This is a genomic window from Haladaptatus rarus (assembly GCF_054177585.1).
This window is the reverse complement of sequence record NZ_JBPEHG010000007.1, coordinates 1-56,781: the sequence shown is the minus strand read 5'-3', so window position 1 is coordinate 56,781 and position 56,781 is coordinate 1. Positions and strand designations below refer to the sequence as shown.

Here is a 56,781-nt window from a genome sequence, read left to right as displayed (position 1 = left end):
GGAAGCTGGACCGCCGCGCGAATCGCGCATGACGACGCTCGTCTCGGGGTCAAGTGCCGATTCGACTTCTTCGCGAGGGACGAACTCGATGAGCGAGTCGCCGAGCACCTCCTTCGCTGCCGAATCGAGCGCGTCGTAGTTCGCTTCGCCCGCTTTTGCGACCGTCTCGTGTGCCGTGCGGAACGGGACGCCACACATCGCCAGCAGGTCGGCGACACCGGTCGCGGTCGAGAAGCCCTCTGCGGACGCCTCGGCGAGGAGACCCTTGTCCCAGGTCGCGGTCGCCACTGCACCTGCAGCGACCTCGACCCCGTCGGTTACGGCGTCGATCGCCTCCCACGCGTGCGGGGTCGCGCGCTGAAGGTCGCGGTTGTACGCGCGCGGAAGTCCCTTTAGGGTCGAGAGGAGGCCCGACAATCCGGCGTGGGCGTCACCCGCGACCGCGCGAACCAGCTCCAGGGTGTCTGGGTTCTTCTTCTGGGGCATGATAGACGATGTCGAAGAGTAGTCGTCCGAGAGTTCCACGAAGCCGCGATTCGAGTAGACGACGAGGTCTTCCGCCAATCCCGAGACGGTCGTGGCGAGGTTCGACAGCGCGGCGACCGTCTCCACGAGGAAATCGCGGGTTGAGACGGCGTCCATCGAATTGGTCAGTACATCGTCGAAACCGAGCAGTTCCGCGACGCGCTCGCGGTTCACGTCGAAGGGCGTCCCCGCGAACGCCGCCGCGCCGAGGGGACACTGGTTCACGCGCTCGTAGGCGTCCAGCAGACGGGCCGTGTCGCGTTCGATCGCCTGCTCGTAGGACAGAAGGAAGTGTCCGACCGTCGTGGGCTGGGCTGGCTGGAGGTGGGTGTACCCCGGCATCACCGTCTCCGCGTGTGCCTCTGCTGTATCGAGAAGCGCCGTCCGGAGTGCGAGCGTCGCGTCGAGCGTAGCGAGTACGTCCTCGCGGAGACGGTAGCGGATGCAGGTCGCCACCTCGTCGTTTCTGCTGCGGGCGGTGTGCATCTTTCCGCCGTCCGGGCCGACCTGTTCGACCACCGCGGTCTCGATGGCGGCGTGAACGTCTTCGCCATCGGGGAGCGAATCGTGACCATCGACTTCGACGACGTTTAGCGCGGTGAGGATCTCGCCTGCCGTCTCGTCGCCGATGATACCCTGTTCCACGAGCATCACGACGTGAGCGCGGTCGACCGCGAGGTCGGCGGTGAAGATGCGCTCGTCAGCCGCGAGCGACGAGAGGAACTCACGGGCGGGGCCGCCGCTGAAGCGGTCGCCGCGAACGACGTCGCCGTTCGTCCGTTCCCCGTCAGTCATCGCTTGCGAGACGTGCCTGGAATCCGTGGTACTTCGCCACCCCGGTCGCGTCAGCCTGCTCGATGTCGCCGACCGTTTCGGTGTTGAACGAGGCAGCGTCCTCGGAGTAGACGGCGTGGTCGCTCTCGCGGCCGACCGGGCGTGCCTGTCCGCCTTCGAACTTGATCGTCACCGTTCCCGTCACCTTCTCCTGGGTGGTGTCGATGAAGCCATCGAGCGCGTCAACGAGGGGTGCGGAGAGCAGTCCCTCGTAGGCTTTCTCCGCCCACTGCTGGTCGATCTGCGTCTTGAACGAACGCTCCTCTTTCGTCAGCACCAGCCCTTCGAGGGCCTGGTGGGCGTTGAGGAGCGTCGTCGCTGCCGGGTGCTCGTAGTTCTCGCGCACCTTCAGCCCGAGCATGCGGTCTTCCATGAGGTCGCTGCGCCCGACGCCGTGCTTTCCTGCGAGGTCGTTCAGCTTCTCGATGAGTTCGACCGCTCCGACCGATTCGCCGTCGATGGCGACCGGTTTGCCGGCCTCGAATTCTATCTCGACGAACTCGGTTTCCGCGCCCGGCGCGCTCGTCCACTCGTAGATATCCTCCGGCGGGACGTAGCCGGGGTCTTCCAGATCGCCGCCCTCGACGGAGCGACTCCAGAGGTTCGTGTCGATGCTCCAGACGCCTTCGTTACCGCCCTCGACGGGCAGGTCGTGTTCGTCGGCGTACTCCATCTCCCACTCGCGGGTCAGGCCGAGTTCGCGCACGGGGGCGACCACGTCGAGGTTGGACGCGCGCCAGACCGCTTCGAAGCGTAGTTGGTCGTTGCCCTTTCCGGTACAGCCGTGCGCGAGGGCGTCGCAGTCGTTCTGCTTCGCCACGTCCAGGATCGCTTCGGCGATGACCGGGCGGGCGAGCGCGGTTCCGAGGGGGTAGCCCTGGTACGACGCGTTGGCCTTCACCGCGTTGAGACACTGTTCAGCGAACGCGTCCTTGGCGTCCACCACGTAGTGCTCGAGATTCAGTGCTTCCGCCGTTTCCTCCGCTTCCGCGAACTCCTCTTCCGGTTGGCCGACGTCGACCGTGACGCCGATGACTTCGTCGTAGTCGTACTCCTCTTCGAGGAGCGGGACGCATACTGTCGTGTCGAGACCGCCCGAGAAGGCGAGTGCAACGGTTTTCATGTACACATCCCCAGTAGCTCCATATACTTAAATTCTTCTCAGAAATTTTAGAAATAAAAACGGAGAATAGACTACAGGCCAGTTGGTATCATGTGAGGCCGCATTGAACGAACAGGATGTCGCTGTGGAATTGGAATTAGTGGGGCTAGAAAGGCCCCGGTCGTCGTCGCGGGGAGAAAGAGACGGACTCGGCGCTCATGGTAGGGGCGACCCTGGGAGCGCGAGTCCGCGACATTAGCGAATCATTCCGGCGTGGGAGATATAAAGCCTTTCGGCGCGGCAAGGGTTGCCAGCGATTCGTTCGTGATAGGGTAGAATTTATCGTCTCTCGACAGGATTCTATCGTATGCGACGACTCCCCGCTCTTCTATTCGCCTTCCTCGTCGTCTCCGCAGGCTGTGCCGACTACCTTCCATGGTTGGAACAGTCACCGGAACCGGAAACGACCTCCCAACCGACACCGAATCCGCCTCCCGGCGCGAACACGGAGTGGATATTCGATTCGGAACGACTGCTCTCCGCCCACGAATCCATACTCGCAGAAATGAACTATCGGAAGGAAGTTCGTATCCGACCGAACCATAGCGCTAGCCCGCTGGAGTGGTCGAACTCGACCCTCGTCGCACACGTCGGAGACGGACGTATTCGAGCCACGCAGCGGGGACATATCGGCAGGGTCGGTTCGTACGAGGGCTACACTACAAACAACACTACGATATGGTACGTCCCACCAGAAAAGGACGGGCGATATCATTCCGCGTACGATTACATGGATGAGATCCGAGAGAAAGTCGAGAACGAAACCCGGATAAAACGGATTCTTTCGAGTTCTGACTTTACGTGGAACGGGACGACGGTTCGCAACGGGACGAGGTTGTATCGCTACAGAGCAAGTACCCACACAGACCTCTCTGGTGTGAAATCCCTTTCTGCGACACTATTCGTGGACGAACGGGGATTCATCCACGAACTCTCTGGAGTGCTTCAGACGACTGGTAGCAGGTCTGTTACAGTCGATTTTTCCCATCGGTTTTTCGAGACTGCGTTCCCACCGATGAAACCGGATTGGGCCAATAACGCGCCACAGATCACCGTACATTTTGAATCCGGTGTCATCGCCATCGAACACGAAGGCGGTGCGGTTGTTCCCGCCGGAACGAACGTTACCTACACCTTGGCGAACGATTCAGACGCCGCACCGGGGAGGATCCCACTCCCGAAATCGCTCAAGTCAGGGGATGTCGCGTATATCTCCGTTCAGCGTGTCGGCGAAGCTAATGGACGGCTTACAGCAGATGGAAGCATCACGGTCAATCAGCCACCGTTGGACGGATCTTCGATATCTAACTCGGATTGGAGCGTGATAGTTAGTATGAAGGCCGAAGAGTGGCGATTCATCGGATTTGCCCGTTCAAAAACGACCGACGACGAAAACCAAGCGTCACTCTCATAGTTGCCCGGTTTCTCGAAACGAACAGTGTACAGTCTCAACGTCCCGGTTCCTGGCGAAGTTGCTCGTCGCGCCAGCGACTTACAGCCCTCGCTCCACCAGTTCGAGAGCGTGCGCGACCATCATACCCTCGTCGTCAAGCGACTCGGCGACCACCCGAACTACGACCGACTGGAGATGCAGGTTCGAACCGCGCTCGTCGGGACGCCAGCCTTCGAAGCCCGAATCGCGGGCATCGACTACTTCGAACGCCCCGCTCGGGGCGATGGCCCGGTCGTCTACCTCGCCGTCGAGAGTCCCGGCCTACGCGACCTCCACCGCGAACTGGTCGCCGAGTTCGACTGCATCGAGGGTATCGAAGGCGACGACTACGTTCCCCACGTGACGCTGGCGCGCGGAGGGAGCCTCGACGTTGCCCGGCAACTCGCCGAGCGCGATATCGACCCCATCACGTGGAACGTCACGCGACTCCAGCTCTGGGACGCGACCTACGAAGAGCCTGCTGCGACCATCTCGCTTCCTGCGTGATCGAATCGAGTCACTTCGTCTTGCTCACGGGCTTGGCGGGTTGCCGTCCCACGCTTCCTTGTCGGTGAAGAAGTTCAGCATGGCGAACTTGAGTTTCTCCGGCTCGATGTCTATCATCTCCTCGCGTTCTTCCGGTGGGAACGTCTCGCGGACGCTGTACTTGCCCATCTCCCTGACGCTGGCCGCGGTGTAACGTTTGTCGAGGAGGACGCGGACGCCGAAATCCTCCGGGGAGCGGATCACCCGCCCGAGCGCCTGTCGCGTCTTTCGAATCGTCGGAATCTCGACGGCGTACTCCCATCCCGAATCTCGGGCGGAGCGATTCGCAAACACCCTGTCGTAGGCGTCCTGTACCGCGTCCATCCGGTCGTCCAGATGGGGGTACGGTACGCCGACCACGACGACGCTTCTGGCGTCGTCGCCGTCGAAGCTGACTCCCTCCGCCAGCGTTCCCCAGAGCGAGGTGAAGAGGACGCCGTCGTCGTCCGCCGTGAACTGCTGCCGGAGTTCCTCAGCGGGCGTCCCCGCCTCGTCGAAGTAGAGCGTGCCGTCGATCCGGGATTGCACGAGGTCGCGGTAGCGTTCGGCCTCGGCGTAGCTCGGGAAGAAGACGAGCGTGTTCCCGGCGGTGAATTTGGCGGTGTCGCTCAGAACGCTCGCGATGGTCTCTTGCGTCTCGGGATTACCGCGCTCGCTGGCGAAGAGCGCGGGCGTCTCGACGGCGAAGGTGCGACGATTTTCCTCGGGGAACTGGAGGCCGTACGCCAAGGTGACCGGGTCGGAGAGACCGAGCACGTCCGCCAGTACGTCGAACGGGCGCAACGTTGCGCTCATCAACACCGTCGCGTACACCTCGTCGAAGAGGTCTTCGGTCACTTCGCGCGGGATACAGGTGTAGAGTTCCGCGCGTCCGTACACCTCGTCCGTGCCCTCGTCGCGTCGGACCGCGACGACGGGATACTGCCCCAGTTCGGCACCCTCGGCCATGTAAGTTTTGACGAACTGTCCGGCCTGTAGCGTCTGGCACTCCTTTCGCGTCGTCGCATTGCCCTCTTTGTACGCTTCCTCGTACTGCTGGTCGAGTTCCTTGCCGAGCGCCAGCGCCTCGTCGAGTTCGGCGTCGATACCCTTGCCGGTGTACTCCTGCAGGAAGTTGAGCGTGAGGTCGTCGCGCTTGTCTTCGTTCGCTATCGACACGTCGCGCCAGTTCTCGTTGACCGTCTCGCGCTCGCCGAAGCCGAACGAATCCTCGTACGTCGTCTTGAGCGCGCGCTGGAACGCGGCGAGCACGTTGTAGCCCGACTCGCTCCGGAAGTCGTCGCTCTCCTGTAGTTCGTCCAGTGCGCTGTCGATGGTGTTCTCGGTCAGGGTTCGGGAGGCGTGGTCGCGGGCCGTCCCTTCGATGTTGTGCGCCTCGTCGAAGATGGTGATGACGTCTTCCGGGTCGCGGCCCAGCCAACGGAAGAACTGCTCGCGGATCATCGGGTCAAGCAGGTGGTGGTAGTTGCAGACGACCAGATCGACGCCCTCCATCCCATCTTTCAGCAGTTCGTAGCCACACAGCGTGCGCTGGTCGGCGTACTCGTAGATGTCGTCGGGCGTACGCACGTCGTTGTAGAGCCACTGGTAGAACTCGTCCGTTTCCTCGGTGAGGTTGTTGTAGTAGTACTCACAGACGTTCTGCTCCTGGAGGTTCTCGACCTCCTCCTGTATCTGCTGGAGTTCGTCCATGACGGCGCTCCGGGCGTCCGCGGCGTCCGAATCGCCCTCTTGCATCTCCTCCAGAAGTTCGCTCTGGCGCTGTTCGAGTTCCTTCTTGTCGCGCTCTTTCTCGACAACCTCGTATGTGTTGTCCCGGAGCACCTGACACTCCTGGTAGTCCACGTCGATGTGACACATCGACCCCTTCCCCCGGAAGACGACGGCGCGCAGGGGTTCCTTGCGAGTGATCTCGCGGGCTTCCCGGACGAACTGGCGCATCTGCTGGTGGACGTTGGTCGTGATGACCACCGTCTTGTCCTCCTCGCGGGCGTATTCGAGCGCGGGCACGAGCGAGGAGAGCGTCTTTCCCGTTCCGCAGGCGCCCTCGAAGACCACGTCTTGCCCGCGTGCCAGTCCGTTGTAGATGCGGTCCATCGCCTCCTGCTGGTTCTCGTACGGCGAATCGTACGGGAAGAACCGCATGTACTCGTTCGTCGTCGCCACGATACGGGATATTCGCGGCTTAGTTCAAAAAGTCTTGCCTCCGTGAGAGATACTGTTACACGGCCGAATCGGCGGAAGTGCGCTCTCGAACGGTCCCAGCGGTTCGAATCACTGGATTCGGCCTCGATGATTTCGGCAGTCGAGTGTTTTCGTTTGGGCAGTACAATGTAGTAGAAATCAGTACGTCTCAGTACAACTCGTTGTGGATCGACTTTTCAAACCGGACTTACACGTGGTATTTTTCCGTCTTTCTGGTTGGAGAGTTCCCGCAGTCGTGGTGTCCTCGAAAGCCCTCAGTCGTTCGCCCCGCCGGTCGCCGCTCACGTCCGGTCGCGGCGATCTCGCGAGATGGCAGGCCGACTTACCGCTGAGCGTCCACATCTTTCGGTTATGAAAAGCGCGCCAGTCCGTCCAAGCAATTCCCTGGTGTCCTCGTGAGCAACGCGAGCGAGGGCTCATCAGAGCGTGCTCTGACGGTGGACTGAAAGGGCGAGAGGTGCGCGGCGCGCGAGGCGCGACGCGCCCCGAGTACGAACGGTGAAACCGTGAGTGGGGTACGCGAAGCACGACCCCGTAAGCACCGCAGGGAGCGAGCGAAACGAGCGACCGAGGAGCGCAACGCGGGGCGCGCAAGCGTAGCGTCCGAGGGCTTTCGAGGACAACACAACCGCGGTACCAGAATTAGTTCCAAGAAATCTTTCGAGAACACAGGCGCTATGGTAACTCATCCGCCTCAGAGAAAGACCGAAAATCCAAAATTCCACTCACCCACGAGCCATCGTAGCCAGAAACGTTACCTACGCGCGTATCGTCACCGATGCTACCCCGACGCGGGGGGGAGGAGAACACAATGGCACATCAGTTCGAATGCACACAACAGGATTGTGAGTTCATGATCCGGGCGAACGACGAGAACGAAGTCATCGACATGGTCCAAGAGCACGCCCAGGAGAAACACGGTATGTCGATGGACAGAAACGACATCCAGGGCGCGATACAGCAACGATAGTCCGCAACGCGGCGGTTTCGTCGACTCTTTTGTCGCTGGCGAAGGATTAAGTACCTCGGGAAGCGTGGTGAAAGTGATGGCAGACGACCCCGACGAGGGGATGTTGTCGTGGGACGAATCGGTGTTCCGCGAGGAACATGTCTTCGAGATCGACTACATGCCGGAGACGTTCGAACACCGCGCGTCCCAGATGCAGAGCCTGCAGTACGCGCTCCGCCCGGCAGTTCGCGGGTCGCGCCCCCTCAACGTCATGGCACGCGGTCCACCCGGGACTGGCAAGACGACCGCGGTACAGAAGCTGTTCGACGAACTTTCGGCGCAGACCGACGTGCGAACCGTGCGCGTCAACTGCCAGGTCGATTCGACGCGCTACGCTATCTTCTCCCGCATCTTCGAGGGCATCTTCGAGTACGAGCCACCGTCGAGTGGCATCTCGTTCAAGAAGCTGTTTCGCCAGATTACGGACAAACTGGTCGAAGACGACGAAGTGCTCGTGGTCGCGCTGGACGACGTGAACTACCTGTTCTACGAAGGCGAAGCGTCCGACACCCTCTACTCGCTCCTGCGCGCCCACGAAGCCCACAGCGGGGCGAAGATCGGTGTCATCGTCGTCTCGTCCGACCTCAATCTCGACGTCATCGAAGAACTCGACACCCGCGTTCAGAGCGTTTTCCGCCCCGAAGACGTCTACTTCCCGGTGTACGACCGCCAGGAGATCGTGGACATCCTCGGCGAGCGCGTCAAACGCGGTTTCCACGAGGGCGTCATCGGCATGGAGGTGCTCGACCGCGTGGCCGAACTCACCGTCGAGAGCGGCGACCTCCGCGTCGGCATCGACCTGCTCCGCCGGGCGGGTCTCAACGCCGAGATGCGCGCCAGTCGAACCGTGAACCTCCAGGACGTAGAGGACGCCTACGAGAAGTCGAAGTTCGTTCACCTCTCACACAGCCTCCACGCGCTTTCCGACAACGAAGTTGCGCTCGTCCGCGTCATCGCCGAACACGACGGCGAGCAGGCGGGCGACGTGTACGAGGCGTTCCACGACCAGACCGACCTCGGCTACACGCGCTACTCGGAGATCATCAACAAGCTCGACCAGCTCGGCATTATCGACGCGACCTACACCAACGTCGAAGGACGCGGGCGGTCGCGGTCCCTGTCCCTGCGGTACGACCCGGATGCAGTGCTGGCGCGACTGGACGACTGAGCTGAACTACCGGGTGTTATCGTAGCGTTCTGGTTTACTTGGTTGGATAGCGAGTCTGGTTCCGTTATCCTATATAAACGTTCACCGCGACACACCAGTGTTTCATCGGATGATAGCAAATCGGTGAAACCACGCCAAGCGACCGCGAGCAGGTGGGGGCTTTCGAAAACATCACGATACGATCGAAATCGACCACTGCTTCACGATTTCTCCAGATTATCGGTCGTCTACTCCGTCATCGACTCAGAACTCCTCGACGTGCGGGCGCAGGTCGAGTTCGAGCGTCCACGCGCTCTGATCTTGTTCCACGAGATGCCAGTACGACTCGGCGATGGCGTCCGGATCGAGGTACTCTTCGGGTGAATCGACCTCCGAGTCAGGCGGGCGGATTCCACCGTCGATGACGACGTGAGCCACGTGGATTCCCTCCGGGCCGAGTTCTCGGGCCATCGACTCGGCCAGGCCTCGAACCGCGAACTTCGCGCCGCTGAATCCGACCGCGCCGCCGCGACCGCGAACCGCCGAGGTCGCCCCGGTGAACAGTATCGTCCCGCCATCGTCCAGCATATCGGGGAGGGCCTCCTTCGAGCAAAGGAACCCGCCGTAGGCTGCGACGCGCCACGCCTGTTCGAATTCGTCCGGGGAGCAATCCTGAAGCCCGTGCCACGGCGCGCCGCTCGCGTGGTTGACCAGTATTTCGACGGGACCGAGTTCGTCTCGAACGCGCTCGAATCCTCGCGCGACCCACTCGGGGTCGGTGATATCGACTTCGGCGGCGACGGCGGGCGTCGGAAGTTCGTCTGCGAGCGATTCGACGTACCCACGAGACCGGGCGAACAGGCCGACCGAACAGCCTTCCGCAGCGAACTTCCGGGCCAACGACGTCCCGAGTCCCGGCCCGACCCCGGCGATGATGGCAGTACGTGACATGCCCGGTGTACGTCGCTGGTCGATAGAAGCGTACTGGCCGGGCAAACGACCGTCTCAAGTAGCTCGAATCCCTACGGCAGATACCATGAGTGATACCCAGTCAGGCCCGCTCAGGCCGGACGACCCGGACGCCGAAACCGAGTTCCGGGTGGACGCCCCGTTCGATCCGGCAGGCGACCAACCCGAGGCCATCGAGCAGTTGGCGACGGGGTACAACGAGGGGATGGACAAACAGACCCTCCTCGGCGTCACGGGGTCGGGGAAGACCAACACCGTCTCGTGGGTGGTCGAGGAGATCCAGAAACCCACACTGGTCATCGCGCACAACAAGACGTTGGCGGCGCAGTTGTACGAGGAGTTCCGCAACCTCTTTCCGGACAACGCGGTCGAGTATTTCGTCTCCTACTACGACTACTACCAGCCCGAGGCTTACGTCGAGCAGACCGACACCTACATCGACAAGGACGCCTCCATCAACGACGAGATAGACCGCCTGCGCCATTCCGCCACGCGCTCGCTGTTGACCCGCGACGACGTGATCGTCGTGGCCTCCGTGTCGGCGATCTACGGCCTGGGTGACCCACGAAACTACGAGGAGATGAGCCTTCGCCTCGAAGTCGGCCAGGATATCGGGCGCGACGAACTGCTCGCCCGTCTCGTCGATCTGAACTACGAGCGAAACGACGTGGATTTCACGCAGGGCACGTTCCGCGTCCGGGGCGACACCGTCGAGATATTCCCGATGTACGGGCGCTACGCGGTTCGCGTCGAGCTGTGGGGCGACGAGATAGACCGGATGGTGAAGATCGACCCCCTCGAAGGCGAAGTGAAATCCCAGGAACCCGCCGTCCTCGTCCACCCGGCGGAGCACTACTCGATCCCCGAGCAGACGATGGAGCAAGCCATCGCCGAGATCGAGGAGGATCTGGAGAACCGCATCCGCTACTTCGAGCGCAACGGCGACCTCGTAGCCGCCCAGCGGATCGAAGAGCGCACCACCTTCGACCTGGAGATGATGAAAGAGGCGGGCTACTGTTCGGGTATCGAGAACTACTCGGTCTACCTCTCGAACCGCGACGTGGGAGACGCACCGTACACCCTGCTCGACTACTTCCCCGACGATTTCCTCTGTGTCATCGACGAATCCCACCAGACGGTGCCGCAGATCCGCGGCCAGTTCGCGGGCGACAAGTCGCGAAAGGACTCGCTCGTGGAGAACGGTTTCCGCCTCCCGACAGCCTACGACAACCGCCCGCTCACCTTCGAGGAGTTCGAGGAGAAGACCGCAAAAACCCTCTACGTCTCCGCGACGCCTGCGGATTACGAACACGAAGAGAGCGAGCAGGTGGTCGAGCAGATCGTTCGCCCGACGCACCTCGTCGACCCCAGGGTCGAAGTCAGCGACGCATCGGGGCAGATAGACGACCTGATGGCGCGCATCGATAATCGCGTCGAGAACGACGAGCGCGTGCTGGTGACGACGCTGACCAAGCGGATGGCCGAAGACCTCACCGAGTACCTCGAAGAGGCAGGGGTCGCCGTCGAGTACATGCACGACGAGACGGACACGCTCGAACGCCACGAACTCGTCAGAGGGCTTCGATTGGGCGAGTTCGACGTGCTGGTCGGCATCAACCTGCTCCGTGAAGGGTTGGACATCCCCGAGGTGTCGCTGGTCGCCATCCTCGATGCCGACCAGCAGGGCTTCTTGCGCTCGGAGACCGCCCTCGTCCAGACGATGGGGCGTGCGGCTCGGAACGTCAACGGCGAAGTCGTTCTCTACGCAGACGAGGTGACCGACGCGATGGATTCCGCCATCGACGAGACCCAGCGCAGGCGACGTATCCAGCAGGAGTTCAACGAGGAACACGGCTTCGAACCCCAGACCATCGACAAAGAGGTCTCAGAGGCCAACCTGCCGGGAAGTAAGACAGACACCAGCAGTGTGACCGGAACCGCACCCGAGACGGACGAAGAGGCCGCCCAGTACATCGCCGAACTCGAAGACCGGATGCAGGAAGCCGCGAGCAATCTCGAATTCGAACTCGCCGCCGACATCCGCGACCGAATCCGTGACCTGCGACACGAGTTCGACGTGAACATGGGTGTCGAACCGGAGGACGGCGTCGAACCCGAACTGGACGAGTTCTGAGCGACGTTCCCGAATCCAGTCTTTCATCATCGTTCTCTGCATTTCTGTCGAACATCAAACCTTTTCAGTGAGCTTCCGGTTAGCCCGGACACCGATGCACTCAGAGCGACTGCGAGCGGACGCGCCGGATCGCCCGTCGAAACAGTCCCGACACGCATCCCTGCCGAACGAGGAGGTCATCTGAGATGGCCCTTCCACTGGGATTCTCGCCCGTCGGTCTCGCTACCTTCGTCCTGCTAACCTTCCTCATCGCCACGACCGTAAACACCTTCGCGATGGAGGCAGCAGTGTTGTTCACACCTGCATTCCTGTTCGTCTATCCAGAGATCGTCCCTGCATTCCCGGATCTCGCACTCCAGGGTGCGATCGGGCTGGCGCTGTTCGTCGAGCTGTTCGGTTACACGAGCAGCGTCTCGGCCTACTGGTTCCGCGGACAGGTCGATTGGGACATCGCCAAGGCCATCCTCGTGGTCAGCGTCCCGGTCGCGGTCGTCGCCCGGACAGTCTCCTACTTCGTCCCTTCGGCCGCACTGAAGGTGCTGTTCGGCGGAATGCTGCTCGTGCTCTCGGTCATCCTCTTTCAGGCGCATCGTCACGGTTCGTCGGTCGCCGACTGGGTCGCTGGCACCCCCTTCGAGAAGCTGCTTCCGAGCGATTCGCCGCCGACGCGAACAGATGGCGGTACACCTGCCGTGACGCCGTTCGACCGATTCGACAAGACCATCGCGGGAATCGGTGGTGCGATGGCTGGTCTCGTCGGTATCGCTATCGGCGAACTCTCACAGACGCTCCTCACGGTTCGCAAACGCGTGCCGATTCGACTCTCGACCGGGACGAGCGCGCTCGTCCTCCACGGCACCATCGTCTCCGCGCTCGTGACGAACCTCTTCCTCCTGCGGTACGCTCCGGCCTCGCTCAGCGGCCACCATTTCACTATCCCGTTCGGGTTCGGTCTCGTCGCCGGACTGGCCTGCACGCTCGGCGGTCAGATGGGTGCCTTCCTCAACAGCCGCGTGCCAGAGAAACGAACCATCCAGACGATGATCGTGGCCTACTCGCTCGTCGGTATCCTCACCCTCGTTCGCGTCTTCGTCCTCGGCTGAGGCCGGCATCGACTCCCGCTTCGATTCGTTTCACGATCCGTCCTGCTGCGAGTTCGCTCACCGTGACTTCTCGACTGATTCGCGCTCTCGTTCCTGCTCGCGGTCGTCACGGAGATCTCGTGCGTCCTCTGCCACCTCGCTGTCGAACTCGGCCAGCGTTTCCTCGATGTCGTCCAATCCGAGCAGTGCTCTCGTCTCCGGGTCGAACTCGTTGGGTTCGAGCATCGCTCCGTCGCCGCGAACGTCGCTTCCGGTGAGGTGTTTTCCGAAGCGACCGAGGAGCGAGGTGAGTTCCTGCGGCAGGACGAACGTCGCCGATTCGCTCGTTCCGATGCGCTGCAGCGACTCCATCCCTCTGTCCACGATGGCGCGTTCGCCCATCGATTCGGCGGATCTCGCCCGGAGCACGGTCGAAACCGAATCTCCTTGCGCTTCGAGGATCTGGCTCTGTTTCTCACCCTGTGCGCGGATGACGTTGGACGCTTTCTCACCCTCTGCTTTCTCGACGGCACTTCGGCGTTCTCCCTGCGCTTCGAGGATCATAGCGCGGCGTCGGCGCTCGGCACTGGTCTGGCGCTCCATCGCCCGCACGACGGGTTGACTGGGGAGCACTTCCTGTACCTCGACGCTTTCGACGCGAATCCCCCACTCGTCGGTCGGTGCGTCGATCTCCCGACGGATCCGGGTGTTGATCTCACCCCGGCGGCTGAGCGTGTCGTCCAGCTTCATGTCGCCGAGCACGGCACGGAGCGTCGTCTGGCCGAGATTTCTGACGGCCTCCTCGTAGTTATCGACGCCGAGGAACGCTCGCTCTGGGTCCATCACTCGGACGTAGAGTACGGCGTCGGCGGTCACGGGCGAGTTGTCCTCGGTGATGGCCTCCTGTCGCGGCACGTCGAGGACGCGCGTCCGAACGTCGAAGCGATGGGTGGCGCTCACGAAGGGTGGGATGAAGTGGATACCGGGATCCAGCAGGCCACGGTACTCGCCGAACACCGTCAGTGCGCGCTTCTCGTACGGGCCGACGATCTCGACGGCGCTGTTCACCGTGGCCGCCGCGAGGATGAGCAAGAGCAGTCCCGCGACCATCACCGGATTCAGCATCGGGAAGGCGAAGAGGAAAAGGAGCACGAAGCCGACCGCTAGGAGGGCCTTCCCCACGCTCACTCCTCGGGTGAGCTTGCCGAGGACGTAGAAGGGGTGTTGCATACGTAGAGTATACTCACCAGTCGCTTAACAGTATTGTGCTAGTGAACCCAGTGGTGGCGTGATTCGACCCATGATGGGATTCGAATAACGTCCAGACATTCCTGCCCGTTCGCTCGCGCTCACTGCGTGGGCTGTGACTGGTCTCGTTCGAATCCCCTTTCGAACCGGTCCACTCGTCACACCGTTCCTCGTTGCACGGGCACGATGGGATTCGAACCCACGGCCGTCGGATTAGAAGTCCGACGCTCTATCCAGACTGAGCTACGTGCCCTCGATTCCTCATTATCGATGCGTCGTCATAAGAGATAGGGATTCTCCCCGAGAGCACAGCCCTTAAGCACGGTTCACGAGAAAATCAGAACGATGCGAGTAATCGGAACCGTCGGGCTACCGGGGAGCGGCAAGGGCGAAGCCGCCACTGTCGCGGCAGAGCTGGGCGTCCCAGTCGTCACGATGGGCGACGTCATCCGGGATGCGTGTCGAGCGCGGGGTCTCGACCCGGCGGAACACCACGGCGAGATCGCGAAGGCACTCCGGGAGGAAAACGGTCCGGACGCCATCGCACAGGAATCGCTCCCGCAGATCGAAGACGCATTGGAAGAAGAAGACACCGTTCTCGTGGATGGGATCCGCTCCGGTGTGGAGGTCGAGCGATTCGAGGACGCCTTCGGCGACGATTTCGTCCTGGTGAGTATCGAAGCCCCGTTCGAGGTTCGAGCCGAGCGACTCGGCAAGCGTGGACGCGACCTCTCCGACGAAGACGAAGAGAGCCTTCGGGAGCGCGACGAGCGCGAACTCGGCTTCGGACTCGACCGCGCGATGGCGCGGGCCGACGCCGTCATCGACAATACCGACTCCCTCGACGCGTTCCGAGAACAGATCCGTTCCCTCCTCGAAGATGGACTTTCGGGGCTGGAGAACGGACGTACGGCTGAGCAAGCATGATCTACAGCATCGACATCCAGATCACGGCTCCCGTGAACGACACCGAGATCGAAGCCCGAATCGCGGACGCCATCGACAACATCTTTCCGGGGGCGGAGATCGAATCGAGTCACGGCGAACTGCTCGCCGAAGCCCACAGCGTCGAACACTTCTCTGAATTGCTCCACCGACAGGCCATCCTCGATACGGCACGCGGCGAGTTCTTCTCCGGGCGGGAAGGAGACACCCTCACGTTCGCGTTGAAAAAACAAGCCGCCTTCCAGGGCGTCGTCAATTTCGCCGTCGGGAATCCCGACGAACTCGGCGATCTCCACGTCAGGATTCGGGTGAAAGATCCCGACGTCGAGGAGTTCATCGACTACCTCGCGCCACCGACCGAGGACGGAAAGCCGATCACGGACGACCGCGAATAATCGCTCCGGGAGCCGAACCGGGTCACACCACTATTCTGACCACGATGAACAGCACGATGACGCCGAACACGTCACAGGCGTTCGTCACGACTGGAATGACGACGTCGTCCGGGTCGAGTTCGAATCGGTAGGCGGCATACGTCGCGACGAGCGTCACGAATACGGCGATGAACGCCAGCGCGATGCCACTCGAAAGTGAGACGATGACGACGGTCAGCAAGCCGAGTTCGGTCACGCCGACCAGCCACGTCAGTACCCACGCACCGGCACCGACCACCGGGAAGACCGTGATGGCGAGTGCGACAGTCGCGATGGCGTTGCCCGTGAGTATGTCGTCTCCTCTACCGAACGAGAGCGTCCCGAGGTGGAACGCGGTGGAGAGTCTGGCGGCGAGGATACTCCCGAGATTACCCGCCGTCCCGATGGTGACCGGCACCAGTGCGAGAAGTGTCGGATAGCGAAGCAGGGTGCTCTCGAACGACCCGAGGACGAGCCCGCTACCGATCTCGACGACGGTGAGCAGGAGCAAGACCGGGAGCATCGCCCGCATGATCGCGCGGACGGTCCAGCGTGTCGGCATCTAGCCGCCTCCGAGTGCGAGCACGGTTCGAACGGCGAGCAGGAGAAACGAGATGCCGAACACGTCGCCGGTCGTCGTCACTAACGGCCCGACGAGCGTGTCCGGGTTCTGACCGCGTCGGTAGCCTGCGAACACCACGACGACGACGGCGACGGTCAGTGCGATGCCGGAAAGTAGGCCTGCGATGAGGGCGATAGCGACCAGCGTCGGGAGTGGTGCGACCGGGTCGGCGAGCAGGCGGAGCACGGCGAAGGCCACGACCGATGCGAAGAGGCTGGCGAGGATGCCGTTCGCAAGCGAGGCCACTATCGCGGCCCACACGCGCTCGTCGCTCGGGACGAACGCCGGTTCGACCAACCCTTGATGAAGACCGGAGGCGAGTCGTGCGCCAAGCGACCCGTAGACGTTCCCGCGGGTAGCGAGCAAGGCGGGGACGAGGACGAGCAACCCTTGCACTTCGCGGAGTTCGGCGCGCATCCCGCCGAGGACGATGCCCGCGAACAGCCCACCGACCATACTGGCAGCCAGCGCGGGGAGGGCCTCGCGGTACGCCTCGGCGGCGACTTCCCGGACGGTCATCTATCGGTGTGGTCACGCGCACGGGACAAAAAACCGGTGTGTTGCAGGAGGCTCGTTCGCGCGGACTCTCACCAATCGGGCTTGACCGTCATTCACCGATCGAGCAGGTTGACCGTCGTCGTCGGACGGGCGAGCGGTGGTGGAATCGAACGGTGTGGTTCCGATGGATCGGTCTCCGGCTCTCGGGTGTTTCGCTTCGTGTGATCGTCCATCGAGACTGATTGGTTCCGTTCTGGTATTCAAATCTCGGCACTACCGAGTACGTGACCGCAGAAATCGAGATCGATCCTGCTTTCTATCCGAACGGCCCGAGACCGCCGCCACCGCCACCGCCGCCACCCTGCATCTTCTTCATCATGCGTTCCATGTCGCCGCCCTGTCCCATCCCCTGGAACTGCTTGAGCGTCTGGGACATCATCTTGTGTTGCTGGAGCAGTTCGCGGACGCGCTCTTCGTCCTGTCCGCTGCCACGGGAGATACGTCGGATCTGGCTCGCACCGATGGAGCGTGGATTTTCGAGTTCATTCTCGGTCATCGAGTCCATGATGACCTCGAACGACCGCATCCGATCTTTCGTCACGTCCATCGCGTTGTCCGGTAGTTCGTCCATGATACCCCCACCGAAGCCGGGAATCATGTCCATCACCTGGTCGAGCGGCCCCATCTTGTTCATCGCGTTCATCTGGTGACGCATGTCCTTGAGGGTGAACTGGCCCTTCAGCATATCTTCGGGATCCCAGTCTTCCTCTTCTTCTTGCGTCTCCGTCATCGCTCGCTGGACGCGCTCGGTGAGCTGTTTCAGGTCGCCCATCCCGAGCAGGCGAGAGATGAAGCCGTTCGGCTCGAACCGCTCTACGTCCTGTACCGTCTCACCGGAACCGAGGAACGCGATGGACGAGTCGGTCTCGTTGACCGCGGTGAGTGCCCCACCACCCTTCGCAGTCCCGTCGAGTTTGGTGATGACGACGCCGTCGATGCCGATGGACTCGTCGAACTGCTGGGCCTGATCTTTCGCGCCTTGCCCGATCGCCGCGTCGAGGACGAGCAAGTTTCGCTCGGGGTCGACGACCGACTCGATCTCCTCGATTTCGTCGATGAGGTCGTCTTCGAGTGCGTGCCGACCGGCGGTGTCCACGATGTGGATGTCCGCGTCTTCGGTTTCTTCCAGCCCTGTCCGGGCGATATCGACGGGGTCGTCGTTGTCCGGATTTCCGTAGAACTCCACCTCGGCGCGGGCACACATCTCTTTCGCCTGATCGTAGGCACCTGGACGGAAGGTGTCGGTCTGGATGACCGCGGGGCGAAGGCCCTTCTTCGAGAACCACCACGCCATCTTGGCAGCGGTGGTCGTCTTCCCCGACCCCTGCAGTCCGGCGAGGAGGATCGTCTGATTTTCGAGTGGAATCTCCGTACTCTCGCCGACGAGGCCGACGAGTTCTTCGTAGACGATACTGAGAACGTGGTCGCGGGCCGTCGTCCCGCCCGGCGGTTCTTCCTCCAGCGCCCGTGTTTTGATGGAGTCGGAAAGCTCCATCACGAGGCTCACGTCCACGTCTGCCTGTAGAAGCGAGCGCTGAATCTCTTTCACGATTTCCTCGACGTCCTCCTCGCTGACCCTCGATTTTCCGCTCAACGTGTCGAGGGAACCGCGAAGAGAACTGCCGAGATTGTCGAGCACCATCGTTAGGAAGTGTTTGGCTTTCTGGCGGTTTAAAGCCTTTTTCTAGTCCGTTTGCTCGAACTGTCGTTCTCAGTGGTCGATTTCGCTTCGTTACGTGCCAGCTCTCTCGTGCCTTTGGAAACCTCTCGCGTCTGCCGAAACTGGTCGTTTCAGCGGAGGATGGTCACGTTTGGAGTTCAAACGAACCGGATCCAGACTTCCGAACTTCTACTCTCGAATCCGTACTGCCGAACTCGGCGCTACTCTGCGCCGAGTTCGGCGAGCAAGTGCGAGATGTGAAGCCTGTCGTTCGTCCCCTGTGCCAGATCACGGTCTACCTCTGCCGCGAGTAAGATCGCCTCCGCCAGCGAATCCCCCGTGTAGCGGTTCGAGCGCCCGAAGGCGTCGATTACCTCTTCGAGCACCTCCTCGCCGCTGTACCCCTCGTCGATGAGGAGGTCGTCGAGCGCCTTGCGAGCGTCCGTGAACTCGCCATCTTCGGCCTGCTCTATCATCTCCTCGACGCGCCCGCGGATGCCGAACTCCCGAAGTACCTGATAGGCGTCGGTGGTGACCGCGCCCTCCTGCTCGTAGAGGAGTTGCGCGCCGAGGATCGCCTTTCTGAGGTCGCCTTTCGCGTACCCCGCGACGAATCGCAGGCCCATCTCGTCGTACTCCGCGTCTTCGGCCTCGAGGATCGGTTCGAGAACGCCGACGATCTCGTCCTCGGTCGGCGCGCGCAGCGAGACGGGGAAACACCGCGATTTGATCGGCGGGATGAGCTTCGTCGGCTGGCGAGTCGTGATGACGAACTGCGTCGTCTCGTGGTACTGCTCCATCACCCGGCGGAGCGCCTGTTGGAAGTCCTCGCGGATGGCCTCGGCGTTGTCGAGCACGATGGTCTTGTACTCGCCCGTGGAGGGCGCATAGCCCGCGTACTCTTTGAGAACGTGGTTTATCATCTCGCGCTTCGACCAGTTTCGCTTGTACTTCTTCGATTTCCCCGACCCACGGCGGTACTGCTTCGAGAACTCCGTCTGCCCCTGCAGGAAGTTCGAGAATCGCGGGTCGTTTCGAATCTCCTTTTTGCTCCGGTCGAAGAAGTCGGCGACGTTGATCTCGACGAGGTCGTTGTCCGGGTCGTCGTGCGCCTCGCGTGCCAGCGCCCGCACGGCAGCGGTCTTCCCGCTACCCTCCGGGCCGTAGAGCACAAGGTTGATCGGCTCGTCTACCGCCCGCTCCAGATAGTCGCGTACCTCCGGCTGGGGCAGGTCGGCGAGGTCGGGCGCGTACGTCTCGGTCCACAGCGGCGACTCCATCGAGCCACCCTAGGCAGTCGCCGGACAAGAATCGGTCGGTTGCGCCGCGCGAAAAATGAAGTCGATCGAGGTCGCCGAGGTGATTACGCCGTCGTAGTCGTCTCTTCTTCGGTCGTCGTTTCTTCTTCAGCTGGCGTCGTGGTCTCCTCTTCAGCCGGAGTCGTCTCTTCCTCGGCAGGCGTCGTCTCCTCTGCTGGCGTCGTCGTCTCCTCTGCTGGCGTCGTCGTCTCCTCTTCGGCTGGCGTGGTCGTCTCTTCCTCAGCCGGCGTCGTCTCCTCCTCTGCTGGCGTCGTCGTCTCCTCTTCGGCTGGCGTGGTCGTCTCCTCCTCAGCAGGCGTCGTGGTCTCTTCGGCCGGTGTCGTCGTTTCGGCGGGCGTCGTGGTCTCTTCTTCCAACGTTATCGCCGCTATCTCGCCGAAGTTGCGCGTGTACACGCCGTGGGTGAACGTCCCTGGTTCGAGGTCACTGGTGTCGATCATGTACGTCACGTCCACGCTTTCACCGGGACCGAGTGTGACGTTCTTGCGCTGAACCACGTCCCCCTCCAGCCGGAAGTCCACAGGTTGCGTGAGCTCCTGGTCGGTGGGGTTGGTGACCGTCACGTTCACCATGAGCATCTCACCGATGGTCGCGTTCAACGGCGCTTCGAGGTTCTCCACGTCGAGCGACGGCCCGAGGTCGGAGACGTTCTCTACCTGTCCGACCTCTTCGGCAGGCGTCGTTGTCTCCTCAGCGGGTGTCGTGGTCTCTTCCTCAGCCGGCGTCGTGGTCTCTTCTTCGGGAGTCGTCGTTTCCTCTTCGGCAGGCGTCGTGGTCTCTTCTTCAACGGGAGTCGTCGTTTCCTCCTCAACTGGCGTCGTGGTCTCTTCCTCAGCCGGGGTCGTCGTCTCCTCTTCAGCTGGGGTCGTCGTCTCCTCTTCAGCCGGGGTCGTCGTCTCCTCTTCAGCCGGGGTCGTCGTCTCCTCTTCAGCCGGCGTCGTCGTGTCTTCGGCAGCTTCGACGCTCACTTCCGCCGGGTCGATGACGACCTGCTCGTTCACGACGTACGGCAGGTCTTCGGCTCCGTCGGACGTGACGAAGTCGTACACCTGATTATCGTTCGTGTCGAGGTGCGGCATGGCGATGAGCGTCTGGCTCTCGGTAAGCGGTTCGTCCAGCATGACGCTCACGTTCTCGTGTGTCCCCGGTTCGAGATACTGCGACGAACCGATGACACTTCCCACGACGTTGCCATCGAGGAGGCTCCTGTCGTGGATGGCGACGAAGCCACCCTCCGACATTGTCACCGAATCGATGGTGACTGTCTCACCGCTGGTGGTCTGGTCTTCGAACGTGACGTTGGCGTCGAGCTGTGCCGGTTCTCCCACCGCGGGTTGACCCGGCATCGCCGAGATGTTCAGATTCGGCGGCAGCTCCACGACGAACGTGACGTTCGAGATGGTGATGTCACGGAGGACGACGCGGACGGTGTCGATGTCGCTCGATACCATCACGCCTTCGTCTTCCGCTATCTTCTGCGCATCCTCGGCTGCCTGCTCGGCATCTTCCTGCGTGGCGTCCTGTCCGCGCTGGATGACCTCCTGCGTCGATTCGTTTTCGAGCAGGGCCGTCAGGTTGACGCGAACCGTCTCGTCGCTCAGATCCACGTCGCTGATCGTCTCGGTGCGGTCGGGTTCAGTGCTGTCACCGATGATGAACGACCACTCATCGATGTTCACCGACTCGACCTGGAAGACGAACTGTTCGGGAAGTTGACGCTCTTCGGCCGGCTCTTCGGGTTCTTCGACCGTGATCTCGGCGTCGTCCGTGATGGCTTCGCCACCATCGACGTACGGGCCGTCGACCATGCCGTCACCGATGACGAAGTCGTAGACCTCGTTCTCGTTGGTGTCCTCGTGTGGCATGGCGATGAGCGTCTGGCTCTCGTTGATGGGACGCGCGAGCGTCACGGTGACGTTCTCGTGCGTCCCCGGTTCGAGGTACACCGAGTTACCGAGCACGCTTTCGACTGCCTCCCCTTCGAGCAGGGTTTCGTCGTGAATAGCGACGAACCCACCTTCAGGGACGGTTACCGACGAGATGACGATGGTTTCACCGTCGCTCTGCTGGTCGTCGATCGTTACGTTAGCTTGGGATTCGTTCGATTGAGATTCCTCCTGCAGGTTCGTAATCTGCGTTTCGTCTGCTGTATTCGGCTGACCTGTGGCTCCCAGTGATACTGCAACTCCGCTAGCGAGTATCACGAGAACAGCCACAAGTACGGCACTAACTGTTCTCGAGATTCGTGTCATATCTCCCTCCTCATCCGCGAACGAGGAGACGACGAGACGACCGATAAACAGCTTCGACCGTTCACGGGCTAGGCTGGCGATTCGAGTCGTTAGGGCATCCCTGTTGTCTTCAGGTCGAAATGCAGTGGGGTACGACGGGACGGAGAAATGCTGGCTTATCAGTCGAGCGAGAGATGCTTTCGAAGGCTGTTTAGTTGTCGGGTTCCGAACTGCGAAGGGATGTCGATGCGCGTGACCTTCCTCGGAACCAGCGGGGCAGTGCCGACGACAGAGCGAAATCCGAGTGCTATCCTCGTCAACCGAGAGGGCGACCGGCTGCTGTTCGATGCCGCCGAGGGCACCCAGCGCCAGATGATGCGCTTCGGAACCGGGTTCACCGTCTCGGATCTCTTCATCACCCACCTTCACGGTGACCACGTCCTCGGGATTCCGGGACTCGTCCAGACGTGGGATTTCAACGACCGCGACGACCCCCTCATGATTTACACGCCCCGCGGAACCGGCGACGACATCGACGCGCTCGTCCACGCCGTGGGAAACCAGCCTTCGTTCCCGATCCACATCACCGAGGTTGCGCCCGGCGAGGTGGCCGTCCGACGCGACGACTACGAAGTCCGCGCGTTCCGACCCGACCACGACACGAACGCCCTCGGCTATGCGCTGGTCGAAGACGACCGGAAAGGTCGATTCGACCGCGAAAAGGCCGAAGAACTCGGCGTTCCGGTCGGTCCGAAGTTTCAGGAACTTCACGCGGGCACCCCGGTCGAACTCGACGACGGAACCGTCGTCCGCCCCGAACAGGTCGTCGGTGACCCCCGTCCCGGACGGAAGTTCGTCTACACCGGGGACACTCGCCCTTCCGAACAGGTCGTTTCCGTCGCCGAGGAGGCCGACCTGCTCGTTCACGACGCGACCTTCGCGAACGACAGGGCCGACCGCGCGAGAAAGACCGCCCACTCGACCGCGAAACAGGCCGGTGAGATCGCGCAGAAGGCTAGCGCAGTCCGACTCGCGCTCACCCACATCTCCTCGCGCTACGCGGGCAACGTCTCGTCGCACCTCAGAGAAGCCCGCGAGGTCTACGACGGCGAACTGTTCGTCCCCGACGACGGCGAGTTGATCGAGGTTCCCTATCCCGACGAATAGGATCGAGACCGACGAGCACGCTGTTTCTCGTCGGATTCGCTGAAGACTTATGCCCATCTGGTGACATGGTGGGTCATGCGTCGAGTCTCCGGATCGGTCGGTTTCGGCAGCGCACTCGCGGCAGCGATCGGCTACCTCCTCGGCGGGTTCGACGCTGCCGTCGTTTCCTTCGTTGGCTTCCTCCTTGGTGTCTGCGTCGTCTGGGCGTTGCTGGTCGTCGTCACTGTCGTCGGCGGAACACCGTCGAGTACGTCTCCGTGGCCAATACTTCCGCTTTCGTTCGGTCTGTTCGTGCTAGTCGTGTTCTCGGAGCTCACACTGCCGTTCGGGGCGGTACTGTCGTTCGAGCACCTCGCTGCATCGTTCCTCGTCACTGGGCTCGCACTCGGGCGAGTTCGCGACGTTCAGTGTGGCCTCTGGGACGGCATCGTCGTCGGAGGAACCGCTGGCATCTGTTTCGTCTACGTCGCGATCTACAGTTCGTACACGGCCCAGCCCGAACTCTGGCTCGTCGTTCTTATCTCGGGTGTCGTCGCACCACTCGCTGGAAGTACACTCGTCGGAACGGGTGGGTTCCTCGGCGGTCTCGCACGGTGATTCCCGCGCCGGATTTATATTTCGAGGGTTCCTATCACGAACCGTGAGCGAGCGAACGAGTGCTCTCGACGCCCTCGTCTTCGGAGTCGATATCCAAAGCGGGGACGTTCGGGGTGATTCTCCCTCCTACGCGCTCGTCGTCTACGACGGCGAGCAGTTAGACCGCGACGTGGTCTCCTATCGGAAACTTCGGCGACTCATCGAGCGCGACGAACCCGCGCTCGTGGCCACCGACAACATGTACGAACTTGCCGCCGACAAGGATGCCCTCGTCCACTTCCTCCAGGGACTTCCCGATGGAACGCGGCTGGTACAGGTGACCGGCGCGGAGCGACCGGAACCACTCTCGCGGGTCGCGTCCCGACACGGCGTCCCCTACGGAAAAGAACCGATGCACGAAGCAGAGGCGGCCGCCCGCCTCGCCGCGATGAACGTCGGCTACGAGGTGTCGGCGTTCACCGACACCACCCGCGTCAAGGTGTCTCGCGGGCGTTCGACCGGGAAAGGTGGCTGGAGTGAAGACCGCTACACGCGGCGAATCCACGGCTCCGTGAAGGAGTGTACCCGCGATGTGGAGTCGGAGATTCGAAGCGCCGGACTCGACTACGAGCGCGAGGTGACCGAGAAGTACGGTGGCTACGCGAACGCTGTCTTCGAAGTGGAAGCCCGCCCCGAAGATATCCCCGTCTCGTCTCTGCGCTCGGGTGACGTGCGCGTCGAAATCGAGCGGCTTCGCCGAGACGGCATCGAGTTCGAACCCCTCGTCAAGCGCAGGGACCACGTCATCGTCGGCATCGACCCAGGAACGACGACGGCGGTCGCGCTGACCGACCTCGACGGCACCCTGCTCGACGTATGGAGTACGCGAACCGCCGACACTGCCGACGTGATCAAGTGGATAATCGAGCGCGGGCGGCCAATCGTCGTCGCGGCTGACGTGACGCCGATGCCCGAGACGGTGGAGAAGATTCGCCGGAGCTTCGACGCCGCCCCGTGGACGCCAGTGAACGACCTCCCGATAGACGAGAAACAGCATCGAACGCGGAACGACGACTACGACAACGACCACGAGCGCGACGCGATGGCGGCCGCACTGTTCGCGTTCGACGGTCACGAAGACCAGTTCCAGCGCATCGCTCGGAAGGTTCCCGCACAGATGAGCCGGGGGGACGTGACCGCCCGCGTGGTCGCGGGCGAAGAGAGTGTCGAAGCGGTGCTCGCGGACCTCTCCGACGATCCAGAACCCGAAGACGACGAACCGGAACACACGGTTCGTGAACTCTCCGCCGAGGAGAAGCGGATCAAGCAACTCGAATCGCAGGTCGAACGCTTGCAGTCACACGTCGACGACTTGCGCGAGACCGTCGAGACGAAAGACGAGCGGATCGAGGAACTGGACGACAAGCTCACCGAAGCCCGACAAGAAGAGCGCCGGAAGGCCCGTGAGCGGCGGGAGATATCGCGGCTCGAACGAGAGAACGACCGACTGGAGCGGGAACTCGAAGAGCGGGATGAGGCAGTGGCGGAACTCGAAGGCAAACTCGCCCGTCTCAAGGAACTGTGGAAACTCGACCACTCGAACTTCAGCGACGTGGCCGAGAAGAAAGCCGGACTCGTCGCCGTCAAACCCATCGACAAGTTCACCAACGACGCCATCGACGCGGCCCACGAGAGTTACGGACTCGCGGAGGACGACGTGATCTACCTCCGCGATGCGAGTGGTGCTGGGCGTTCGACCGCCGAGCGACTGGCTGACATCGACCCTCGCGTCGTGCTCAAGGCGGGTGGCATCTCGGACGTGGCAGACAAGGTGCTGTTCGAACACGAGATTCCGGTCGGCCCGGCGAGCGAGGTGACGATCCAGGAGGTGGACGAACTCGCCGTGGCACGCAAGTCGGAAGTCGAGGCAGTCATCGACGATTGGCACGAAAGAGCGGACGAGCGACGGAAAGAAGAGAAGACCGAACAACTCGACCAACTTATCAGCGAACACCGTGCCGAGCGCCGGGCGAACGAGCGTCAGTCGTCTTCGTACGGAAACTAGTTCTACGGCCCGTTCTCCAATGTCCGTTCGTTCGTCAGTTCGGTGGTACTCCAGAGGAGAGCACCGCATATAACGAGGAAAAACCCGACGAATCCGAGCAGGTACGTAGTTTCGACGTAGCACGTTCTCCCTCCGAGTGTGTGCTGGATTTCCGACGCACGGAACACACCGATATGGGGGCTTTGGTTCCGTCCAACCGCCGGTATACAACCACTAGTTGGTCCGGTTGCTATTGCCCCACCGACCAGGAGCGTTCCAACGACGACCAACCAGAACCCGACACGCGTCGACCGTTTCACGGTGTCCATTTTCTATCGAAGATCGTAGGGTTTCCGTTCCGTGTGCCGCATCAACTCATCCATTCCCCCGTGAGCGTCCGCAAGACGCTCAGCCCCCAGATAACGACGCCGAAGCCGACCATCAGTATCGCTGCGTACAACAGGGCGTACTCGTTCGTCGTGGTACCGAGGTCCTGCCCGAAGCGAATTGCAGGATACAATGCGAGGCCACCGACGACGACCAGCCAGAGTCCGATCCGTGTCGCGTTCATACTCCGCGTTTCGTCCCCGCCGACTTGTTCCTTGTCCAATGACGTAACCCTAAAGCCAGTGAACCATCTTTTTCCGCTCATGGATACCTACGAGCTAATCTCCCGGAATGCCGAGGAGTTAGTGACCGAGGACGAGGTACGCGAACTCGCAGATGACCCCGACGGAAAACGCGCCTACGTCGGCTACGAGCCCTCAGGGGTGCTCCACATCGGGCACATGCTCGGTGCGAACAAGCTCATCGACTTGCAGGAAGCCGGGTTCGAGATCGTCATCCTGCTCGCGGACGTTCACGCCTACCTGAACGACAAAGGGACGTTCGAGGAGATCCGCGAGACGGCAGACCGAATGAAAGAGCAGTTCATCGCCTACGGACTGAACGAAGAGAACACGGAGTTTCGGCTCGGCTCCGAGTTCCAGATGGACGACGATTACGTGCTCGACCTGCATTCGCTGGAACTGGAGACGACGCTCAATCGCGCCAAGCGTGCGATGGCTGAGATCCAGAGCGGCGAATCGACGAAGGTCTCGCAGGCCGTCTACCCGCTGATGCAGGCGCTGGACATCGTCTACCTCGATCTGGATCTCGCTATCGGTGGGATGGAACAGCGGAAAGTCCACATGCTTGCCCGCGATACCCTCCCGAGCATCGGCTACGACGCGCCGACATGCCTCCACACACCACTCATCGCAGAACTCTCGTCGGGTGAAGGCAAGATGTCTTCGAGCGAGGGCGTCACCATCTCGATGGAGGATTCGACCGAGGACATCGAGGAGAAGGTCAACTCGGCGTTCTGCCCGCCGACCCGCGACCCCGAGGGTGACCTCGAAAACCCCGTCCTCCAGATCTTCGAGTACCACGTCTTCCCGCGCTTCGAGCGCGTCGTGGTCGAGCGCCCCGAGAAGTACGGTGGCAATCTGGAGTACGACGATTACGATTCACTCGCCGTCGATCTGGAGAGCGGCGAACTGCACCCGGCAGACGCCAAGGGCGCGCTGGCGACGTACCTGGACGAACTCATCGCGCCGGGGCGTGAGAAGATTCGACAGATGAAGTGAACGGTAGTGAGCGGAGCGTAACTCGTTTTCTACTCGTATCCGCCACCCATCATTCCAGCCATTCCGAAGCTCTCCAGGAGGCCAGACAGGAGTCCCCACGCTGTCAGGACGAACCCGACGACGACGAGACCGATTCCTGCGGCGATGATGAGACTTTCCATGGCGATGACACCGATACCACCGATGAGAACGAGCAGACCGACGATGCCTTTCGCACCGAGTTTTCCGAACATAGCGCGGAGTGTGTCCGGAACTGCCTTAAAAGTGGCAGTTGCGATGGGACAGGGGACGGCGGATTTAAACGTGTCCCGTGCAAATACTGAGACATGAGTGACAACAGCGGACGGAAAAACCTCCGTATGCCAGACGACGACGAGGTTTTCGCTACCGTCACGAACATGCTCGGTGCGAACCGCGTGAAAGTACGCTGTGCAGATGGCAAAGAACGAACCGCCCGAATCCCGGGGAAGATGCAAAAACGCATCTGGATTCGAGAGGACGATATCGTGCTCGTCGAGCCGTGGGACTGGCAAGACGAGAAGGCCGACATCAAGTGGCGCTACGACAAACAACAGGCCGATCAGCTTCGAGAAGAAGGGCATATACAATAGCACCTTTTTCTGCGGTCGGGAGGCGAGACGAACGCCGCGCGGCGTTCGTCTCGGCCCGCCTCCCTGGAAAAACCTGCATCAAAAACCGTCGTCACCCCGCTTCCGGGGGTTCCTCGGCCCGGAAAATCGAAGATTTTCCGGTGAACCGCTAGCTCTCTGGCGGCTGTGTCACTTGTCGACCTCTGGTGGTTGTGTCACCTGCCGATCTCCGGTGGTTGTCTCATCGGCCCTCCTTCCAGTTTCTCCGTTTTGGGTCATCTCTCGCCGTCGTTTTCGACCAGTTCGAATCGAGTCAACAGTTTCGAGTCGTTACCACACCTCAATCGGAAAGTGCCGCCGTTTTCCGGCTTCGGTTAACTGCGGAGTCCCTGTTTTTGGTGTATGTCTGGTGAACTCACCTTCGAAGAGCGTGACGTGGAACACGACGCAGCGTTTCCCGACGCCATCGAGGCACTCCAAACTCGTCGGTCGAGCCACAACTTCGATCCCGAGTCGGTTATCTCCGACGAGACGCTCGAAGAGTTGATCCGGGATGCGGCGCTCGCCCCCTCGTCGTACAACCTCCAACCGTGGGAGTTCGTGGTCGTGCAGGACGACGAGCGACTGGACGAAGTGGTCGATATCGCCTACGGGCAGGAACATCTCCGAGAGGCGGGCACCGCCATCCTCGTCGTCGGGCACACCGACGCGAAGACGGCAGACCGTGTCTTCGAGGAGTGGGTCGATGCCGGTCGGATGGACAGGGAGGCCGCAGAGCAGACGAAAGCGCAGTCGGTCGAGATGTACGACGACGACCGATTCGGGCGGGATTTCGCGATCCGAAACGCCTCCCTCGCGGCGGAGAATCTATTGCTCTCCGCGCACGCACGCGGGCTGGCCGCGACGCCGATGATCGGGTTCGATCAAGATCGCATCGCCGAGTTCCTGGACCTGCCGGACGACGAGATACCGGTGATGCTCATCGCGGTCGGGCCGAGTGGCGGTGAGGAGTCGGTGCGGCTCCCTCGGCGGTCGGTCGACGAGATTCTGCACCGAGAGACGTACTGACGGGCCACGCTTTTACCCCTCCTCCACATAGACGGGACTAGATGAACGAGGAGTACGGATTGCTCGACCAGGAGAACACGGAGGCTCCCGGCGACGAGTGGGAGGAGATCGACGTTTCCGACACCGAAGCCGACCGGATCGCACGCCGCCGTGACCGCGAGTTCAACCAGTTCCGAAAACGGGTCAAAGACTCCGACCAGTTCAAAGTCGAGCAGTCCGTCTTCGACGACGCAACCCTCGCCGCACTCTACAAACTCGTTCAAGACGACTACGTTCAGGCGTTCGGTGGCCCGATCTCGTCAGGGAAGGAGGCGACCGTCTACAATGCACTGGGCGACGACGAACACGAGGAGGTCGCGGTCAAGATCTACCGCATCAACGCCAGCAACTTCCGCGACATGCGGGAGTATCTCGTCGGCGACCCGCGATTCGAGGAACTCGGCGGGGACAAGAAGCGAGTCGTCATCGCGTGGGTTCGAAAGGAGTTCGCCAACCTCAAACGCGCCCAGAAAGCCGGGGTTCGCGTTCCGGAACCCATCGCAGTCCAGCGAAACGTCCTCGTGATGGAGTTCATGGGCAACGACGGCAGACGCGCGCCTACGCTCGCGGACGCGCGACTCGAAAACCCGGAAACTGCCTACGGTGTCGTACGGGAGTACATGCGCCGACTGTACGACGCGGGCCTCGTCCACGGCGACCTCTCGGAGTACAATATCCTCGTCAGCGACGGCGAACTCTGTATCATCGACGTGGGGCAGGCGGTGACGTTCCACCACCCGAACAGCGACGAGTTCCTCACCCGTGACTGTGCGAACATCGCCTCCTTCTTCCAGCGACAGGGGATCGACATCCACGGTGACGAACTCGAAGCGTGGATTCGGGAGAACGCCGACCCCGATAAGTAGTCCCTGCGGAATTTCCTCGGCGACGAAACTCCACGGTCGACAGCGAATGAGTACCACGATCGAGCGATAAGCCTGCGACGCAACCGCCAGAAATCAGCAGATGACACGACCACCAGGGGCTAGCGCGCCCTCTGCGAGTGAAGGAGCGTAGCGACTGAGCAAGTGGGCCGAGGAGCGACCATCGGGAGCGACGAGTGCTTTTGGTCGAGCTTTTACAGGGAGCCGTCAGAAGCGACGGCGGTCGTCGCTTCTGACCGCGACCGTCGTAAAAGGTCGTGGCTAAAAGGTCGTTAGGGAAGGGCTTAAACCGCGTCGGGTGGTAGAAATTTCCATGAAGCACGTGACGATTCCGCAGGACCGAATTGGTGTTCTCATCGGTGAAGGTGGTGAAACGATGCGCGAGATCGAGAGCCGTGCTGAGGTGCGCCTCGATATCGACTCCGACGACGGGGCTGTTCGCGTCGAGCAGACCGGAGACCCGGTTCGCGGGCTGAAAGCGCCGGAGATCGTCAAAGCGATCGGTCGCGGGTTCGCTCCGGAAGACGCCCTGGCCCTGCTCGAAGACGACCTGATGCTGTTCGACCTCGTCGACATCGACGCCGCCGCCCGGAACAAGAACGACCTCCAACGACAGAAAGGCCGACTCATCGGTGAGAACGGTCGAACGCGCCAACTGATGGAGGAACTGACGGGTGCCGACGTGGTCATCTACGGGACGACGCTCGGTGTCATCGGCCAGCCACAACAGGTCGAGGTCGTCCGAAGCGCCGCCGAGATGATCCTCGACGGTGCGCCACACGGTGCGGTGTACTCGTTCCTCGAACGCAAGCGCAACGAGATGAAGCGCCAGGGGATGGAGTACCACCAGTACACCGGCTGAGACGGTTCTCCAGTCCACCACCTGTCAAGTCGTACCAGTCCACTGCCTGACCCGTTCCACCGATCCACCTGCCCCCGTTTTCACTTATAAATACTTCGTTGACATTCACTAGCAATCGCCAGCGTCCGGCGTTTGTGGTGGGTTCGCAAACTCCTTCAGAAAGGTTTATATAGAATCGCAATCAACGAATCTGATGACTATGTCACAGCCAATGGGTAATCAGCCCCTTATCGTCCTTTCGGAGGACAGCCAGCGAACCTCCGGGCGCGACGCCCAGTCCATGAACATCACCGCCGGAAAGGCGGTTGCAGAGGCCGTACGCACCACACTCGGCCCGAAAGGGATGGACAAGATGCTCGTCGATTCGATGGGCGACGTCGTCGTCACGAACGACGGTGTCACCATCCTCAAAGAGATGGACATCGAGCACCCGGCGGCCAACATGGTCGTCGAAGTGGCCGAGACCCAGGAGGACGAAGTCGGTGACGGAACGACCAGTGCCGTCGTCGTCGCGGGTGAACTGCTCCAGAAAGCTGAAGATCTCCTCGAACAGGACATCCACGCGACCACGCTCGCACAAGGATATCGTCAGGCCGCCGAGAAGGCCAAGGAAGTCCTCGAAGACATCGCGATCGACGTCGCCGCGGACGACGCCGAGTACCTCCAGAAGATCGCCGCCACGGCGATGACCGGCAAGGGCGCAGAGAGCGCCAAAGACCACCTCTCCGAACTCGTCGTCGATGCTGTCCTGAGCGTCGCCGACGACGAAGGTATCGACACGGACAACATCAAAGTCGAGAAGGTCGTCGGTGGCACCATCGACAACTCCGAACTCGTCGAAGGCGTCATCATCGACAAAGAGCGCGTCCACGACAACATGCCGTACTTCGCCGAGGACGCCGACGTCGCCCTCATCGACGGCGCACTCGAGATCAAGGAAACGGAGATTGACGCCGAGGTCAACGTCACTGACCCCGACCAGCTCCAGCAGTTCCTCGACCAGGAAGAGAAACAGCTCCGTGACATGGTGGACACGCTGGTCGATGTCGGTGCAGACGTCGTCTTCGTCGACGGCGGCATCGACGACATGGCCCAGCACTTCCTCGCACAGGAAGGCATCCTCGCCGTCCGCCGTGCGAAGTCCAGCGACATGGAGAAACTGGCCCGCGCGACGGGTGCTCGCCTCGTGAGCAACGTCGACGACGTCACCGAAGACGACCTTGGCTTCGCCGGAAGCGTCGCCCAGAAGGACGTCGGCGGCGACCAGCGCATCTTCGTCGAAGAAGTCGAAGAGGCCAAATCCGTCAGTCTCATCCTCCGTGGCGGTACGGAACACGTCGTGGACGAAGTCGAGCGCGCGATCGAGGACAGCCTCGGTGTCGTTCGCGTCACGCTCGAAGACGGCAAAGTACTCCCCGGCGGTGGCGCACCCGAGACCGAACTCGCTCTCGCACTGCGCGACTACGCGGACAGCGTCGGTGGCCGCGAACAACTGGCAGTCGAAGCGTTCGCCGACACGCTCGAGATCATCCCGCGCACGCTCGCCGAGAACGCGGGTCTCGACCCCATCGACTCGCTCGTCGACCTGCGTAGCAAGCACGACGCTGGCAACACCACCGCAGGCCTCGACGCCTACACTGGCGACATCGTCGACATGGAAGAAGACGGCGTCGTCGAACCGCTCCGCGTGAAGACGCAGGCTGTGGAGAGCGCAACCGAAGCGGCCGTCATGCTCCTCCGCATCGACGACGTCATCGCAGCGGGCGAACTCAAGGGTGGCAGCAGCGACGACGATGACGAAGGCGGCGCACCCGGCGGTGCCCCCGGCGGCATGGGTGGCATGGGTGGTATGGGTGGCATGGGCGGCGCGATGTAAGATCGGCCAACGACCGATCTCCATCGACCCCCATCGACCGTCGACCGTCGCTCGGAATCGTCCGGGCGTGACTGTGTGACGCCCGGTTCGCTCACACCCTCACGTCGCAGCCGCACTGCTTTCGACCGATCTCCCATTTTATCGGACCGTTCTCCCGTTTGAGACTCGTACCCGTCGCTACCTACTGTTCGAGTTCGACGGCTATCTACCCGAGTTCGAAATCATCATCGGGTTCGACAGTCGTCGTCGGATTCGACGGCCCCCGCCGTGTTCATTTCGAGCGTCGATGGTAGAAGGTGGTTCGAAGCAGAAATCGCAAATGCGGCGATGGCTCGGTGCCGCGACGATATCGTGACCGAGTCGATTCCATCCGTGCCTTACGCACTTTTGGTCATTCGTCCACTTCGAGTTTGAACTGTTCGTGCTCGCTCGGCGCGTTCAGCACGACGCTCGTGTTGCTCTCTTTGATGTCCGGGTCGATGAGGAGCGTCTTGATCTGCTCGTTCATCCCGTCCGTGTCGCGGAACTTCCCGATGGCGATGATGTCGTAATCTCCAGTCACTTCGTAAACACTTATCATCTGGTCGTGGTCCTGGAGTCGGTCGGTCACCTCAAGGAGCGCGTTTCCTTCGACCTTCAGTTGGATGATCGCCGTCACATCGTATCCCAGTGCGTCGTAATCGACGCGCGGAGTGTACCCCTGGATGACGCCTTTGTCTTCGAGATCTGTCAGATGATTCGAGATCGTCGTCACCGATACGTCTAGCTTCTCGGCGAGGCTTCGCAAACTTGCACGACCATCACCAAGTAGCTCGTTCACCAGTTTTGCATCCAGATTTTCGTACGTCATTACACCAACCAAGCCGCTCCTCACATTAGAATTTAACGAATATCCAATTCTGGGCAAAAATTGCACAATTGACCAACCGTTACTGTTTTAATGGTGGATGTATTTGCATACGGTGTCGATAAAGATGACGGATGGAAATATTGCCACCGAAAAAGAGGCAGGCTTGTCCAAGGAAGAACAGGAGGTTCTCGATACACTCGAACGTGAGAACGTCGACTTCGTTCGTCTGCAGTTCACCGACATCACGGGGACGGTCAAGAACGTCAGCATCCCGGCCCACCAGGTCGAAAAGGCGTTCGACGAAGGTATCTGGTTCGACGGTTCGTCTATCGAAGGATTCGCTCGTATCCAGGAAAGCGACATGCGGCTCGAACCCGACCCATCGACGTTCGCCGTCCTGCCATGGCGCTCGGATGGCGACACCGCGAGTGCCCGCCTCATCTGTGACGTGGTGAACACCGACGGCACGCCGTTCGCTGGTGGTCCACGGCAGGTCTTGAAGCGCGTCCTCGCAGAAGCCGAGGAGATGGGCTACACCGTCAGTATCGGCCCGGAACCCGAGTTCTTCCTGTTCGAAAAAGACGACGAAGGGAAGGCGACGACCATCCCTCACGACTCCGGTGGCTACTTCGACCTTGCACCGAAGGACATGGCGAGCGACGTGCGTCGGGAGGTCATCTTCACGCTGGAGCAGATGGGATTCGAGATCGAGGCCAGCCACCACGAGGTCGCGGATGGCCAGCACGAGATCAACTTCAAATACGACGACGCGCTCTCCGCGGCGGACAACATCGCCACCTTCCGCGCCGTGGTTCGTGCCGTCGCCGAACAGAACGATATCCACGCGACGTTCATGCCGAAACCCATCGCCGAGATCAACGGGTCGGGCATGCACGCACACATCAGCCTCTTCGACGAGGACGGCAACGCCTTCGCCGACGATGACGACGAGTTCAACCTCTCCCAGACCGCCTACTACTTCATGGGTGGTGTGCTCGAACACGCCGAAGCGTTCACCGCGATCACCAACCCGACCATCAACTCCTACAAGCGTCTCATCCCCGGCTACGAAGCCCCCGTCTACATCGCGTGGAGCGACGTGAACCGCTCGGCGCTCATCCGCGTCCCGGACGCCGCCGGAACGAGTTCCCGGTTCGAGATCCGGAGCCCCGACCCGTCGTGCAACCCCTACCTCGCACTGGCCGTCATCATCAAGGCTGGTCTGAACGGCATCGAAAATAAAACCGACCCCGGCAAGCCCGTTCGTGACGACATCTACGAGTTCGACGAGGAAAAGCGGGAAGAACACGGCATCACGATGCTTCCCGGACGCCTCATGGAAGCGCTGGATGCACTCAAAGAGGACGACGTCGTCCGCGAAGCCCTCGGCGAGCACGTCACCGAGAAGTTCATCAAAGCCAAGCGCTCCGAGTACGAAGAGTACAAGATGTACGTCACCGGCTGGGAGAAAGAGAAGTACTTGGAGAAGTTCTAACTCTCGATCTCTCGATCGCTGGTCTCTTTCTCACCCGCGATCTTCGGATACGCTAACATCCCACCCTGGACGATAGCGTTGATGCCGAAAACCGCGACCAGCGGTAGTGGCCATTCGAGTCCGAGGTAGGAGAGCCCGCCGAGTGAGAGGAGTCCGACCACCACTTTGGGAGCACTGACACCCTCGTTCGGTGGGCCGAGCGCCATCCACGTCAGAAGTGCGCCGGTCGTCCCACCGAGAGCGGCGATGGAATCGAAGCGCAATCCGACCGTCCCGGTGGCCGACGACGAGAACGCGATCAGTACTGCCGCGAGCGCACTGACGACGGCGAGTGCGAACGCCGCAACCGGTCGTCGATCCAACCCCTTCACGACGATGGCGAGGTAGGCAACACCGACCACGACGCCGACCAGGACATCGACCGCGAAGTGAACGCCGAGGACGAGACGTGACAGCGCGACGAGCGCGACGACGACTCCTGCTCCCGTCACTCGCAGCCACGTTTTCCAGCGATCTATCGTCACCGCGAGCGCCCCCCAGAAGACGGTCGAACCGATGGCGTGGCCACTGGGATACCCGTAGCCGCTCGCGTGGACGAACTGGAGCGCGTGCGGCGGGCGCGGACGCGCGAAGAATCCTTTCAGTGCGAGCGTGAGCGAGAGTCCACCCAACGTCGCGGCGATGACGAAGCCGAACCGTTCGCGGTCGTCACCGAACCAGTACAGCAGCGCGCCGATGAGAAAGAGCAACCAGGCATCGCCCAACTGTGTGACGAACACGAACAGCTCCCGAACCCATATCGGCAACAGTTCCCGAAGTGCTTCGACGATTCCCCAGCCCCTGGTCATGGTTACGAACGCCAGTCTCGGATGCGCCCGCCGACGCGCGCCGGAGCACCCACCGCGCTGACACCGAATCCGACGAGCACCATCAGGGTGTACAGCCCCAGCGTCGAGAGCCAGATGACCAGCATCGCGGCGATAGCCCACCCGCCTTCGAGATACCGGAACGCGCCGACGGTCATTATGGTTCCGTACAAGAGAACGAGATACGGACCCCAGCCTCGCGCGTGTCCGCGGCGCATACGCTTGCGGACGTACCGCTTTAGCTCCGATTCGAGTTCGGGTTTCTGAACGGTGCGCTCGTCGACATCGTGCTCGAACTCCTCGAACTCCGAGCGAAGACGTTCTACGTCGTCGTGCAACTCGAGGATGTCCGGTGCGGACTGCTCTGTATCGTCGTTCATGTGCTCCCCTCGGTCTTCCTGCTGTCTTTTCTTGGTTTCTCCCGTGTCTTTAGTTTTCCTGTAGCCACGTCCAGCGAGGACGGCGTTCACGACCGCACCCAGCAGGAGGACGATGGCACCCAGATAGAGCCACGTAACGAGCAAGAGCGCACCCCCGAGCACGCCGTAGGCGGAGAACTGAGCGGCTGAATCGACGTACACCTGAAACCCGACCTGCAAGGCGGTCCAGCCGACCGTCGCCAGCACGGCACCGGGAATCGCCTCTCGGGCCGTGACGCCAGCGTCCGGGAAGAAGTAGTACAGAGGGAAGAACACCGGCACGAGTGCGAGGAGGAGGACGAGCGAGGCGAGCGCCCCCGCGAACGGAATCCAGGAGAGAAAGGAGAGCACGAGACTGACGAGCGCGACACCCCCGACTGCGAGCGCGATGACGACCAGTACGACGAGGGCGTCGCGCACCGTTTCGATGAACGTCTCGTCCGGATAGATGCCGTAGGCCCGCGAGAACGCTTCGTCGAGACCGCGAAACACTTTGAGGGTGCTCCACGTCAGGACGAGACTCCCGACGAGGGTCGCACCGCCACGGCCCGAGGCGCTGGAGAGGGCTTCCTGCACGGTGTCTCGCGCCTCGGGCGAGAGAAAGCTCTGGACGATCCGAACCACGTCCTCGGCGAACGCGTCGCCACCGACGAACGACGCGAGCGCCAGTGCCAGCAGCATAGCCGGGAGGATCGAGACGAAGGCGTAGTAGGCGATGCTGGCCGCGAGAAACGTTATCTCCTGCTCGCGTGCCCGTAAAACGATCGCGCGTGCTGTCGCTCCTGCGCGCGCTGGTGCTCCGAGATTCACAGAAAGTATTTCGTCGAAACCCACTAAAAATTTCGCTACGATCGCGTCGCGTCTCGGATCTCCGCGACGCTCGCAGGCGTCTTGAACGTCGTTCCGCCGTAGTGCGTGCGAGAGGCGTCGTAGCCCGCAGCTCGTAGGCGAGTCAGGAACTCGTCCATCCCGGAGGCAGACCGCGTCCACTCCTTGCAGAGGCGATGCTGGTCGTAATGCGTCGGTTCGTGGAGTTCGTCTTCGAGCGCGTTCAGGAGCTTCGTGGCACGTTTCGCGGTTCCCATCTCCTCTGTCACCTCTTCACGGACGCTAGTGACGAACTCGGCGTCGTGGGTCGCGCCGAGCCAGACCGGGCCTGCGGTGACGACACGATTGCTCTCGCAGGCCGGGCAGGTCTCGAAGGGGTCGGCGACGAGTCCGTAGTCGTACTCGCGGTGGAGGCAATCCTCACAGTGGTAGAGGTGACCCAGTTCGTCGACGACGGCGTTCGCGTCGGTCGCGCTGTGGTCGAGTTCGAGGTAGGTTCGGACGTAGTGGTTCGTCGCGTGCGTGAGCAGGGGCGTGACACCTGCGTCGTAGCGTGCGGCGGTGCGCGCGAGCGCGGAGAGGAGGATGCGAACGCCCATCTCGGCGTGATAGTCGGTGTTTCGCGGGATGGCGCTGTACTTTCTGACCCCGCTGTGGAAGTGCGCGCCACAGAGCGGGGCGGTGTCGGTCGCCGTGACACAGACGAGGTCGCGCGTGTTGGCGAACGCGGCGTCGACGAAGGGGATGGGCGTCCCGAAGGGGTCGATGTCCACCACGTCGAACACCGATTCGTGCATGAGCGCGTTGGCGTTCCGGTGGACGACTTCCCCCGAGAGGTCGTTGTGTGCGAAATTCTCGCGGCAGAGTTCCACCGCCTCGGGGTCGATGTCCGCGCAGGTCACGTCCCACTCGTTCGCGGCGGCGCGAACCCCACGGATGCCCGAGGCGGCCATCGCATCGAGGTAGCTCTCCGCTCGCGGTTCGCGGTCGCGGTAGGTTCGCAGGACGGCCACCGTCAAGTCGCGGTTCAGCTCCTGTACCGGGTTGAAGAACACGTCGTCGGTGATGCTGTCGCCGTCCTGTTCCGGGACGATCACCTCGACTCCTCCTTCGCGGACGTTCATACCCTGGCGTCGGAGTTGCGGCGCGAAAAGGGATGCGGGTTCGATCGCGACGAAGCTGGTGGGAAACGTCTCAGTACGGTGGAGAGCACGGCTTTGCTCAGCCAGCAGCAACGAACTCGACACGACCAAGATCGATTTCAACGCGGTAAGCGACGACTCACTCTGCCAGTACGTTTCAGTATCTTTCAGTACATTTCAGTACAAACCGAATCGTCTCGCGGTTTCTCGACCGAAACTCGGTCATCGCTTTGGAAACTTCGACGTCGAGGCGAACTTCTACTCGGTACCGGAACGAGTTTATTTCGCCCCTTCGAATCGATGGCCCGTGCGTTCCATGCGTCGCCCGGTTCGTCGTGACTGCCCGTTCGCGGAGGTGACACTGTGAACGCCGTCGAGCAGTGGCAGGCCGAACTGGCCGACGACGGAACCCTCACACCGGCGGTCGTCCAGCGCATCCTCTCGGTTCACGACGACCGGGGACGGCAGGCCATCGAGGCGGTCTCCGAGCGACGGGTCAAGGAGTACCGGGATTTCGTGGTCGTCGTCGGATTCGAGGACGAGTACATCGTCGAGGATGGCTGTACGTGCCGAGATAGCGAGTACAATCTCGACCCCGACGACCCCACGGCGCTGTGCTGGCACGTGCTCGCCGCCGAGATCGCGTGCCGTATCGATGCGGTCGACCACCACGACATGTGGTACTCGGACGTCCGCGAATTCCTCTGATTCTCGACGAGCGCGTGCCCGCCCGGTCGAATGGACTGATTCTGGAGCTACCTTACTGAATAGCGCGGTGGTTTCAGGACGGCGAGTGCGGCTTCAAGAGAAGTTGGTGTGTTTGGTTCGTCGGTTACGCCGTAATCGGTGCGTCTGCCGTGATGGGCGCGTCTGCCGTAATCGGGCCTGTGATCGGCGCGGCTGCGGTGATCGGCGCATCGGCCGTGATCGGTCCTGTGATTGGTGCGTCTTGGGTTATCGGTGCCGCCATCGCTCCGCTGGTGAAGGCGAGTCCCAGTACGACAAAACCACACAAGATTCCAAATAGTTTCGATTTCATTGTTCTCACTTTTTTGGCATTGCTGCCAATCTACGGCACATCACGAAGTTATTTAATAGTAGTGGTTGATGTTTTTAACTTCTCTCAGGCTTTCTAAGAGGGTTATAGTTCAAATACCCCGTTTTCAGTTCCTATTACTATCAGATTGAATTCATACTACTGAATTTTACAAGATGATAGATGGAAATCATACATATGGGTTTACTGAGATTTGCAGATTTCGACGAAGTTCTGGAGGATTCGAAGTCCCGTTTCACCGCTCTTTTCGGGGTGGAACTGGGTTCCGAAGACGGTTCCCGATTCGTTGGCGATGACGCTGGGGAACCGCGTCCCGTAGTCGGTCGTCGCCACGCTGGCGTCGGCGTCTTCGGGGACGGCGTAGTACGAGTGGACGAAGTAGGCGTACTCTCCATCGACTCCATCGACGATGGGGTGGTCACGCTTTACGGAGAGTTCGTTCCAACCCATGTGTGGAACTTTCTGCCCATCGTCGAATCGGACGTTCGTTCCGGGAATCAAGTCGAGTCCGGTCACGTCCCCCTCTCCGGCGTGTTCCGCTTCCTCGCTCGTCGTCAACAGCATCTGCATTCCGAGACAGATGCCGAACACTGGCGTACCGCTTTCAGCAGCATCGACGAGTGCATCTCGGTACGGCCCGGCGTTCTCGACTCCCTCACGGAACGCACCCACGCCCGGGAGGACGATTCCGTCCGCCGTCTCGAACGTGGTCGGATCGTCGGAGACCTCGACGTCCGCCCCTGCGCGTTCGAGTCCCTTGACGGCACTCCGGAGATTGCCGAGTCCATAATCGACCACGACGACCGACGCCGTCCGTGCCTTCTGCTCTGAAGAACTCGCTTCCATGGTGACGAATACGACGCAACCGTGCAAGTTCCTTCCGCTTCACGAACTCTCGCCTCGGCTCTGTGTCATCGGACACTCACCAATTCTATATGGTACCCAAGTAGTGTATAGAAAAAATAGGAAGATTTATCTTAAAACTCTATAAGGGTAAAATGACTTGAAAATGATGAAACGCCGCACGTTCATCAAGACAGCTAGTACCGCAGGAGTACTCGGAGTTACGGGGACTGCCGGGTGTGTCGGCAAACTCGGAGAACAACCATACGTCGACGGTAAGATCAAATTCCTGATGTCTCCGACCGAACCGCAAGAGCAGATGGTGGCCCAGTACACCCCCATCAAAACTCGGTTCGAGGAGTACATCGACTCGGTCGACTCGGTCGAGATGAAGTACGCGAAAGATTACAGCGCGACGCTCACCGCACTCGACAGCGGAACGGCGGACGTGGCCGAAACCGGCCCGTTCGCGGCAGCACTGGGTGTCAAGAACGAGCGTGCCGAGATCATCCTCCAGCGTCACGGCTACGGGTCGTGGACCTACCACAGCGTCATCGTCACGCGGAAAGACTCCGACCTCTCGTCACTGAAAGACCTCAAGGGGAAGACGATCGGCTTCGCCGACCCCCTCAGTGCGAGTGGATCGCTCTACCCGATGTACATGCTGAAGAAAGCCGGTCTCTCGGTTCCGGACACGCCGGGCGACCCGAAAGGTGCTGACTTCACGCCCAAGTGGTCGTCCCACGGAAACGCCTTTGAGGCGCTCAAGAGCGGTCAGGTGGACGCAGCCGGTGTCGGTCGGTTCATCGTCTGGGACTACGACAATTCGGACTACGTCGAGGGTGTCAAAGAACTCGACAAGCGCTCCGATATCCCGCGAGCGCCCATCATGGTCTCGCCGAAACTCTCGGACGACGAGAAACAGAAGATCGTCGAGTCGTTCACCAAGGCCCCCGACAAGATGTACCTCGGTGAGGATGGCAAGGCCGACACTGACGACGACCTCTGGTTCGACGGCGTGAAGAAAGCAGACGCCTCGACGTACGACCCGGTCGTCAACGTGGCGAAAGACCTCGGCTACGGCGAGGAGATCTTCGAGAAGTAACCATCGCACGATAACTGGTATCGTGACTCGATCACAAACGACAGATTTTGACCTACTCTGGGTCAGTATTTGAACAAGTAAATGGCATCATTAACAGTATCGAACGTCACCAAGGTCTACGGCGAGGATACGGTGGCGCTGGACGACGTTTCGTTCGAGATTCCCGATGGTGAGTTCGTCATCTTACTCGGACCGTCTGGGGCGGGGAAATCGACGTTGTTGCGTCTTCTCAATGGACTTGCACAACCGACGACTGGCGAGATTCGAATCGGCGACGAACGAGTCGCTGGAACCCGAAGCGACGTGGCGATGGTGTTCCAGATGCACTACCTCGTGGAGAGCCTGAGCGCCTACCGTAACGCACTCACTGGCGCACTCAATCGGACAGACACCGTCGATAGCGTACTGACACGCTACAGCGACGAGGACAAGGAGATGGCACTCAAGTCGCTCGACACGGTCGGACTGCTGGACGAAGCCCAACAGCGCGCCGGAAGTATGAGTGGCGGGCAGCAACAGCGTGTCGGCATCGCCCGCGCACTGACACAAGATCCACAGCTCCTGTTGGCAGACGAACCGGTTGCGAGTCTCGACCCGAAGGCCACACAGGACGTGATGCGGTACATGAAACGGGCGGCAGACGAACGAGATCTCACCTCTATCGTGAGTCTCCATCAGGTCAACATCGCTCGTGAGTTCGGTGAACGGTTCATCGGCCTCCGAGACGGGAAGGTCGTCTTCGACGGTGGGCGGGACGACCTCACGATGGAGGACGTCGACCGGATCTACTACGGCGAGTCGACAGCCGACAACGAACTCGAAAATATCGCATAACATGGCTACGGATATCACTCAACTCAGACAGCGGATCGAACGAGAGCAACGAATTCGTCGGATATTCGGAGGCCTCGGTGTTCTTGCGGTCTTGCTGGTGACCGGTGCTGGCATGACGTATCTCGGATTCACGCTCGCACAGATCATCCGCCAGTTCGGTACCTGGCTCAACTTCGTCGGTGCGTTCTTCAACCCGAACTTCGTCGATTTCACCAGTTTCACCCGCGAAAACGATATCAATGGTCTGCGTGCGATCTGGGTCAGCTTCACCCATCCCCAGCACATCATCGACACCATCACACAGGCGTCTCCGTCGAGTGGCACCGTGCTCCTGTCGTCGGCGTTCGTGACGATACTCGTCGGCTTCTGTGGCACCGTCATCGGGTTCCCACTCGCGCTCATCTTCGGTATCCTCGGCTCCGAACGCGTGACGCCGTTCCCGTTCAACTTCATCTTCCGCGGGACGATGAGCACCATCCGCGCCGTTCCGGCACTGGTCTGGGTGCTCATCTACATCCCGCTGACGGGAATCAACCCCTACGGTGCGGTGCTCGCCATCGCAACCGACACCATCGGAAATCTCGGACGACTGTTCACCGACGAACTCGAAGAGATCGACGACGGCCCCATCGAAGCGATCCGCTCGACCGGAGCGAAACGCCCGCAGGTCGTCATCTTCGGGATGTTGAGTCAGGTGTCGAACTCCTTCATCGCGTGGACGCTCTACGTGCTGGAGATCAACACGCGAATCGCCATCAGCCTCGGTGTCGTCGGTGCTGGCGGTCTCGGGATGTACATCAATCTCCGTCTCCAGACGGTCAGCGCGTCCTCGTACGCCCGCGCGGCCGCAGGCCTCGTGATGGTCGTACTCATCGTCGTCACGGTCGAACTCATCTCCTCGCGCATTCGCGCGCGTCTGCGACCGGGCGAGCACGAGTCCGCTGGTCTCCTCGAATCGCTCCGCAACCTCGGAGATGCGAATCGGTGGTTCGGCACCGGTGGGGGTAACTGACGCTTTTCACCCCCCGTAGCTACTTTTAAATAATTCGTTCTGGTCAATACGTCTATGGCCCCCTCGTCCTCCGCGCTTTCCAGACGCGGTTTTCTGACGGCTTCCGGGACGTTCGGAGCGACCGTCGGACTCGGGCGTGCAGAGACGACGACCGCATCGTCCGCTGCGAACGCGCCGGAGCCGAGGTGGACGGTCACCGGCTCCAGCTCGGAATCGTTCTATCCGATCGCTCTGGTCGAGGGGACGGTGTACGCCCTCGGGATATTCGATTCGAGCGGAAACGAGAAACGGCGAAGCAAGGTGTACGCGCTGGACGCGGAAAACGGCGACGAGCAGTGGTCGTTCGACCTTCCATCATTGCCGACGATTCCGGAGATCGTCGATGGAACGCTGTACGTCGGTGCCGATATCGGGTCAGCCGAACCGGGAGATCGGCGAACCCTGCTCGCCCTCGATACGCAGAGTGGTGACGAACTGTGGCGCAAACAGACGAGCGCGTACTTTTTCGACGGCCCGATCATCGCCGACGGGAAGGTGATTCTACAGCACAAATCCGGTCTCGTCGCCCTCGACGTCGAAACGGGAGATCAGAAGTGGCGGTACGACTCCGACGACCATCGATTCGATCGGGTGGTGTCCGCCGAAAAGACGGTGTACGTCGGCGCGAGCGAAGGCATCTACGCGATCTCGACCGCGGATGGAACGGAGAAGTGGCGAAGAGACCCACGAGAATCTATTTTCGAACGGGCGATGCACGTCACAGACGAGCACGTCTACTGCATGAACGATGACGACCTCTTCGCGCTCGATGCGACGGACGGCACGACGGTGTGGCGGACGTCGGTCAGGAGCTTCGCAGAGTTTCTGTTCGAAGATGGGACGATATATCTCTGGGAAAACGATCGGTTGCGCGCCATCGACCCCCGAGACGGAATTCCTCGCTGGACGTACGGCGAAGATGTGATGCAAGGTGTCAACCCGATCATCGTCGATGGGACGCTCTTCGCTGGTTCCCGTGGTGGTGTGTTTCACGCCGTGGATGTCACCGACGGGTCGAAGCGGTGGTCGTTCGCTCCGCAACATCGGTCTGGGTTCGATCGGTTCTGGGGTGGTGTGCGCGACGGCATCGCCTACGTGACCGCTGACGACCGACTCTACGCCCTCTCCGCCGACGATGGGGCGGTCGAATGGTCGTTCGAGCCGGACGAGCAGACGACGTTCACAGTGGTCGGTGAGGAACACCTGGTTCTCGGGACGCAGAACGCGATCTACGGTTTCGACCGACAACGGTCGTTTCTCACCGCGTTCGTGGACGATACGACGGACTTCCTCACGTCCGGGGTCGGTCTCGCGCTCTCCGGGGTAGTGGTCGGAACCGGCGCGTTCGTAGCATATCGCCGACTGAACAGGGACGAGGAGTTCGCACCCGAATCTGAACACGAACCGGAACCGGAACTGGAGTACGGTCGTCTCGAACGGGTCGCTGGTGACGAGATAACGGAAACGTACCGCGTCAGAAAGCGCACCGACGACGGCCCGCGCGTCGTGTGGGAGAGACGCCTGACGGACTCGAATCTTCAGGAGGCGTTCCGCGAATCGGTCGCACGCTGGGCAGAACTGAGTGACAGACGTGGCGTCGTTCCGGTGCTCGACTACGGCGACGACTGGGTCGAACTGCCGAACTACGAGGGTGGGTCGCTCGCCGACTGCGACCGCCCGCTCGCAGAGCGAATCGACGCGCTCTCGGAAGCAAGCATGACTATCCACGGGGTACACGCTGACGGTCTGGTTCACGGCGCTCTCACGCCCGAATCGATCCTCCTCGACGATGCGGAAGTGGCCCACGTGAGCGACTGGGGTTTCGACGCACTCGCCGAACACCGTGATCCGTCGCCATACGATGCGCCCGAACAAACAGCAGATGGGGCAGTGGACGAGCGAACCGACGTGTACCGCCTCGGTGCGATCGCTCATTTCGTGGTGACCGGCGAGGCTCCCGCCGACGCTCCGCCGCACGATATCGATCCGACGCTGTCGCGGGCGATGGCGGACGCGCTCTCGACTGCGTTGGCCGACGACCCGGACGACCGTTACCAGTCGGTCGTGAAGTTCGACGACGTGCTTCGGTGGGCGGCGTTCCGAGCCTGAGTCGGCGAGAAAGAAGGAAATAGCTCGAAACCGTTGTACGCTACAGAGGTTTCGAGTGTGGTCACTGTATTACTACTAGTCGGACTGTTCGTCGCGGTGTTCGTCGGGTACAACATCGGCGGTTCGTCCACGGGCGTCGCGTTCGGCCCCGCGGTGGGGAGTCGAATCATCGGCAAAGTGGGTGCGGCAGGCCTCTTCACGGCCTTTGCGCTCTGGGGTGGCTGGACGGTCGGGCGGAACGTCATCCAGACGATGAGCGACGGCATCGTTCCGGCGGGCCAGTTCACCCTGGAGACGAGTATCGTCGTCCTCTTTTTCGCTGGTTTCGCGCTCCTCATCTCGAACCTCTTCGGCGTGCCCGCATCCACGTCGATGACGGCTGTGGGCGCTATCGTCGGGTTGGGACTCGCCAGCGATTCGTTGAACGAGCCGCTCATGTTCACCATCGTCTCGGCGTGGATCGTCGCACCCCTGACGGCGTTCTGGGTCGGATTGCTCGTCGGGCGCTACCTGTATCCGCATCTGGACGCGCGGTTTTCCTTCTCTCGAATCGAGGACGGACTGTTTCGGATCGACCGTTCGGGGACGGTTCCCAGACCGACACTCGGTCGTGGCGTCGGGACGCGAGACGTGATCGGTGCGGTCTCGGTGCTCGTCATCGCCTGCTACATGGGATTCAGTGCGGGTGCATCGAACGCGGCGAACGCAGTCGCACCCCTCGTCGGCAACGGATCGATAACCATCGACCAGGGCATCCTGCTCGCCATCGGTGCCATCGGTCTCGGCGGGTTCACCATCGCTCGGCGGACGCTCGACACAATCGGCGACGGAATCACCGACCTCCCCATCCTGGCGGCGCTCATCGTCTCGATCATCGGTGCGACCATCATCACCATCCTCTCGCGCCTCGGCATCCCGGCGAGTCTGGCGGTGAGTACCACCTCGTGTATCATCGGTCTCGGATGGGGCCGGGCCAGTCGCGCGGTGACGCTCGTCGAGGCGGCGGACGTCGCCATGCACCCGGAGCAGACCCCCGAGCTCGACCTCTCGTCCGGTGCGCTCACCGCGGAAACCAGCGAGACGGAGGTGCCACACAGCCCGACCATCGGCGAGGTCGCAGAAGGCGAGACCCCTACTCCGCCCGCGTCGCACGACGGCGGCGAGACACCCGAGGTTCCACAGATCGGCGAGGAGGACTTCGAGGAACTGGCAGCAGAGAGCTTGTTCGACCCTGCGGCGGTGAGTCGAATCGTCGTGCTGTGGATCCTCTCGCCCACGGTCTCTGCAGTCGGGTCCTATCTCCTCTTCGAACTCATCTTGCTCGACTGAGCCTCCGTCGAGCCGAGGTTTCCATCTCAGTTCGTGACACTGACAGAGAAAATCGCTTTACTGGATTGCAGTCGTCCGGTCGCGTATGGGGGAACACGTACTCGTTCCGCTCGATGGGTCGCCAGCGGCATCGGCCGCACTGGATTACGCACTGACGTTGCCGGACGTGGAGATTACCGTTCTCACCGTGGTCAATCCGTTCGACATCGATCCGCTGTCGCCGGGCTATCAGTCGCCACTCGGGAAGGCGGGGATGCCCGCCTACTCGACCGAATGGTACGAGAAGGAGTGGGAGAACGCGAAGGAACTTCACGAGGAGATGCGCGAGAAGGCGGGTGACGTGCCCTTCGAGAGCGTCGTCAAGATGGGCCAACCGGCGAAGCAGATCGTCAGATACGCCGAAAAGAACGACATCGACCACGTCATCATGGGAACACACGGCAAGGAAGACCTTGGGAACATCCTGCTCGGTTCCGTCGCGGAGAAGGTGTCCCACCGTGCGCCAGTGATGGTGACGATCGTTCGCTGAGAAGGTGGACGATTCGGCCGATTGTACTGAAGCGTACTGAAATGTACTGCCAAAATCGATCGGGCTGTGGCTATCGAAATGTACGCGAAGTGTATTTGCCGTTGGGAATCGGGACTGTGGATACCATCCCCTAAAAGTCGCCAAGACTGGACTGCCCGCCTTCCGCACCCGCCAGCGTTGCTGCCTTTTCGAGGGTGCTCTCGAACGTCGATTCCTGGCTCCGGTCGTAGAGGGTCGCCGCCGGGTGGACGCAGATCAACAAGTCGCGCACTTCGCCGCCGAGGTCGGCGTTCGCTACGGTTCCGGCTTCCTTCGTCACCGCCACGTCGCGGTCGAGGAGATGTTCGCTCGGCACCTTGCCGAGCGTGACGATGACCTCGGGGTTCACCAGTTCGATCTCGCGTTCTAGGTACTCTCGGCAGTTGCCGAGTTCCTCTTTCGTGGGGTCGCGGTTCTCCGGGGGGCGACAGCGCACGCAGTTCGTGATTCGAACGTCGGCGCGCGAGAGGCCCCGGTCGCGGAGTCCGTCGTCGAGCACCGACCCGCTCCGGCCGACGAACGGTTCGCCCTGCTCGTCCTCGCGCGCACCCGGCGCTTCGCCGACGAACAGGATGTCCGCGTCCTCCGGCCCGACGCCGTTGACGATCTGACTTCGGCAATCGACCAGTGCCGGACAGCGCGTACAGTCGGTGACGTCCAGTCCCTCCATCGTTCCCATGCTCGGGGAAACGAGTGGGGCGTATTAAGTTTCCTCGGCCTGCCGTTACCGTCCCGTTTCATACCGCTCTACACCTTCGGCCCGCCACTCGTCGGCGGCGCGCGCGGCCATGCGCGCGACTCGAATCGGTTCCGGTCGGCCACCCTCCGGCGTGAACGCCCTGACCACGTCGCGGGCCTCGCGCTCGTCCACGCCGACGCTCCTGGCGAAGACCGTCTGGTCGTTGACGGCGAGTTCTCGCCGCGGTGGCTGTCTGCGGTAGACTTCGCGCCGTCGCTCGCGTTCGTCGCCCGAGAACTCGGCGTCGATAGCGGCGGTGAGGCCGTCGCTCTCCTCGAAGGTGACGGAGATGACGGGGCGTTCGACCGCCTCGTGGACGCGGTGCATATCGAGCACGTTGTACCACGCCAGCGCGATGCCACTGACGAGGACGTAACGAACGTCTTCGCGGTCGAGACGTTCCGCGAGGTCGACCACCGATTCAGATACGTCTGTCCCACCGACCGTACAGCTTCCAAAAACGAATCCGTCGACGACTCTGCTCGCGCGAGCGACCACGCCTGCGAGTGTGCTCGTGTCACCGGCGTACGATTCTGCCACACCGAGCGCCCGGACGCCGGGTTTCACGTTACTCTTCGTCTTTGATGTCCGAGAGGCGGTCTAACAGTTCGTCGTTCGACGCACCGATCTCGAAGTCGACGCTTCCCTCGTGGTTGTGTTCTGCGGTGTTTACACCGCTGTCGTCGTCCAGATCAGCGTCGTACTCTCGGTTTTCTTGTTCGGACTCGTCGTAGCTCCCAAAACCCATGTGCACATGACAGTAGGGTCTTCGTATACAAAAATTCCACGCCGCCCATCAAATCTTTGCCACACGAGGCGAAACGGACCACCATGCAAGTCATCAACGTCACTGCGGACGCCGATACGTTCACCTGCAACGCCTATCTCGCGCTCGGCGACCACCCCGTTCTCGTCGACGCCGGAGCGATGGACGGCGTAGTGGACGTGCTCCGTGACCACACGGACACGCTCGACGCCGTCGTCCTGACCCACCAGCACGGCGACCACGTCGAACGGCTCGACACCGTCCTGGATGCCTTCGATGCCGACCTCGCCGCCTACGGCCCGCATCCCCGGCGGGATATCGCCATCGAAGACGGCGACACTCTCGACATCGGTGACGAGGAGTTCGAAGCAATCCACACGCCGGGTCACGCCGACGACCACCTCGCTTTCGTCAGCGATTCGACCATCTTCAGCGGCGACGTGGTCGTTCACGACGACGGCGCCTTCGACTACGGGAGCTTCGGTCGCACCGATATGCCCGGCCAGTCCCGCGAGGAACTGATCGAGAGCATCCGCGCGATACTCGATCGATCGCCCAACTCCGTCGAACACATGTACGCCGGACACGGCGGTGAATTCCACGGAGACGTACGGGACGTCATCGAAACCGCCCTCGAACGCGCCGAGAAGCGCGAACCGAAATATCCCGAGTGATGCTGTCGTCTTTCGAACCGGACAGCGTTTCGCGGTGCATCTCGGCGCAGGTGCGTGAACTGAGTGCCACCGCCGACGAATCTTCCGAACGATTACCGCCTTCGTAGCGATACGACTTCCCTCTTCTCGGCAATTTATCCGCCAATCACGCTCCTTTAACAGGCTAGCACCCCAATCGCAACCCGAATGAAGATAGTCGCGTTCGACTTCGACGGTACGCTTTCGGACTCGGAGATGACTGTTCTGCTGGGCGAACAGCTGGGTGTCGCCGACCAGATGGCCGACATCACCGCCCGAGCCATGAACGACGAGATCAGCTACGCGAAGAGCCTCCGCGACCGCGCGGCGCTGCTCGAAGGACTATCGCTCGAACAGGCCGACGACGCCTTCTCGCAGGTGGTTCTCCGACCGGGCGCGGCGGACGTACTCTCCGCGCTCGCCGAGAAGGGAACCCACGTCGCTATCCTGACCGGCGGGTTCGAGCGCGGGGTGCAGGCCGCGCTCGAACGCGAAGGCGTCTCGGTGGACACCATCGTCGCCAACCGACTGCCGGACGACGGCGAGGCACTGACGGGCGAGGTGGACGGGCCACTCATCGAGGGGACGAAAGACGATGCGCTGGAGCAGTTGGCACGGGAGCGGGATGCCGACATGGTCAACACCGTCGCAGTGGGCGATGGCGCGAACGACCTCCCCATGCTCGAAGTGGCTGGGCTGGCGGTCGGATTCGACCCCAAACCAGCGGTTGCACCGGCCTGCGACACCATCGTCTCGCATATGAACGAACTGCACGAGGTGCTCGTACAGCGAAACGCGATCTGAAGGCATGTTCGATGAGCGGATGGAAGGGCGGTCAGGAGCGGTCGATTCGTCGGGTTGATTCGAGCGGTCGAGTGGCCATCCGAGAGAGGTGATCTGCGGGGTCGGTTCGAAAGCGATCGTGGTCTGTGGAGTCGATTCTGCCGATCGATTTTGTGCGGTGGGTGAAATACAGAATATTTCGGATAGAAGCTCTGAGAAGCGTGATATTACGTATCTCGATATCTTTATATCTTCATAGCGCCTCTACTATTATCGGTGAATATCATGGAACGATACACTCCGTTCGAAGAGATGGACCGTATGTTCGACCAGATGCGTTCTCGAATGGGAGGACTCGGTGAGTCCCGCCCCTTCGGAAGCCGGGAGACTCACATGAACCTGAGCGAACGCGACGGGGAGTTCGTCCTCGCCGCCGACCTGCCCGGGTTCGAGAAGGACGAGATCGAACTCTCGTTCTACGATGGCGTGCTCACCGTCTCCGCAAACCACGAGGTAACCGGTGACGAGTTCGCCCGCTCGCGCAAGGTGTCCGAGCGCGTGACCCTGCCGAAGACGGTCGAGAAAGAGAAGATCACGGCGTCCTACCGCAACGGCGTCCTCGAAGTGCGTCTGCCTATCGAGGAGGAAGCGGAGGCCGAAAACCACATCGAAATCAGCGACTGATTCGCTCATAGCAACCGGTTCGGACGCATCGCTGATTCGTTTATATCGACTGACTCATCAGATCAACCCGTTCGTTCGTTCAGCGTTCTCGATGATCGGCGGTATCTCCTCCTCCACGACGCGTGCCGGAATCGCGAAGCCGAGGTTTTCGCCTTCGACGATTCCGGCGGTGTTGACACCGACGACGCGACCCTCACAGCTCATCAGCGGGCCGCCACTGTTGCCCGGATTGATGGCGGCGTCGGTCTGGATCGCGCCCGGAATCGAGAATCCTTGTCGAACCGGAACCGTTCGGTTGACCCCGCTAACGACACCCTGCGTTATCGTCCCTTGAAGACCGAGTGGATTTCCGATGGCAGCCACGCTCTCACCGGGTTCTGCCGGGGTTTCGGCGAGTTCGAGAGAGCTAGAGTAGTTCGGTACGCCCTCGACCCGCAAGACCGCGAGGTCGACTTCGGGAGAGGTTCCGACGACCTCGGCTTCTCGGAACTCTCCTTCGTTGAACTGTACTTCGACACTATCCGCCATCACGACGACGTGTTGGTTCGTGACGATGTGAGCAGAGTCGTTGGAGCCATCGGCGTCGTAGACGAATCCAGAGCCCTGCCCGACACCTCGTGGCGTTTCGACCCTGACTGCGACGACCGAATCTATCGTCCGATCGTACAAGCTAGTGTAATCGCACGTCTGTTCCTGTGCGTGAGCGACCCCATCCTCCCAGACGATGCCACTTGATATGCCAGCCCCCGGTACAAGCATCACGACGACGACGACGAAAGCGAGAAGTCGGATTTGCATCTCACCCATCAAACGCCACCGAGAACAATGAAAGCCATGGCGTCATACTTCGGTATCGGACGACTTCCCGAAACGGGAGACGGCGAGTCCTTCGATTCGGCTGCCTCCAACGTGGTTCCACGACCACCCACGAACGGGATTCGATACCGCGGCCACTGCGGGGTTGGTAAGCGACCGCTCCAACCGCAAATTCAGTGTGCGAACAGGCTGGCGTGAACCGGCGCGAACCGTTCCGCAGGCGCGATGAGTCGTCTGATTGGCGGGCCGACAAGTTCCGGCTCGGTGAGGAAGGCATCGTGTCCGTAGTCGCTGTCGAGGGTGCGATGAGTGACCTCGCACCCTGCGTCGCGGAACGCGGCTTCGAGGTGGTTCGCCTGTTCGACGGTGAAATGCCAGTCGCCCGCTATCGATATGACGAGGGCCTCGCCATCGAACTCCGCCAGTGCGTCGGGATCGGAGTCGAATCCTGCCGAGAGGTCGTAGTTCTCCATGGCGTGCGTGAGATGGAGATAGCTGTTCGCGTCGAACCGCTGGACGAACTTCTGTGCCTGATAGTCGAGATAGCTCTCCACATCGCGGTACGTCTCGGTGTCGGGGGCAAACCCACTGGGGCCGCCATCGGCGGCGAACGCGCGCGGCGGGCAGTCGGCGAGTTGCCTGCCGAACTTGTGATCCATCGAATCCTTCGAGAGATAGCTGATGTGACCGAGCTGTCGAGCGAGCGCGAGGCCCGCATCGGGATGGTCGGGATAGTAGTCGCCACCCTGCCACGCCGAGTCGGACGTGATCGCCCGTCGGGCGACAGCACAGATGCCGACCAGTTGCGGGTCGAGGCGGGCCGCGGTGGCGATGGGAATCACGCACTCGACCCGTTTCGGGTATCGCTTCGCCCATTCGAGGACGTTCATGCCGCCGACGCTTCCGCCGACGACGGCCCGGAGCGTATCGATTCCGAGGTGGTCAAGGAGACGGTGCTGGGCCCGCGTCCAGTCGCCGACGGTCACGCTCGGGAAGTCGGAGCCGTAGGGTTTGCCCGTCTCGGGATTCGTGCTCGCTGGCCCGGTCGTTCCGTAGCACGACCCAGGGACGTTGACGGAGATGACGAAGTGCTCTCGCGTATCGATGTGCTTTCCGGGGCCGACGACGGTGTCCCACCAGCCGGTTCCCTGTCCGCTCGACTGGCCCGTCCCATCGTTCACGTCGTGCACCTCACGCACTCGATGGCTTCCCGTCAGTGCGTGGCAGACGAGCACCGCGTTGTTGCCGGTGTACTCGCCGTAGGTCTCGTAGGCGACTTCCAGGTCGGGGATACTCCCTCCTCGCTCGAACTCGAACTGGCCGAGCGAGACGGTCACGATGTCGCCTCCTCGATGGCCGCATCGAGATCGGCCAGGATGTCTGCCGGGTCTTCGATGCCGACCGAAAGGCGAACGAGGTCGCGCGTCACGCCCGCTTCTTTCTGCTCTTCCGGTGAGAGTTGTGCGTGCGTCGTGCTCGCGGGATGGATGACGAGCGTCTTTGCGTCCCCGATGTTGGCGAGGAACGAGGCGAGGTCGACCGTCTCGCAGAACGTCTTACTGGCCTCGAACGAGCCGAGTCCGAAGGCGATCATGCCGCCGTACCCGCCCTCCAGATACCGACTGGCATTTTCGTGTGTTTCGTGGGATTCGAGGCCGGGGTAGGCGACCCACGCCACTTCGTCGTGGTCTGCGAGGTACTCGGCGACGATGGCCGCGTTCTCGCAGTGGCGGTTCATCCTAAGAGGGAGCGTTTCCATGCCTTGAAGGGTCTGCCAGGCGTCGAACGGGGACTGTTGATTGCCGAGACTTCGAACGCTCCGGAACCGGGCGGCGGCTGCGAGCGGCGCGTCTGAGAAGTCTCGTGCGAAATCGATACCATGGTACGCCGGATTCTCGCCCGCGAGTTCGGGATAGTCATCCCAGTCGAAGGTGCCGCCGTCTACGAGCACACCGCCGACCGTCGTCCCGCTTCCGTGGAGCCACTTCGTCGTGGACTCCCAGACGACGTCGGCACCGTGTTCGAGGGGGCGACAGAGTGCGGGGGTGGCGAAGGTGTTGTCCACGACGAGGGGGACGCCGTGTTCGTGAGCGACTGACGCCACGCGCTCGAAATCGGGTGTCACGAGCGACGGGTTGCCGACGGTTTCGACGTGAACGAAGGCAGTGTCGTCGTCGATGGCGTCAGCGTAGGCGTCGTAGTCCAGCGTGTTCACGAGTCGCGCATCGATCCCCCGACGGGAGGCGGTGTGCGAGAAGTAGGCCGTGGTTCCGCCGTAGGTGTCGGTCGAGACGACGACGTTGTCTCCCGATTCGGCGAGAACGAGGGTGAGAGAATCCAACGCTGCCATTCCACTGGCAGTGGCGACTGCGCTGGCACCGCCTTCGAGTGACGCGATACGGTCTTCCAGCAACTCGACGGTCGGATTGCTCAACCGGGAGTAGATGTGACCGTCGGCTTCCAGCGCGTACAGGTCGGCGGCGTGATCGGCATCCTCGAAGGCGTACGAGGTGGTCTGATAGAGGGGCGGCGCGACCGCCCCTGTAGCGGGGTCGGGCCGCTGCCCCGCGTGGATGCTCCGGGTGTCGAATCGGGGCTGGTCGTCGCTCATGTGTAGTAAGCATATTCATGGAGAATTTTATAACCGACAGTTACGGCAAGGTTTGCTGGTCGTGGTAAATCGTATCACGCAGTGAGGGCGCAAGGAATCGGACGAGGGAGGTCTCGTACCGCCAGACCGTCTTCTGGCAGGCAACGACGAAGGTCATGTGAATCGACTCTTCTGAATGGTCCGCCCGAACCACCGACCGGATACCGTCTCACCGCACAGCTTGGTTCCTCGTCGCCCTTGCTCGCGTTCTTTTCTGCGGTCCTCTTCGTCGCCTCGGCGTTCGGGTTCGGTGTCTTGCTCTGGTATGGCCAGGGTGCCCCCGACGAGATCCGAGTCGGCACCGATCTCGTTGAAATCGCACTCGGTGTCGGCGTCGTTCTCGCTACGCTGATCGTCCACGAGGCGATTCACGGACTCGTCTTCTATCTGCTCGGCTACCGCGTCTCTTTCGGCTTCGCACCGCACATCCCGGCGCTCTACACCGCCGCGTTCGATCAGTTCGTCACGCGACGGGACGATCTGCTCGTCGAACTCACACCGCTCGTTGGTATCACCGTCGTGGCAATTCCACTATTGGCGGGGCCGCCAGTCGTCGCCTCGGTGGCCTACCTCGCCCTCCTCGTGAACACCTCCGGTGCAGTCGGTGACATCCATCTCGCGTGGCGACTGTGGCGAATGCCCCCCGAAACGGTGTTCTACGATGTCGACATAGAACACGGGTACGTCTTCGAACCGACGAGCGATACGGTTATCATCGGTCAGCGACTCGACGGAAACCAATGAGAAAGCGCACGTTCGTGCTCCTGGGAATCGGCGCATTCGTCCTCACCGTCGTCAGTTTTCTTCTCCTCGGTTTCGGGCGACTCGTGTTGCCCTATCGGACTGCGCGCGCTCTCTCCGCGCCGACCATGTTCGTTGGCTTCGCGCTCGTCGTGATACTGTTCGGGTACTCCGTTCTGGCCGCTCTTGGTGTCGCAAAACTGGAGTGACTCCACGGCGGAAACCGTTCTTCAACTAAATCACCAGAGATGTTCGATGATGGTATTCACGAATTCATCTATCTCCGTGAAACTCCAAAAATGGCTCCCTCAGTCGCAGATTCATGGATATCCGTGTTCTCGAACCAACCCCTCCGCGACCCAAAGGCACTTTAAATGTGGGGACATACACATGAACAAGAAATGTCTCGCAGTCCATCCGTTCCTGATCGACCAACGCTCGAACTCGACCCCGATATGTCCGATGCAGAGCGCTTGTCGGCGCTTCGGGAGCACTTCTTGGACATCCAGAAAGTCAACGAGAAACTGAACGAGCGCGTCGAAGCAGCGGCTGACCGACGGAACGATCTGGCGGCGGAAGTCGACCGACTCCAGCGGGAGAACGAGACGCTGAAGACGACCTCGCTGTACGTTGCGACGGTCGAAGACGTGACCGATGACGGTGTCATCATCAAACAACACGGTAACAACCAGGAGGTACTGACCGAGGCTGCAGTACAGCTCCGAAACGACATCGAGGCCGGTGACCGCGTCGCAGTTAACGATTCGTTCACCATCGAGACGAAGCTGGATACGGAGAAAGACGCGAGAGCACAGGCGATGGAGATCGACGCATCGCCGAAGGTGACCTACGAGGATATCGGCGGTATCGAAGACCAGATTCGAGAGGTCAGGGAAGCGGTCGAAGAACCACTCATCAACCCCGAACAGTTCGAAGCGGCGGGTATCGAACCTCCGAGCGGTGTGCTCCTCCACGGCCCGCCCGGCACCGGGAAGACGATGCTGGCGAAGGCCGTCGCCAACGAGACCGACGCCACGTTCATCAAGATGGCCGGGTCGGAACTCGTCCAGAAGTTCATCGGTGAAGGGGCGCGTCTCGTTCGCGACCTGTTCGAACTCGCTTCGGAGCGCGAACCAGCAGTCATCTTCATCGACGAAATCGACGCCGTCGCCTCTCGCCGAACCGACTCGAAGACGTCGGGTGATGCCGAGGTACAGCGCACGATGATGCAACTCCTGTCCGAGATGGACGGCTTCGAAGACCGCGGCGAGATTCGCATCATCGCCGCGACCAACCGCTTCGACATGCTCGACCAGGCCATCCTCCGTCCGGGTCGCTTCGACCGCCTCATCGAGGTACCGAACCCCGACGACGAAGGTCGCCACCGGATCCTCGAGATCCACACCCGCGACATGAACCTCGCCGAGGACGTGGACTTCGACCGACTCGCAGACGAGACGGACGGCTTCAGCGGTGCCGAGATCGAGAGCCTGACCACCGAATCCGGCATGTTCGCCATCCGCGACGGTCGCACCGAGGTGACGATGGCGGACTTCGAGGACGCACTGGAGAAGATCGAAGACGGCGACTCGTCGGTTCCGAACCTGCGGTACGCGTACTAACAACGACCTTTTGTCCA

The 56,781-nt window shown here is 61.5% G+C and carries 55 protein-coding genes and 1 tRNA gene (1 of these 56 only partly in view); 32 read left to right on the top strand and 24 right to left on the bottom strand.

The features are described 5' to 3' along the window. On the bottom strand, positions 1-1,320 hold the 5' portion of the coding sequence (gene argH / locus ACR3FE_RS15930) for an argininosuccinate lyase (protein ID WP_458208277.1). Its footprint begins 132 nt before the window's first position; only the first 1,320 of its 1,452 coding nucleotides appear in the window; the start codon lies at positions 1,318-1,320; its stop codon lies off the left edge, out of view. Next, positions 1,313-2,482 (bottom strand): argininosuccinate synthase, encoded by a 1,170-nt coding sequence (locus tag ACR3FE_RS15925; RefSeq protein ID WP_458208276.1) that lies wholly within the window; start codon positions 2,480-2,482, stop codon positions 1,313-1,315. The genes argH and ACR3FE_RS15925 overlap by 8 nt, the downstream gene beginning before the upstream one ends. A gap of 346 nt (positions 2,483-2,828) precedes the next feature. Between ACR3FE_RS15925 and ACR3FE_RS15920 the strand changes: the two genes are divergently transcribed. Both ACR3FE_RS15920 and ACR3FE_RS15915 read left to right on the top strand, forming a co-directional pair. After that, on the top strand, positions 2,829-3,935 hold the full coding sequence (locus ACR3FE_RS15920) for a hypothetical protein (protein ID WP_458208275.1): 1,107 nt from the start codon (positions 2,829-2,831) through the stop codon (positions 3,933-3,935). Between the two features lie 24 nt (positions 3,936-3,959). Beyond that, positions 3,960-4,460 carry a 2'-5' RNA ligase family protein gene (locus ACR3FE_RS15915; RefSeq protein ID WP_458208274.1) on the top strand — a complete coding sequence of 167 codons (501 nt, stop codon included), beginning with the start codon at positions 3,960-3,962 and terminating at the stop codon, positions 4,458-4,460. 24 nt (positions 4,461-4,484) lie between these two features. On the opposite strand, the gene ACR3FE_RS15910 is transcribed toward ACR3FE_RS15915, so the two are convergent. Next, complete coding sequence (locus tag ACR3FE_RS15910) at positions 4,485-6,644, bottom strand: ATP-dependent DNA helicase (protein WP_458208524.1); 2,160 nt, start codon at positions 6,642-6,644, stop codon at positions 4,485-4,487. Positions 6,645-7,515: 871 nt separating this feature from the next. Between ACR3FE_RS15910 and ACR3FE_RS15905 the strand changes: the two genes are divergently transcribed. Both ACR3FE_RS15905 and ACR3FE_RS15900 read left to right on the top strand, forming a co-directional pair. After that, entirely contained in the window at positions 7,516-7,674 is a 159-nt protein-coding gene (locus ACR3FE_RS15905) for a DUF1059 domain-containing protein (protein ID WP_458185714.1), read from the top strand. A 76-nt stretch (positions 7,675-7,750) separates the two neighbouring features. After that, positions 7,751-8,881 carry an ORC1-type DNA replication protein gene (locus ACR3FE_RS15900; RefSeq protein WP_458208273.1) on the top strand — a complete coding sequence of 377 codons (1,131 nt, stop codon included), beginning with the start codon at positions 7,751-7,753 and terminating at the stop codon, positions 8,879-8,881. Positions 8,882-9,124: 243 nt separating this feature from the next. Here the strand turns inward: ACR3FE_RS15900 and ACR3FE_RS15895 are convergent, their stop codons facing one another. After that, entirely contained in the window at positions 9,125-9,811 is a 687-nt protein-coding gene (locus tag ACR3FE_RS15895) for an SDR family NAD(P)-dependent oxidoreductase (protein WP_458208272.1), read from the bottom strand. A gap of 85 nt (positions 9,812-9,896) precedes the next feature. On the opposite strand from ACR3FE_RS15895, the gene uvrB reads away from it, so the two are divergent. Next, on the top strand, positions 9,897-11,963 hold the full coding sequence (gene uvrB, locus ACR3FE_RS15890; RefSeq protein ID WP_458208271.1) for an excinuclease ABC subunit UvrB: 2,067 nt from the start codon (positions 9,897-9,899) through the stop codon (positions 11,961-11,963). Positions 11,964-12,148: 185 nt separating this feature from the next. Next, positions 12,149-13,066 carry a TSUP family transporter gene (locus ACR3FE_RS15885; RefSeq protein WP_458208270.1) on the top strand — a complete coding sequence of 306 codons (918 nt, stop codon included), beginning with the start codon at positions 12,149-12,151 and terminating at the stop codon, positions 13,064-13,066. Between the two features lie 57 nt (positions 13,067-13,123). On the opposite strand, the gene ACR3FE_RS15880 is transcribed toward ACR3FE_RS15885, so the two are convergent. Further along, complete coding sequence (locus ACR3FE_RS15880) at positions 13,124-14,275, bottom strand: SPFH domain-containing protein (RefSeq protein WP_458208269.1); 1,152 nt, start codon at positions 14,273-14,275, stop codon at positions 13,124-13,126. Between the two features lie 196 nt (positions 14,276-14,471). Beyond that, positions 14,472-14,546: transfer RNA gene (locus tag ACR3FE_RS15875), tRNA-Arg, on the bottom strand. A 92-nt stretch (positions 14,547-14,638) separates the two neighbouring features. On the opposite strand from ACR3FE_RS15875, the gene ACR3FE_RS15870 reads away from it, so the two are divergent. Next, positions 14,639-15,220 (top strand): AAA family ATPase, encoded by a 582-nt coding sequence (locus ACR3FE_RS15870; RefSeq protein ID WP_458208268.1) that lies wholly within the window; start codon positions 14,639-14,641, stop codon positions 15,218-15,220. Next, entirely contained in the window at positions 15,217-15,633 is a 417-nt protein-coding gene (locus ACR3FE_RS15865; RefSeq protein WP_458208267.1) for an RNA-binding domain-containing protein, read from the top strand. Before ACR3FE_RS15870 ends, ACR3FE_RS15865 begins: the two co-directional genes overlap by 4 nt. Positions 15,634-15,655: 22 nt before the next feature. On the opposite strand, the gene ACR3FE_RS15860 is transcribed toward ACR3FE_RS15865, so the two are convergent. From ACR3FE_RS15860 to ACR3FE_RS15840, 5 genes are all read right to left on the bottom strand, one after another. Continuing rightward, positions 15,656-16,213 (bottom strand): magnesium transporter, encoded by a 558-nt coding sequence (locus ACR3FE_RS15860; RefSeq protein ID WP_458208265.1) that lies wholly within the window; start codon positions 16,211-16,213, stop codon positions 15,656-15,658. Continuing rightward, a complete protein-coding gene (locus tag ACR3FE_RS15855; RefSeq protein ID WP_458208263.1) occupies positions 16,214-16,792 on the bottom strand; it encodes a magnesium transporter in 579 nt (192 codons plus the stop codon). Positions 16,793-17,087: 295 nt separating this feature from the next. After that, the gene (locus ACR3FE_RS15850; protein ID WP_458208261.1) at positions 17,088-18,473 is read right to left on the bottom strand and encodes a signal recognition particle protein Srp54; all 1,386 of its coding nucleotides are present in this window, start codon (positions 18,471-18,473) and stop codon (positions 17,088-17,090) included. A gap of 239 nt (positions 18,474-18,712) precedes the next feature. Beyond that, positions 18,713-19,771, bottom strand: coding sequence for an AAA family ATPase (locus ACR3FE_RS15845; protein WP_458208259.1), 1,059 nt, complete (start codon positions 19,769-19,771; stop codon positions 18,713-18,715). Between the two features lie 83 nt (positions 19,772-19,854). Next, positions 19,855-22,062, bottom strand: coding sequence for a DUF7282 domain-containing protein (locus ACR3FE_RS15840; protein ID WP_458208257.1), 2,208 nt, complete (start codon positions 22,060-22,062; stop codon positions 19,855-19,857). A 219-nt stretch (positions 22,063-22,281) separates the two neighbouring features. On the opposite strand from ACR3FE_RS15840, the gene rnz reads away from it, so the two are divergent. From rnz to ACR3FE_RS15825, 3 genes are all read left to right on the top strand, one after another. Next, a complete protein-coding gene (gene rnz, locus ACR3FE_RS15835) occupies positions 22,282-23,208 on the top strand; it encodes a ribonuclease Z (protein WP_458208255.1) in 927 nt (308 codons plus the stop codon). A gap of 75 nt (positions 23,209-23,283) precedes the next feature. Next, on the top strand, positions 23,284-23,805 hold the full coding sequence (locus ACR3FE_RS15830) for a hypothetical protein (RefSeq protein ID WP_458208253.1): 522 nt from the start codon (positions 23,284-23,286) through the stop codon (positions 23,803-23,805). Positions 23,806-23,848: 43 nt separating this feature from the next. Continuing rightward, positions 23,849-25,849: a DUF460 domain-containing protein gene (locus ACR3FE_RS15825; protein ID WP_458208251.1), complete on the top strand. Its 2,001-nt coding sequence runs from the start codon at positions 23,849-23,851 to the stop codon at positions 25,847-25,849. Positions 25,850-26,198: 349 nt separating this feature from the next. Here the strand turns inward: ACR3FE_RS15825 and ACR3FE_RS15820 are convergent, their stop codons facing one another. Next, positions 26,199-26,399 carry a hypothetical protein gene (locus ACR3FE_RS15820; protein ID WP_458208249.1) on the bottom strand — a complete coding sequence of 67 codons (201 nt, stop codon included), beginning with the start codon at positions 26,397-26,399 and terminating at the stop codon, positions 26,199-26,201. 79 nt (positions 26,400-26,478) lie between these two features. Between ACR3FE_RS15820 and ACR3FE_RS15815 the strand changes: the two genes are divergently transcribed. After that, on the top strand, positions 26,479-27,456 hold the full coding sequence (locus tag ACR3FE_RS15815; RefSeq protein ID WP_458208247.1) for a tyrosine--tRNA ligase: 978 nt from the start codon (positions 26,479-26,481) through the stop codon (positions 27,454-27,456). Between the two features lie 29 nt (positions 27,457-27,485). Here ACR3FE_RS15815 and ACR3FE_RS15810 read toward each other — a convergent pair whose 3' ends face one another. Continuing rightward, positions 27,486-27,689: a DUF7470 family protein gene (locus ACR3FE_RS15810; protein ID WP_458208245.1), complete on the bottom strand. Its 204-nt coding sequence runs from the start codon at positions 27,687-27,689 to the stop codon at positions 27,486-27,488. Positions 27,690-27,782: 93 nt separating this feature from the next. On the opposite strand from ACR3FE_RS15810, the gene eif1A reads away from it, so the two are divergent. From eif1A to thsA, 5 genes are all read left to right on the top strand, one after another. Further along, positions 27,783-28,067, top strand: a complete 285-nt coding sequence (gene eif1A / locus ACR3FE_RS15805) for a translation initiation factor eIF-1A (RefSeq protein WP_458208244.1) — start codon at positions 27,783-27,785, stop codon at positions 28,065-28,067. Positions 28,068-28,448: 381 nt separating this feature from the next. Beyond that, positions 28,449-29,114 (top strand): nitroreductase family protein, encoded by a 666-nt coding sequence (locus tag ACR3FE_RS15800; protein WP_458208243.1) that lies wholly within the window; start codon positions 28,449-28,451, stop codon positions 29,112-29,114. Positions 29,115-29,155: 41 nt separating this feature from the next. Then, on the top strand, positions 29,156-30,019 hold the full coding sequence (gene rio1, locus ACR3FE_RS15795) for a serine/threonine-protein kinase Rio1 (RefSeq protein WP_458208241.1): 864 nt from the start codon (positions 29,156-29,158) through the stop codon (positions 30,017-30,019). 331 nt (positions 30,020-30,350) lie between these two features. Next, a complete protein-coding gene (locus ACR3FE_RS15790) occupies positions 30,351-30,899 on the top strand; it encodes a KH domain-containing protein (protein ID WP_458208240.1) in 549 nt (182 codons plus the stop codon). Positions 30,900-31,110: 211 nt separating this feature from the next. After that, positions 31,111-32,775, top strand: coding sequence for a thermosome subunit alpha (gene thsA / locus ACR3FE_RS15785; RefSeq protein WP_458208523.1), 1,665 nt, complete (start codon positions 31,111-31,113; stop codon positions 32,773-32,775). Between the two features lie 391 nt (positions 32,776-33,166). Here the strand turns inward: thsA and lrp are convergent, their stop codons facing one another. Next, on the bottom strand, positions 33,167-33,625 hold the full coding sequence (lrp, locus tag ACR3FE_RS15780; protein ID WP_458208239.1) for an HTH-type transcriptional regulator Lrp: 459 nt from the start codon (positions 33,623-33,625) through the stop codon (positions 33,167-33,169). A gap of 124 nt (positions 33,626-33,749) precedes the next feature. On the opposite strand from lrp, the gene glnA reads away from it, so the two are divergent. Next, positions 33,750-35,120 carry a type I glutamate--ammonia ligase gene (glnA, locus tag ACR3FE_RS15775; protein WP_458208238.1) on the top strand — a complete coding sequence of 457 codons (1,371 nt, stop codon included), beginning with the start codon at positions 33,750-33,752 and terminating at the stop codon, positions 35,118-35,120. Here the strand turns inward: glnA and ACR3FE_RS15770 are convergent. Genes ACR3FE_RS15770 through ACR3FE_RS15760 form a run of 3 tightly spaced genes read right to left on the bottom strand, consistent with a single transcriptional unit; the run spans position 35,117 to position 38,357 of the window. Beyond that, on the bottom strand, positions 35,117-35,968 hold the full coding sequence (locus ACR3FE_RS15770; RefSeq protein WP_458208237.1) for a phosphatase PAP2 family protein: 852 nt from the start codon (positions 35,966-35,968) through the stop codon (positions 35,117-35,119). The two genes, glnA and ACR3FE_RS15770, sit on opposite strands and share 4 nt — an antisense overlap. Before the next feature lie 2 nt (positions 35,969-35,970). Next, positions 35,971-37,215 carry a YihY/virulence factor BrkB family protein gene (locus ACR3FE_RS15765; RefSeq protein ID WP_458208236.1) on the bottom strand — a complete coding sequence of 415 codons (1,245 nt, stop codon included), beginning with the start codon at positions 37,213-37,215 and terminating at the stop codon, positions 35,971-35,973. Between the two features lie 35 nt (positions 37,216-37,250). Next, entirely contained in the window at positions 37,251-38,357 is a 1,107-nt protein-coding gene (locus tag ACR3FE_RS15760; RefSeq protein WP_458208235.1) for a tRNA (guanine(26)-N(2))-dimethyltransferase, read from the bottom strand. A gap of 381 nt (positions 38,358-38,738) precedes the next feature. Between ACR3FE_RS15760 and ACR3FE_RS15755 the strand changes: the two genes are divergently transcribed. Together ACR3FE_RS15755 and ACR3FE_RS15750 are read left to right on the top strand one after the other, a co-directional pair. Then, positions 38,739-39,083, top strand: coding sequence for a hypothetical protein (locus ACR3FE_RS15755; RefSeq protein ID WP_458208233.1), 345 nt, complete (start codon positions 38,739-38,741; stop codon positions 39,081-39,083). A 152-nt stretch (positions 39,084-39,235) separates the two neighbouring features. Next, positions 39,236-39,511, top strand: coding sequence for a hypothetical protein (locus ACR3FE_RS15750; RefSeq protein WP_458208231.1), 276 nt, complete (start codon positions 39,236-39,238; stop codon positions 39,509-39,511). 104 nt (positions 39,512-39,615) lie between these two features. Here the strand turns inward: ACR3FE_RS15750 and hisH are convergent, their stop codons facing one another. Further along, positions 39,616-40,278: an imidazole glycerol phosphate synthase subunit HisH gene (gene hisH / locus ACR3FE_RS15745; protein WP_458208230.1), complete on the bottom strand. Its 663-nt coding sequence runs from the start codon at positions 40,276-40,278 to the stop codon at positions 39,616-39,618. A 163-nt stretch (positions 40,279-40,441) separates the two neighbouring features. Between hisH and ACR3FE_RS15740 the strand changes: the two genes are divergently transcribed. The 6 genes from ACR3FE_RS15740 to ACR3FE_RS15715 all read left to right on the top strand — a co-directional run bounded on the left by ACR3FE_RS15740 (position 40,442) and on the right by ACR3FE_RS15715 (position 47,232). Further along, positions 40,442-41,380, top strand: coding sequence for a phosphate/phosphite/phosphonate ABC transporter substrate-binding protein (locus tag ACR3FE_RS15740; RefSeq protein ID WP_458208228.1), 939 nt, complete (start codon positions 40,442-40,444; stop codon positions 41,378-41,380). Positions 41,381-41,461: 81 nt separating this feature from the next. Further along, a complete protein-coding gene (gene phnC / locus ACR3FE_RS15735; protein WP_458208226.1) occupies positions 41,462-42,214 on the top strand; it encodes a phosphonate ABC transporter ATP-binding protein in 753 nt (250 codons plus the stop codon). Position 42,215: 1 nt separating this feature from the next. Next, on the top strand, positions 42,216-43,226 hold the full coding sequence (locus tag ACR3FE_RS15730) for a PhnE/PtxC family ABC transporter permease (RefSeq protein ID WP_458208224.1): 1,011 nt from the start codon (positions 42,216-42,218) through the stop codon (positions 43,224-43,226). 54 nt (positions 43,227-43,280) lie between these two features. Then, positions 43,281-45,374, top strand: coding sequence for an outer membrane protein assembly factor BamB family protein (locus tag ACR3FE_RS15725; protein WP_458208222.1), 2,094 nt, complete (start codon positions 43,281-43,283; stop codon positions 45,372-45,374). A 57-nt stretch (positions 45,375-45,431) separates the two neighbouring features. Continuing rightward, positions 45,432-46,703: an inorganic phosphate transporter gene (locus tag ACR3FE_RS15720; protein WP_458208220.1), complete on the top strand. Its 1,272-nt coding sequence runs from the start codon at positions 45,432-45,434 to the stop codon at positions 46,701-46,703. A gap of 85 nt (positions 46,704-46,788) precedes the next feature. Further along, complete coding sequence (locus ACR3FE_RS15715; protein ID WP_458208218.1) at positions 46,789-47,232, top strand: universal stress protein; 444 nt, start codon at positions 46,789-46,791, stop codon at positions 47,230-47,232. A gap of 130 nt (positions 47,233-47,362) precedes the next feature. Here ACR3FE_RS15715 and ACR3FE_RS15710 read toward each other — a convergent pair whose 3' ends face one another. The 3 genes from ACR3FE_RS15710 to ACR3FE_RS15700 are packed head-to-tail and all read right to left on the bottom strand — an operon-like array spanning position 47,363 to position 48,758. Next, a complete protein-coding gene (locus ACR3FE_RS15710; protein WP_458208216.1) occupies positions 47,363-47,950 on the bottom strand; it encodes a uracil-DNA glycosylase in 588 nt (195 codons plus the stop codon). A 45-nt stretch (positions 47,951-47,995) separates the two neighbouring features. Beyond that, positions 47,996-48,577, bottom strand: a complete 582-nt coding sequence (locus ACR3FE_RS15705; RefSeq protein WP_458208214.1) for an endonuclease dU — start codon at positions 48,575-48,577, stop codon at positions 47,996-47,998. A gap of 1 nt (position 48,578) precedes the next feature. Next, on the bottom strand, positions 48,579-48,758 hold the full coding sequence (locus ACR3FE_RS15700; RefSeq protein ID WP_458208212.1) for a DUF5786 family protein: 180 nt from the start codon (positions 48,756-48,758) through the stop codon (positions 48,579-48,581). Between the two features lie 83 nt (positions 48,759-48,841). On the opposite strand from ACR3FE_RS15700, the gene ACR3FE_RS15695 reads away from it, so the two are divergent. The 3 genes from ACR3FE_RS15695 (at position 48,842) to ACR3FE_RS15685 (ending at position 50,935) form a co-directional block, all read left to right on the top strand. Beyond that, positions 48,842-49,450 carry an MBL fold metallo-hydrolase gene (locus ACR3FE_RS15695; RefSeq protein WP_458208210.1) on the top strand — a complete coding sequence of 203 codons (609 nt, stop codon included), beginning with the start codon at positions 48,842-48,844 and terminating at the stop codon, positions 49,448-49,450. A gap of 174 nt (positions 49,451-49,624) precedes the next feature. Beyond that, the gene (gene serB, locus ACR3FE_RS15690) at positions 49,625-50,272 is read left to right on the top strand and encodes a phosphoserine phosphatase SerB (RefSeq protein WP_458208522.1); all 648 of its coding nucleotides are present in this window, start codon (positions 49,625-49,627) and stop codon (positions 50,270-50,272) included. A 264-nt stretch (positions 50,273-50,536) separates the two neighbouring features. Beyond that, complete coding sequence (locus ACR3FE_RS15685; protein WP_458208208.1) at positions 50,537-50,935, top strand: Hsp20/alpha crystallin family protein; 399 nt, start codon at positions 50,537-50,539, stop codon at positions 50,933-50,935. A 57-nt stretch (positions 50,936-50,992) separates the two neighbouring features. Here ACR3FE_RS15685 and ACR3FE_RS15680 read toward each other — a convergent pair whose 3' ends face one another. The 3 genes from ACR3FE_RS15680 to ACR3FE_RS15670 all read right to left on the bottom strand — a co-directional run bounded on the left by ACR3FE_RS15680 (position 50,993) and on the right by ACR3FE_RS15670 (position 54,362). Continuing rightward, on the bottom strand, positions 50,993-51,742 hold the full coding sequence (locus ACR3FE_RS15680; RefSeq protein WP_458208206.1) for a S1C family serine protease: 750 nt from the start codon (positions 51,740-51,742) through the stop codon (positions 50,993-50,995). Between the two features lie 182 nt (positions 51,743-51,924). Further along, on the bottom strand, positions 51,925-53,088 hold the full coding sequence (metX, locus tag ACR3FE_RS15675; RefSeq protein WP_458208204.1) for a homoserine O-acetyltransferase MetX: 1,164 nt from the start codon (positions 53,086-53,088) through the stop codon (positions 51,925-51,927). Next, the gene (locus ACR3FE_RS15670; RefSeq protein ID WP_458208202.1) at positions 53,085-54,362 is read right to left on the bottom strand and encodes an O-acetylhomoserine aminocarboxypropyltransferase/cysteine synthase family protein; all 1,278 of its coding nucleotides are present in this window, start codon (positions 54,360-54,362) and stop codon (positions 53,085-53,087) included. Before ACR3FE_RS15670 ends, metX begins: the two co-directional genes overlap by 4 nt. A 237-nt stretch (positions 54,363-54,599) precedes the next feature. Here ACR3FE_RS15670 and ACR3FE_RS15665 point away from each other — a divergent pair, with 237 nt between their 5' ends. The 3 genes from ACR3FE_RS15665 (at position 54,600) to pan2 (ending at position 56,764) form a co-directional block, all read left to right on the top strand. Further along, positions 54,600-55,145, top strand: coding sequence for a DUF3267 domain-containing protein (locus ACR3FE_RS15665; RefSeq protein ID WP_458208200.1), 546 nt, complete (start codon positions 54,600-54,602; stop codon positions 55,143-55,145). After that, positions 55,142-55,351 carry a hypothetical protein gene (locus ACR3FE_RS15660; RefSeq protein ID WP_458208198.1) on the top strand — a complete coding sequence of 70 codons (210 nt, stop codon included), beginning with the start codon at positions 55,142-55,144 and terminating at the stop codon, positions 55,349-55,351. The genes ACR3FE_RS15665 and ACR3FE_RS15660 overlap by 4 nt, the downstream gene beginning before the upstream one ends. 192 nt (positions 55,352-55,543) lie before the next feature. Then, complete coding sequence (pan2, locus tag ACR3FE_RS15655) at positions 55,544-56,764, top strand: proteasome-activating nucleotidase Pan2 (protein WP_458208197.1); 1,221 nt, start codon at positions 55,544-55,546, stop codon at positions 56,762-56,764. Positions 56,765-56,781: the final 17 nt, after the last annotated feature.

Bases quoted from the DNA above. Each gene is read 5' to 3' on its own strand.
- ACR3FE_RS15880 (WP_458208269.1), bottom strand. From the start codon at position 14,275: ATGCAACACCCCTTCTACGTCCTCGGCAAGCTCACCCGAGGAGTGAGC.
- ACR3FE_RS15800 (WP_458208243.1), top strand. From the start codon at position 28,449: ATGTCTGGTGAACTCACCTTCGAAGAGCGTGACGTGGAACACGACGCA.
- eif1A (WP_458208244.1), top strand. From the start codon at position 27,783: ATGAGTGACAACAGCGGACGGAAAAACCTCCGTATGCCAGACGACGAC.
- ACR3FE_RS15905 (WP_458185714.1), top strand. From the start codon at position 7,516: ATGGCACATCAGTTCGAATGCACACAACAGGATTGTGAGTTCATGATC.
- ACR3FE_RS15870 (WP_458208268.1), top strand. From the start codon at position 14,639: ATGCGAGTAATCGGAACCGTCGGGCTACCGGGGAGCGGCAAGGGCGAA.
- ACR3FE_RS15790 (WP_458208240.1), top strand. From the start codon at position 30,351: ATGAAGCACGTGACGATTCCGCAGGACCGAATTGGTGTTCTCATCGGT.
- lrp (WP_458208239.1), bottom strand. From the start codon at position 33,625: ATGACGTACGAAAATCTGGATGCAAAACTGGTGAACGAGCTACTTGGT.
- ACR3FE_RS15770 (WP_458208237.1), bottom strand. From the start codon at position 35,968: ATGACCAGGGGCTGGGGAATCGTCGAAGCACTTCGGGAACTGTTGCCG.
- ACR3FE_RS15695 (WP_458208210.1), top strand. From the start codon at position 48,842: ATGCAAGTCATCAACGTCACTGCGGACGCCGATACGTTCACCTGCAAC.
- uvrB (WP_458208271.1), top strand. From the start codon at position 9,897: ATGAGTGATACCCAGTCAGGCCCGCTCAGGCCGGACGACCCGGACGCC.
- ACR3FE_RS15920 (WP_458208275.1), top strand. From the start codon at position 2,829: ATGCGACGACTCCCCGCTCTTCTATTCGCCTTCCTCGTCGTCTCCGCA.
- ACR3FE_RS15715 (WP_458208218.1), top strand. From the start codon at position 46,789: ATGGGGGAACACGTACTCGTTCCGCTCGATGGGTCGCCAGCGGCATCG.
- ACR3FE_RS15700 (WP_458208212.1), bottom strand. From the start codon at position 48,758: ATGGGTTTTGGGAGCTACGACGAGTCCGAACAAGAAAACCGAGAGTAC.
- ACR3FE_RS15660 (WP_458208198.1), top strand. From the start codon at position 55,142: ATGAGAAAGCGCACGTTCGTGCTCCTGGGAATCGGCGCATTCGTCCTC.
- ACR3FE_RS15670 (WP_458208202.1), bottom strand. From the start codon at position 54,362: ATGAGCGACGACCAGCCCCGATTCGACACCCGGAGCATCCACGCGGGG.
- ACR3FE_RS15925 (WP_458208276.1), bottom strand. From the start codon at position 2,482: ATGAAAACCGTTGCACTCGCCTTCTCGGGCGGTCTCGACACGACAGTA.
- ACR3FE_RS15680 (WP_458208206.1), bottom strand. From the start codon at position 51,742: ATGGGTGAGATGCAAATCCGACTTCTCGCTTTCGTCGTCGTCGTCGTG.
- ACR3FE_RS15760 (WP_458208235.1), bottom strand. From the start codon at position 38,357: ATGAACGTCCGCGAAGGAGGAGTCGAGGTGATCGTCCCGGAACAGGAC.
- rnz (WP_458208255.1), top strand. From the start codon at position 22,282: ATGTCGATGCGCGTGACCTTCCTCGGAACCAGCGGGGCAGTGCCGACG.
- ACR3FE_RS15725 (WP_458208222.1), top strand. From the start codon at position 43,281: ATGGCCCCCTCGTCCTCCGCGCTTTCCAGACGCGGTTTTCTGACGGCT.
- ACR3FE_RS15910 (WP_458208524.1), bottom strand. From the start codon at position 6,644: ATGCGGTTCTTCCCGTACGATTCGCCGTACGAGAACCAGCAGGAGGCG.
- ACR3FE_RS15845 (WP_458208259.1), bottom strand. From the start codon at position 19,771: ATGGAGTCGCCGCTGTGGACCGAGACGTACGCGCCCGACCTCGCCGAC.
- ACR3FE_RS15830 (WP_458208253.1), top strand. From the start codon at position 23,284: ATGCGTCGAGTCTCCGGATCGGTCGGTTTCGGCAGCGCACTCGCGGCA.
- ACR3FE_RS15865 (WP_458208267.1), top strand. From the start codon at position 15,217: ATGATCTACAGCATCGACATCCAGATCACGGCTCCCGTGAACGACACC.
- ACR3FE_RS15840 (WP_458208257.1), bottom strand. From the start codon at position 22,062: ATGACACGAATCTCGAGAACAGTTAGTGCCGTACTTGTGGCTGTTCTC.
- ACR3FE_RS15730 (WP_458208224.1), top strand. From the start codon at position 42,216: ATGGCTACGGATATCACTCAACTCAGACAGCGGATCGAACGAGAGCAA.
- ACR3FE_RS15860 (WP_458208265.1), bottom strand. From the start codon at position 16,213: ATGCCGACACGCTGGACCGTCCGCGCGATCATGCGGGCGATGCTCCCG.
- ACR3FE_RS15900 (WP_458208273.1), top strand. From the start codon at position 7,751: ATGGCAGACGACCCCGACGAGGGGATGTTGTCGTGGGACGAATCGGTG.
- ACR3FE_RS15895 (WP_458208272.1), bottom strand. From the start codon at position 9,811: ATGTCACGTACTGCCATCATCGCCGGGGTCGGGCCGGGACTCGGGACG.
- ACR3FE_RS15750 (WP_458208231.1), top strand. From the start codon at position 39,236: ATGGGCGCGTCTGCCGTAATCGGGCCTGTGATCGGCGCGGCTGCGGTG.
- ACR3FE_RS15850 (WP_458208261.1), bottom strand. From the start codon at position 18,473: ATGGTGCTCGACAATCTCGGCAGTTCTCTTCGCGGTTCCCTCGACACG.
- hisH (WP_458208230.1), bottom strand. From the start codon at position 40,278: ATGGAAGCGAGTTCTTCAGAGCAGAAGGCACGGACGGCGTCGGTCGTC.
- thsA (WP_458208523.1), top strand. From the start codon at position 31,111: ATGGGTAATCAGCCCCTTATCGTCCTTTCGGAGGACAGCCAGCGAACC.
- ACR3FE_RS15685 (WP_458208208.1), top strand. From the start codon at position 50,537: ATGGAACGATACACTCCGTTCGAAGAGATGGACCGTATGTTCGACCAG.
- ACR3FE_RS15820 (WP_458208249.1), bottom strand. From the start codon at position 26,399: ATGAACGCGACACGGATCGGACTCTGGCTGGTCGTCGTCGGTGGCCTC.
- pan2 (WP_458208197.1), top strand. From the start codon at position 55,544: ATGTCTCGCAGTCCATCCGTTCCTGATCGACCAACGCTCGAACTCGAC.
- ACR3FE_RS15810 (WP_458208245.1), bottom strand. From the start codon at position 27,689: ATGTTCGGAAAACTCGGTGCGAAAGGCATCGTCGGTCTGCTCGTTCTC.
- glnA (WP_458208238.1), top strand. From the start codon at position 33,750: ATGACGGATGGAAATATTGCCACCGAAAAAGAGGCAGGCTTGTCCAAG.
- ACR3FE_RS15885 (WP_458208270.1), top strand. From the start codon at position 12,149: ATGGCCCTTCCACTGGGATTCTCGCCCGTCGGTCTCGCTACCTTCGTC.
- rio1 (WP_458208241.1), top strand. From the start codon at position 29,156: ATGAACGAGGAGTACGGATTGCTCGACCAGGAGAACACGGAGGCTCCC.
- phnC (WP_458208226.1), top strand. From the start codon at position 41,462: ATGGCATCATTAACAGTATCGAACGTCACCAAGGTCTACGGCGAGGAT.
- ACR3FE_RS15740 (WP_458208228.1), top strand. From the start codon at position 40,442: ATGATGAAACGCCGCACGTTCATCAAGACAGCTAGTACCGCAGGAGTA.
- ACR3FE_RS15815 (WP_458208247.1), top strand. From the start codon at position 26,479: ATGGATACCTACGAGCTAATCTCCCGGAATGCCGAGGAGTTAGTGACC.
- ACR3FE_RS15710 (WP_458208216.1), bottom strand. From the start codon at position 47,950: ATGGGAACGATGGAGGGACTGGACGTCACCGACTGTACGCGCTGTCCG.
- ACR3FE_RS15855 (WP_458208263.1), bottom strand. From the start codon at position 16,792: ATGACCGTCCGGGAAGTCGCCGCCGAGGCGTACCGCGAGGCCCTCCCC.